General features: G+C 71.4%; 54 protein-coding genes (2 of these 54 only partly in view). 24 read left to right on the top strand and 30 right to left on the bottom strand.

Annotated features, from left to right (window positions below):
- The 3 genes from ACYVIP_RS06465 to ACYVIP_RS06475 all read left to right on the top strand — a co-directional run.
- A protein-coding gene (locus tag ACYVIP_RS06465; RefSeq protein ID WP_460393056.1) for a sensor domain-containing protein crosses the window boundary here: on the top strand, nucleotides 1-2,151 show its 3' portion. Its footprint begins 570 nt before the window's first position; only the last 2,151 of its 2,721 coding nucleotides appear in the window; the start codon falls outside the window, past its left edge; the stop codon is at nucleotides 2,149-2,151.
- 88 nt (nucleotides 2,152-2,239) lie between these two features.
- Entirely contained in the window at nucleotides 2,240-3,646 is a 1,407-nt protein-coding gene (locus tag ACYVIP_RS06470; RefSeq protein WP_460393058.1) for an aminotransferase class V-fold PLP-dependent enzyme, read from the top strand.
- Nucleotides 3,647-3,680: 34 nt separating this feature from the next.
- The gene (locus tag ACYVIP_RS06475; protein ID WP_460393060.1) at nucleotides 3,681-5,222 is read left to right on the top strand and encodes a BTAD domain-containing putative transcriptional regulator; all 1,542 of its coding nucleotides are present in this window, start codon (nucleotides 3,681-3,683) and stop codon (nucleotides 5,220-5,222) included.
- Between the two features lie 3 nt (nucleotides 5,223-5,225).
- Here ACYVIP_RS06475 and ACYVIP_RS06480 read toward each other — a convergent pair whose 3' ends face one another.
- From ACYVIP_RS06480 to ACYVIP_RS06490, 3 genes are all read right to left on the bottom strand, one after another.
- Nucleotides 5,226-6,047 carry a hypothetical protein gene (locus tag ACYVIP_RS06480; protein ID WP_460393062.1) on the bottom strand — a complete coding sequence of 274 codons (822 nt, stop codon included), beginning with the start codon at nucleotides 6,045-6,047 and terminating at the stop codon, nucleotides 5,226-5,228.
- A 61-nt stretch (nucleotides 6,048-6,108) separates the two neighbouring features.
- On the bottom strand, nucleotides 6,109-7,374 hold the full coding sequence (locus ACYVIP_RS06485; protein WP_460393064.1) for an extracellular catalytic domain type 1 short-chain-length polyhydroxyalkanoate depolymerase: 1,266 nt from the start codon (nucleotides 7,372-7,374) through the stop codon (nucleotides 6,109-6,111).
- A 161-nt stretch (nucleotides 7,375-7,535) separates the two neighbouring features.
- Entirely contained in the window at nucleotides 7,536-8,309 is a 774-nt protein-coding gene (locus ACYVIP_RS06490; protein ID WP_460393066.1) for a siderophore-interacting protein, read from the bottom strand.
- A gap of 122 nt (nucleotides 8,310-8,431) precedes the next feature.
- Here ACYVIP_RS06490 and ACYVIP_RS06495 point away from each other — a divergent pair, with 122 nt between their 5' ends.
- A complete protein-coding gene (locus tag ACYVIP_RS06495; RefSeq protein ID WP_460393068.1) occupies nucleotides 8,432-8,593 on the top strand; it encodes a hypothetical protein in 162 nt (53 codons plus the stop codon).
- Between the two features lie 72 nt (nucleotides 8,594-8,665).
- Here the strand turns inward: ACYVIP_RS06495 and ACYVIP_RS06500 are convergent, their stop codons facing one another.
- The 11 genes from ACYVIP_RS06500 to ACYVIP_RS06550 form a co-directional block, all read right to left on the bottom strand.
- On the bottom strand, nucleotides 8,666-9,163 hold the full coding sequence (locus ACYVIP_RS06500) for a DUF4383 domain-containing protein (RefSeq protein ID WP_460393070.1): 498 nt from the start codon (nucleotides 9,161-9,163) through the stop codon (nucleotides 8,666-8,668).
- Between the two features lie 216 nt (nucleotides 9,164-9,379).
- A complete protein-coding gene (locus ACYVIP_RS06505; protein WP_460393072.1) occupies nucleotides 9,380-10,291 on the bottom strand; it encodes a universal stress protein in 912 nt (303 codons plus the stop codon).
- Between the two features lie 93 nt (nucleotides 10,292-10,384).
- Nucleotides 10,385-11,527 carry an acetate/propionate family kinase gene (locus ACYVIP_RS06510; protein WP_460393074.1) on the bottom strand — a complete coding sequence of 381 codons (1,143 nt, stop codon included), beginning with the start codon at nucleotides 11,525-11,527 and terminating at the stop codon, nucleotides 10,385-10,387.
- A gap of 14 nt (nucleotides 11,528-11,541) precedes the next feature.
- The gene (locus ACYVIP_RS06515; protein ID WP_460393076.1) at nucleotides 11,542-13,908 is read right to left on the bottom strand and encodes a phosphoketolase family protein; all 2,367 of its coding nucleotides are present in this window, start codon (nucleotides 13,906-13,908) and stop codon (nucleotides 11,542-11,544) included.
- A 36-nt stretch (nucleotides 13,909-13,944) separates the two neighbouring features.
- Complete coding sequence (locus ACYVIP_RS06520) at nucleotides 13,945-15,366, bottom strand: ATP-binding protein (protein WP_460393078.1); 1,422 nt, start codon at nucleotides 15,364-15,366, stop codon at nucleotides 13,945-13,947.
- Nucleotides 15,363-17,042 (bottom strand): NAD(P)/FAD-dependent oxidoreductase, encoded by a 1,680-nt coding sequence (locus ACYVIP_RS06525; RefSeq protein ID WP_460393080.1) that lies wholly within the window; start codon nucleotides 17,040-17,042, stop codon nucleotides 15,363-15,365. The genes ACYVIP_RS06520 and ACYVIP_RS06525 overlap by 4 nt, the downstream gene beginning before the upstream one ends.
- Before the next feature lie 42 nt (nucleotides 17,043-17,084).
- Nucleotides 17,085-17,342, bottom strand: coding sequence for a UBP-type zinc finger domain-containing protein (locus tag ACYVIP_RS06530; RefSeq protein WP_460393082.1), 258 nt, complete (start codon nucleotides 17,340-17,342; stop codon nucleotides 17,085-17,087).
- Between the two features lie 172 nt (nucleotides 17,343-17,514).
- A complete protein-coding gene (locus tag ACYVIP_RS06535) occupies nucleotides 17,515-18,567 on the bottom strand; it encodes a hypothetical protein (protein WP_460393084.1) in 1,053 nt (350 codons plus the stop codon).
- Nucleotides 18,564-18,878, bottom strand: coding sequence for a type VII secretion target (locus tag ACYVIP_RS06540; RefSeq protein WP_460393087.1), 315 nt, complete (start codon nucleotides 18,876-18,878; stop codon nucleotides 18,564-18,566). Before ACYVIP_RS06540 ends, ACYVIP_RS06535 begins: the two co-directional genes overlap by 4 nt.
- 82 nt (nucleotides 18,879-18,960) lie before the next feature.
- Nucleotides 18,961-19,461 carry a YbaB/EbfC family nucleoid-associated protein gene (locus ACYVIP_RS06545; RefSeq protein ID WP_460393089.1) on the bottom strand — a complete coding sequence of 167 codons (501 nt, stop codon included), beginning with the start codon at nucleotides 19,459-19,461 and terminating at the stop codon, nucleotides 18,961-18,963.
- A gap of 16 nt (nucleotides 19,462-19,477) precedes the next feature.
- Complete coding sequence (locus ACYVIP_RS06550) at nucleotides 19,478-20,482, bottom strand: DUF6346 domain-containing protein (RefSeq protein ID WP_460393091.1); 1,005 nt, start codon at nucleotides 20,480-20,482, stop codon at nucleotides 19,478-19,480.
- A 158-nt stretch (nucleotides 20,483-20,640) separates the two neighbouring features.
- Here ACYVIP_RS06550 and ACYVIP_RS06555 point away from each other — a divergent pair, with 158 nt between their 5' ends.
- A complete protein-coding gene (locus tag ACYVIP_RS06555; protein WP_460393093.1) occupies nucleotides 20,641-22,416 on the top strand; it encodes a hypothetical protein in 1,776 nt (591 codons plus the stop codon).
- A gap of 253 nt (nucleotides 22,417-22,669) precedes the next feature.
- On the opposite strand, the gene ACYVIP_RS06560 is transcribed toward ACYVIP_RS06555, so the two are convergent.
- On the bottom strand, nucleotides 22,670-23,689 hold the full coding sequence (locus ACYVIP_RS06560; RefSeq protein WP_460393095.1) for a GGDEF domain-containing protein: 1,020 nt from the start codon (nucleotides 23,687-23,689) through the stop codon (nucleotides 22,670-22,672).
- Nucleotides 23,690-23,823: 134 nt separating this feature from the next.
- On the opposite strand from ACYVIP_RS06560, the gene ACYVIP_RS06565 reads away from it, so the two are divergent.
- The 3 genes from ACYVIP_RS06565 to ACYVIP_RS06575 all read left to right on the top strand — a co-directional run bounded on the left by ACYVIP_RS06565 (nucleotide 23,824) and on the right by ACYVIP_RS06575 (nucleotide 26,047).
- Nucleotides 23,824-24,285: a helix-turn-helix domain-containing protein gene (locus ACYVIP_RS06565; RefSeq protein WP_460393097.1), complete on the top strand. Its 462-nt coding sequence runs from the start codon at nucleotides 23,824-23,826 to the stop codon at nucleotides 24,283-24,285.
- An 80-nt stretch (nucleotides 24,286-24,365) separates the two neighbouring features.
- The gene (locus ACYVIP_RS06570; RefSeq protein ID WP_460393099.1) at nucleotides 24,366-24,893 is read left to right on the top strand and encodes a hypothetical protein; all 528 of its coding nucleotides are present in this window, start codon (nucleotides 24,366-24,368) and stop codon (nucleotides 24,891-24,893) included.
- Nucleotides 24,890-26,047 carry an MAB_1171c family putative transporter gene (locus tag ACYVIP_RS06575; RefSeq protein ID WP_460393101.1) on the top strand — a complete coding sequence of 386 codons (1,158 nt, stop codon included), beginning with the start codon at nucleotides 24,890-24,892 and terminating at the stop codon, nucleotides 26,045-26,047. The genes ACYVIP_RS06570 and ACYVIP_RS06575 overlap by 4 nt, the downstream gene beginning before the upstream one ends.
- Nucleotides 26,048-26,102: 55 nt before the next feature.
- On the opposite strand, the gene ACYVIP_RS06580 is transcribed toward ACYVIP_RS06575, so the two are convergent.
- Nucleotides 26,103-28,601 (bottom strand): NPCBM/NEW2 domain-containing protein, encoded by a 2,499-nt coding sequence (locus ACYVIP_RS06580; protein WP_460393103.1) that lies wholly within the window; start codon nucleotides 28,599-28,601, stop codon nucleotides 26,103-26,105.
- A gap of 138 nt (nucleotides 28,602-28,739) precedes the next feature.
- On the opposite strand from ACYVIP_RS06580, the gene ACYVIP_RS06585 reads away from it, so the two are divergent.
- From ACYVIP_RS06585 to ACYVIP_RS06595, 3 genes are read left to right on the top strand one after another with little or no spacing between them, the layout of a single operon-like run.
- Complete coding sequence (locus ACYVIP_RS06585) at nucleotides 28,740-30,029, top strand: ArsB/NhaD family transporter (RefSeq protein WP_460393105.1); 1,290 nt, start codon at nucleotides 28,740-28,742, stop codon at nucleotides 30,027-30,029.
- A 16-nt stretch (nucleotides 30,030-30,045) separates the two neighbouring features.
- Nucleotides 30,046-30,966, top strand: a complete 921-nt coding sequence (locus ACYVIP_RS06590; RefSeq protein ID WP_460393108.1) for a ribonuclease Z — start codon at nucleotides 30,046-30,048, stop codon at nucleotides 30,964-30,966.
- 9 nt (nucleotides 30,967-30,975) lie between these two features.
- Entirely contained in the window at nucleotides 30,976-31,770 is a 795-nt protein-coding gene (locus tag ACYVIP_RS06595) for a DNA-formamidopyrimidine glycosylase family protein (protein ID WP_460393110.1), read from the top strand.
- Between the two features lie 4 nt (nucleotides 31,771-31,774).
- Here the strand turns inward: ACYVIP_RS06595 and ACYVIP_RS06600 are convergent, their stop codons facing one another.
- From ACYVIP_RS06600 to ACYVIP_RS06620, 5 genes are read right to left on the bottom strand one after another with little or no spacing between them, the layout of a single operon-like run.
- Complete coding sequence (locus ACYVIP_RS06600) at nucleotides 31,775-32,086, bottom strand: hypothetical protein (protein WP_460393112.1); 312 nt, start codon at nucleotides 32,084-32,086, stop codon at nucleotides 31,775-31,777.
- A 1-nt stretch (nucleotide 32,087) separates the two neighbouring features.
- Nucleotides 32,088-33,152 carry a hypothetical protein gene (locus ACYVIP_RS06605; protein ID WP_460393114.1) on the bottom strand — a complete coding sequence of 355 codons (1,065 nt, stop codon included), beginning with the start codon at nucleotides 33,150-33,152 and terminating at the stop codon, nucleotides 32,088-32,090.
- Complete coding sequence (locus ACYVIP_RS06610; RefSeq protein ID WP_460393116.1) at nucleotides 33,149-33,919, bottom strand: ESX secretion-associated protein EspG; 771 nt, start codon at nucleotides 33,917-33,919, stop codon at nucleotides 33,149-33,151. The genes ACYVIP_RS06605 and ACYVIP_RS06610 overlap by 4 nt, the downstream gene beginning before the upstream one ends.
- Nucleotides 33,920-33,924: 5 nt before the next feature.
- Nucleotides 33,925-35,268 carry a hypothetical protein gene (locus tag ACYVIP_RS06615; RefSeq protein ID WP_460393118.1) on the bottom strand — a complete coding sequence of 448 codons (1,344 nt, stop codon included), beginning with the start codon at nucleotides 35,266-35,268 and terminating at the stop codon, nucleotides 33,925-33,927.
- On the bottom strand, nucleotides 35,261-35,590 hold the full coding sequence (locus ACYVIP_RS06620) for a hypothetical protein (RefSeq protein WP_460393121.1): 330 nt from the start codon (nucleotides 35,588-35,590) through the stop codon (nucleotides 35,261-35,263). The genes ACYVIP_RS06615 and ACYVIP_RS06620 overlap by 8 nt, the downstream gene beginning before the upstream one ends.
- 391 nt (nucleotides 35,591-35,981) lie before the next feature.
- Between ACYVIP_RS06620 and ACYVIP_RS06625 the strand changes: the two genes are divergently transcribed.
- Nucleotides 35,982-37,073: an endo-1,4-beta-xylanase gene (locus tag ACYVIP_RS06625; RefSeq protein ID WP_460393123.1), complete on the top strand. Its 1,092-nt coding sequence runs from the start codon at nucleotides 35,982-35,984 to the stop codon at nucleotides 37,071-37,073.
- Nucleotides 37,074-37,088: 15 nt separating this feature from the next.
- On the opposite strand, the gene ACYVIP_RS06630 is transcribed toward ACYVIP_RS06625, so the two are convergent.
- Nucleotides 37,089-37,727 carry a GntR family transcriptional regulator gene (locus ACYVIP_RS06630; RefSeq protein WP_460393125.1) on the bottom strand — a complete coding sequence of 213 codons (639 nt, stop codon included), beginning with the start codon at nucleotides 37,725-37,727 and terminating at the stop codon, nucleotides 37,089-37,091.
- Nucleotides 37,724-39,178 carry an FAD-dependent tricarballylate dehydrogenase TcuA gene (gene tcuA / locus ACYVIP_RS06635; protein WP_460393127.1) on the bottom strand — a complete coding sequence of 485 codons (1,455 nt, stop codon included), beginning with the start codon at nucleotides 39,176-39,178 and terminating at the stop codon, nucleotides 37,724-37,726. The genes ACYVIP_RS06630 and tcuA overlap by 4 nt, the downstream gene beginning before the upstream one ends.
- 77 nt (nucleotides 39,179-39,255) lie before the next feature.
- On the opposite strand from tcuA, the gene ACYVIP_RS06640 reads away from it, so the two are divergent.
- The 3 genes from ACYVIP_RS06640 to ACYVIP_RS06650 all read left to right on the top strand — a co-directional run bounded on the left by ACYVIP_RS06640 (nucleotide 39,256) and on the right by ACYVIP_RS06650 (nucleotide 42,368).
- Nucleotides 39,256-40,251, top strand: coding sequence for a Bug family tripartite tricarboxylate transporter substrate binding protein (locus ACYVIP_RS06640; RefSeq protein WP_460393129.1), 996 nt, complete (start codon nucleotides 39,256-39,258; stop codon nucleotides 40,249-40,251).
- 73 nt (nucleotides 40,252-40,324) lie between these two features.
- Nucleotides 40,325-40,870: a tripartite tricarboxylate transporter TctB family protein gene (locus ACYVIP_RS06645; RefSeq protein ID WP_460393131.1), complete on the top strand. Its 546-nt coding sequence runs from the start codon at nucleotides 40,325-40,327 to the stop codon at nucleotides 40,868-40,870.
- A 1-nt stretch (nucleotide 40,871) separates the two neighbouring features.
- Entirely contained in the window at nucleotides 40,872-42,368 is a 1,497-nt protein-coding gene (locus ACYVIP_RS06650; protein WP_460393133.1) for a tripartite tricarboxylate transporter permease, read from the top strand.
- Here ACYVIP_RS06650 and ACYVIP_RS06655 read toward each other — a convergent pair.
- Together ACYVIP_RS06655 and ACYVIP_RS06660 are read right to left on the bottom strand one after the other, a co-directional pair.
- The gene (locus ACYVIP_RS06655; protein WP_460393135.1) at nucleotides 42,321-42,584 is read right to left on the bottom strand and encodes a hypothetical protein; all 264 of its coding nucleotides are present in this window, start codon (nucleotides 42,582-42,584) and stop codon (nucleotides 42,321-42,323) included. The two genes, ACYVIP_RS06650 and ACYVIP_RS06655, sit on opposite strands and share 48 nt — an antisense overlap.
- Before the next feature lie 43 nt (nucleotides 42,585-42,627).
- A complete protein-coding gene (locus ACYVIP_RS06660; protein ID WP_460393137.1) occupies nucleotides 42,628-43,080 on the bottom strand; it encodes a hypothetical protein in 453 nt (150 codons plus the stop codon).
- Between the two features lie 149 nt (nucleotides 43,081-43,229).
- On the opposite strand from ACYVIP_RS06660, the gene ACYVIP_RS06665 reads away from it, so the two are divergent.
- The 7 genes from ACYVIP_RS06665 to ACYVIP_RS06695 all read left to right on the top strand — a co-directional run bounded on the left by ACYVIP_RS06665 (nucleotide 43,230) and on the right by ACYVIP_RS06695 (nucleotide 49,903).
- Nucleotides 43,230-44,069, top strand: a complete 840-nt coding sequence (locus tag ACYVIP_RS06665) for a helix-turn-helix domain-containing protein (RefSeq protein WP_460393140.1) — start codon at nucleotides 43,230-43,232, stop codon at nucleotides 44,067-44,069.
- The gene (locus ACYVIP_RS06670; protein WP_460393142.1) at nucleotides 44,066-44,242 is read left to right on the top strand and encodes a DUF397 domain-containing protein; all 177 of its coding nucleotides are present in this window, start codon (nucleotides 44,066-44,068) and stop codon (nucleotides 44,240-44,242) included. Before ACYVIP_RS06665 ends, ACYVIP_RS06670 begins: the two co-directional genes overlap by 4 nt.
- Nucleotides 44,243-44,375: 133 nt before the next feature.
- Entirely contained in the window at nucleotides 44,376-44,738 is a 363-nt protein-coding gene (locus tag ACYVIP_RS06675) for a YciI family protein (protein ID WP_460393144.1), read from the top strand.
- Between the two features lie 198 nt (nucleotides 44,739-44,936).
- A complete protein-coding gene (locus ACYVIP_RS06680) occupies nucleotides 44,937-46,298 on the top strand; it encodes an NAD-dependent succinate-semialdehyde dehydrogenase (protein ID WP_460393146.1) in 1,362 nt (453 codons plus the stop codon).
- A gap of 111 nt (nucleotides 46,299-46,409) precedes the next feature.
- Nucleotides 46,410-47,261: a HalD/BesD family halogenase gene (locus ACYVIP_RS06685; protein WP_460393148.1), complete on the top strand. Its 852-nt coding sequence runs from the start codon at nucleotides 46,410-46,412 to the stop codon at nucleotides 47,259-47,261.
- A 48-nt stretch (nucleotides 47,262-47,309) separates the two neighbouring features.
- A complete protein-coding gene (locus ACYVIP_RS06690; RefSeq protein WP_460393150.1) occupies nucleotides 47,310-48,140 on the top strand; it encodes a class I SAM-dependent methyltransferase in 831 nt (276 codons plus the stop codon).
- The gene (locus tag ACYVIP_RS06695) at nucleotides 48,137-49,903 is read left to right on the top strand and encodes a choline/carnitine O-acyltransferase (RefSeq protein WP_460393152.1); all 1,767 of its coding nucleotides are present in this window, start codon (nucleotides 48,137-48,139) and stop codon (nucleotides 49,901-49,903) included. Before ACYVIP_RS06690 ends, ACYVIP_RS06695 begins: the two co-directional genes overlap by 4 nt.
- Here ACYVIP_RS06695 and ACYVIP_RS06700 read toward each other — a convergent pair.
- From ACYVIP_RS06700 to ACYVIP_RS06720, 5 genes are all read right to left on the bottom strand, one after another.
- Nucleotides 49,892-50,518 carry a GyrI-like domain-containing protein gene (locus tag ACYVIP_RS06700; RefSeq protein ID WP_460393222.1) on the bottom strand — a complete coding sequence of 209 codons (627 nt, stop codon included), beginning with the start codon at nucleotides 50,516-50,518 and terminating at the stop codon, nucleotides 49,892-49,894. The genes ACYVIP_RS06695 and ACYVIP_RS06700 overlap by 12 nt on opposite strands.
- A complete protein-coding gene (locus tag ACYVIP_RS06705) occupies nucleotides 50,512-51,039 on the bottom strand; it encodes a PadR family transcriptional regulator (protein WP_460393154.1) in 528 nt (175 codons plus the stop codon). Before ACYVIP_RS06705 ends, ACYVIP_RS06700 begins: the two co-directional genes overlap by 7 nt.
- Nucleotides 51,040-51,178: 139 nt before the next feature.
- Nucleotides 51,179-51,607, bottom strand: a complete 429-nt coding sequence (locus ACYVIP_RS06710) for an ASCH domain-containing protein (RefSeq protein ID WP_460393156.1) — start codon at nucleotides 51,605-51,607, stop codon at nucleotides 51,179-51,181.
- An 18-nt stretch (nucleotides 51,608-51,625) separates the two neighbouring features.
- Nucleotides 51,626-52,816 carry a pyridoxal phosphate-dependent aminotransferase gene (locus tag ACYVIP_RS06715; protein ID WP_460393158.1) on the bottom strand — a complete coding sequence of 397 codons (1,191 nt, stop codon included), beginning with the start codon at nucleotides 52,814-52,816 and terminating at the stop codon, nucleotides 51,626-51,628.
- Between the two features lie 129 nt (nucleotides 52,817-52,945).
- A complete protein-coding gene (locus ACYVIP_RS06720; RefSeq protein ID WP_460393160.1) occupies nucleotides 52,946-54,181 on the bottom strand; it encodes a PucR family transcriptional regulator in 1,236 nt (411 codons plus the stop codon).
- A 205-nt stretch (nucleotides 54,182-54,386) separates the two neighbouring features.
- On the opposite strand from ACYVIP_RS06720, the gene ACYVIP_RS06725 reads away from it, so the two are divergent.
- Entirely contained in the window at nucleotides 54,387-55,154 is a 768-nt protein-coding gene (locus ACYVIP_RS06725) for an ABC transporter ATP-binding protein (RefSeq protein ID WP_460393224.1), read from the top strand.
- Between the two features lie 4 nt (nucleotides 55,155-55,158).
- A protein-coding gene (locus tag ACYVIP_RS06730) for an ABC transporter ATP-binding protein (RefSeq protein WP_460393162.1) crosses the window boundary here: on the top strand, nucleotides 55,159-55,831 show its 5' portion. The gene runs 32 nt beyond the window's last position; 673 of the gene's 705 nt are visible here — the first part of the coding sequence; its start codon is at nucleotides 55,159-55,161; its stop codon lies beyond the right edge, outside the window.

Below are 55,831 nucleotides of genomic sequence, written 5' to 3' on the forward strand. Positions count from 1 at the left end.
CTGCTGGAGCGCATCGCCGAGCTGGATGAGCCGGGGGCGACCAGCGAGGCCCAGGACACCGTGCTGCTGCGGGTCGACGGCGGCACGATCCCCGTCGAGTCGGTCGCGGTCCGCGTCACCTGGGAGGGCAAGCCCGCCTACCAGGTGATCATGCGTGACGTGTCGGCCCAGAAGGCCGCCGAGGCCGCGCTGCGCTACCAGGCCGCGCTGGTCGCGCACGTCAGCGACGCCCTGGTGGCCACCACCGAGGACGGCGTGGTGACCAGCTGGAACCCCAGCGCCGAGGTCGTCTACGGGCACCGCGCCATCGACGCGATCGGGCAGCCGATCCGCCAGCTGGTCGGCGCGCCGCTGGACCCGGCCGCGATCCTCGAGGCGGGCGGGGTGGTCCAGGCCGTGCACCGCGGCTGCGACGGCGGCATGCTCGCGGTCCGGGTCTCGGTGGCCCGGATGGACGGCGGCTACGTGCTGATCTGCGCCGACGAGACCGCCCGCCGGCGCGCCGAGCAGCACTTCACCTCGGTGGTCGCGGCCATCGAGGAGGGCGTGATCGTCATCGGCGCGACCGGCCGGGTCGACTCGGTGAACCCGGCCGCGGAGCGCATCCTCGCCATCACCGAGCAGCAGGCACTCGGCCAGCCCTCCTCACTGGCCGAGATGTACGACGAGACCGGCGCGCGGCTGCCACCGGCGCGCTACCCCACGGTGCACACCCGGCGCACCGGGCGGCCCCGCAACGGCCAGATCGTCTGCGTCGCCCGCCCGGACGGCAGCCGGGTGTGGCTGTCGGTCAGCTGCCGGGCGCTCAACCCCGACGACGAGCCGCCGGTGGACGTGGTGGTGTCGATGACCGACATCACCGAGCGGCGGATGATCGACGGCCGGCGGGAGTACGAGGCGACCCACGACGCGCTCACCGGGTTGTTCAACCGGACGGTCGCCATCGCCCGGCTCAGCCGCGCCACCCGCGCCGGCCACGCCGGGATGACCGCCGTGCTGTTCATCGACCTGGACAAGTTCAAGGTCATCAACGACTCGCTCGGCCACGGTGTCGGCGACAAGGTGCTGCAGACCCTCGGCGCCCGGCTGCGCGGCACCACGCGCGAGGACGACATCGTCGGCCGGCTCGGCGGCGACGAGTTCGTGGTGATCACCCACGGCATCGACGGTCCCGCCGCGGCCACCGGCCTGGCCGAGCACATCCGCACCGAGCTGAACCGGCCGGTCGCGGTGGACGGCCGCAACCTGCACATCGACGCGAGTGTCGGCATCGTGATCGCCGAACCGGGCGACACCCGCGAGGGTGAGGACCTGCTCCGGGACGCCGACCTCGCGATGTACGAGGCGAAGACCAGGGGCCGGGGGCGGTACGCGTTCTTCGACGTCGACCTTCGGGAGCGCACCCAGCGCAGGCTGCAGCTGGAGCAGGACCTGCGCGGAGCACCCCGCAAGGGCCAGCTCTGGTTGGCCTACCAGCCGATCGTCGATCTGCGGACCGGGAAGACCGCGCTGGTCGAGGCGCTGCTGCGGTGGAACCATCCGCGCTACGGGCTCATCTCCCCCGCCGAGTTCATCCCGCTGGCCGAGGACAGCGACCTGATCAACATCATCGGCAGCCACATGCTGCGCACCGCGACCGAGGAGATTCTCGTGCTGCGGGAACGGCATCCCGACCTCCAGCTCACGGTGAACCTCTCCGCCCGCCAGCTCGACGACCCCACGCTGGTGCCCGCCGTGCAGGAGGTGACGCTGGCCTCCGGCCTGCCGCCGAGCGCGCTGTGCCTGGAGATCACCGAGAGCGCGCTGATGCGCGACCCGGCCACCGCCGCCCGCACCCTGGCCGCGGTGCGCGACTTCGGCGCCCGGCTGGCGATCGACGACTTCGGCACCGGGTACTCCTCGCTCGCCCAGCTGATGACCCTGCCGCTGGACACCCTCAAGATCGACCGCACGTTCGTCGCCGGCCTTGGCCAGTCCAAGGACGCGGAGGCGATCGTCACCAGCATCATCGCGATGGCCCACGCCGTGGACCTCACGGTGATCGGGGAGGGCGTCGAGCACGAGCACCAGCTCAACATCCTGCGCGACCTCGGTTGCGACCAGGCCCAGGGCTTCTACCTCGGCCGCCCGGTGCCCGCCGCCGAGTTATAGCCCTGCCGAGTGATAACCCCGCTGGGGACTTTCTGCTCCGGCGACAGGAGAGGAGGATTCGACCGGGATCGCACCCTCGCGGGTTGAGGTGAGGACACTGGACGAGGACTACGCCAGTACCGGCCGCCTCGATGAGTTGCGCCGCACCGAGTACGGGTATCTCGACGAGCAGGGGCACGTGTACCTGGACTACACCGGCGCCGGGCTGGCCGCCAGGTCGCAGCTGCGCGCGCACCGGGATCGGTTGGCCGGCACGCTGTTCGGCAACCCGCACTCGGTCAACCCGACGAGTGCCGCGGCCACCAGGCTGGTCGAGCACACCAGGGCCAGGGTGCTCGCCCACCTCAACGCGGACCCGGCGGAGTACGTCGCGGTGTTCACCGCCAACGCGACCGGCGCCGCCCGGCTCGTCGGCGAGGCGTATCCGTTCTCCGGTGAGACGCGCCTGGTGCTGACCTTCGACAACCACAACTCGGTCAACGGGTTGCGTGAGTTCGCCCGCCGCGCCGGCGCGGCGACCGACTACGTGCCGGCCGCGGCGCCCCAACTGCGGGTCGACCAGGACGTACTGGTCGCCGAGCTGACCGGCGGCCGGCGCGGGTTGTTCGCCTATCCGGCGCAGAGCAACTTCAGCGGCGTGCGCCATCCGCTCGACTGGATCGAGCTGGCCAGCGGGCTCGGCTACGACGTGCTGCTCGACGCCGCGGCCTACCTGCCGACCGCGCGGCTTGACCTGGCGCTGACGCACCCGGACTTCGTGATCGTGAGCTGGTACAAGCTGTTCGGGTACCCGACCGGCGTCGGCTGTCTGGTGGCGCGGCGGGCCGCGCTGGCCAAGCTCACCCGCCCGTGGTTCTCCGGCGGCACGATCACGGCGGTCACCGTCGGCCTGCCGTGGCACGCCATGGCACCCGACGAGTCGGCGTTCGAGGACGGCACGCTGAACTTTCTGTCCATTCCGGACGTCCACTTCGGACTCGACTGGCTGGCGGGGATCGGCGTCGAGCTGATCGGCACCAGGGCGCGGTGGCTGACCGGCTGGCTGCTGGAGCGGCTGATCTCGTTGCGCCACAGCGACGGCAGCCCGATGGTCGTGGTGTACGGGCCGCCGGACACCGACGCCCGCGGCGGCACCATCGCGTTCAACCTGCTCGACCGCGCCGGCCGGATCGTGGACGAGCGGCTGGTCGCCACCGAGACCTCGACCGCCGGGATCTCGTTGCGCACCGGGTGTTTCTGCAACCCGGGCGTCGGCGAGGGCGCCTTCGGCCTCGACCAGGACCGGCTGCGCGCGCTCGGCGCGTCGACTCCCGGGACGAACACCTTCGACGAGTACCTCGACCTGCTCGGGCTGCCATCGGCCGGCGCGGTCCGGGTCTCCTTCGGGGTGGCCTCGACCGTCGCGGACGTGGCCCGGTTCGTCGAGTTCACCGAAGCCACCTACCGCGACCGGGTCACCGATCCCGCCGGGCTCCCACCACGCGACCGGTGCTGATCGCGCGGTGACGCCGGGTTTGTAGGATTGACCAGTGCCGGCGGAGTTCAACCTTCTTGGCGAAGTCGAGGTCATCGTCGATGCCGGGGCCGTCGATCTCGGTCATGCCCGCCAGCGATCGGTGCTCGCGGTACTGCTGGTGAACGCCAACCGCCTGGTACCCACCGGCCAGCTGGTCGACCGGGTGTGGGGCGAGCAGGCCCCGCCCCGCGCGCGCAACGCCCTCTACGGCTACATCCACCACCTGCGGGCCGCGTTGGCCGGTGCGGCCGACATCCAGCGCAAGGACGGCGGCTACCTTCTCGAGGTCGACCCGGCCACGATCGACCTGCACCGCTTCCGCACCATGGTCGAGCGGGCACGCGCCGACGAGGACGAGCGGCGCGGCCGGACCCTGCTCGGTGAGGCGCTCGGGCTGTGGCGTGGGGAGGCCTTCGCCGGGGCGAGCACGCCGTGGCTGGCCACCGTCCGCGACTCGCTGGAACACGACCGGCTGGAAGCCAGGCTCGAACACCACGAGCTCGCGCTGCGCCACGACCACCACACCGCGGTACTGCCCGATCTACGCGCCCTGGCCGAGGAACACCCGCTGGACGAACGGATCGCCGGCCAGCTCATGCGCGCGCTGCACCGCGCCGGCCGCTCCGCCGCCGCGCTCGACCACTACCACCAGCTGCGCCGGCGGCTGGCCGACGAGCTCGGCGTCGACCCGGGCGCGCGGGTCCAGGAGGTGTTCCGCCTCCTGCTGGCAGGCGAACCCAACCCAGCCCCGCCAGCCACCGAATCCCACCTCCCCGAAACCCAGGCCGCCCAAGCCCAACCTGCCGAGCCAGCCGAACCTCAGCCAGCCAAACCTCAGCCGGCAGAACCGCCGCCGGCGGAACCGGCACCGAGCCGGTCGCCGGACGCCGGCATCGCCGACAACGTCAGCCCTGGACCGAAAGCGTCGCGGTCCAGAACCGGGGTGCTCGTCTCCATCGCGGCGATCATCATGGTGATGATGGGCGTGCTGGTCGCCACCCAGGTGTTCCGCCCGGAGGACGCGAGCACCGACCCCGGCACCACCACCTCCGCCAGCACGGCTGTCAACTCGGTCGGCGAGCCGGCCGTTCCGGGGAGCCCGCCGCCGCTCCCCCCGCCCGGCACCTACGACTTCCGGCTGACGCACTCCGCGCTGTGCCTGTCCGAGCGGGAAGGCGAGGACAGCGGGCAGGTCTTCCAGAGCGACTGTGCCAACACCGTTCCGGTCTACTCGCTGCGACCGTGGGGCCAGGGTGCCTACCGCATCGCCTCCCACCATCCCGAGTTCAAGGGCGGGTGCCTCGGCATTCCCAAGGGCAAGCGGGATTCCGGCGCCGGCGCCTACGACGACTGGTGCGACACCGGTGCGGCCGAGGAGTTCCTGGTGGAGCCGGTCGGCGTGCCAGCGCCCGGATTCCGGCTGCGGCTGGTGCACAGCGACCTGTGCCTGACCGCGACCGACGCCTCGACGACGGAGTGGACGCCGATCGTCCAGCTCCCGTGCGACGAGCGCGTCGAGGGTCAGGTCTTCGAGCTGATCCCGCCGGTGGCGTGAGGGTCAGGACGGCTGGCGGGGCGCGCGGACCTCGATGAACGCCCGGATCCCGGCGACGATGCCGTCCAACGGCACGGCCATCGTGGTCCTGGCGGCGATCTCGCCGAGTACCTTGGCCGGCAGCTCCGGCATCCCGGTCAGCCCGGTGGCCACCCACGCGGTCGTCCGGCTCGGCACCTTCGGCAACCGGGTCAGGCCGTCGGCGATCGCGTCCAGCTCGGCGCCGGCCAACGCGATCTCCGAACGCACCCCGTCGTCCTCGACCGGCCGGCAGACCCGGTCCTCGGCTCCCTTGCGGTACACCACGCTCTTGGCCGCCGGCAGCACCACCAGCGGGTCGGCGCACACCGCGCAGGCGGCGTCGTGCCGGCCGAACGGGCCGCGCACCACACAGCTCGTCCGGTCCGGTGTGGTGCTCAGGAACCAGAACGCCCAACAGGACTGGCAGCAGAACACGTCGGTGGTCGCGCCGTGCCACTGCGCCACGGCGGCGGCCTCCTGCTCCCGCACGAGCCGGTGGGCGAACTCCTCGCGCGCGGCCGTCTCACGTTCGGTGGCCTCGGCGGCCTCGGTCAGCTCGGTGCGCAGCGTGGCGGTGGTGGTCAGCAGCTCGGCGTTGGTCGTCATCAGGTCGTCGACCCTGGCCCGCAGTTCGGTCACCTGCCCCGCACCGTCACCGAGCGCGGCCTGGTGTCGCTCCCGCTGCCGGGCCAGAGCGTGCTCGGTGTCGTCCATCACCTGGTCGACCGCGGCCCGCACCTGTCGGCGCACCGCCTCGCGTACCGGCGCGAACTCGAGAAACCACGACCAGACCCGCCCGCCCATAGCGCAACCGTAGCGACCCGATGCTTGATCGACTATCCGGGCGGGTTCTTCGGCGCGCCGCTCAGCTCACCACACACCCGTTTCCGTTGAGCGAGAACGAGGTCGGTTCCCCGGTGTTTCCGGTGTGGTTGGCCTGGAAGCCAAAGCCGACCGACGTGCTCGGGTTGATCGTGGTGTTGTAGCTGAGTGGACGCGCGGTGAGCGGACCGCTGCTCGGCGTGTAGGTGGCGCCCCAACCCGAGGTGATGGTCTGCCCGCTGGGCAGGGTGAAGTCCAGCGACCAGCCGTTGATCACGTCGGTCCCGGTGTTGGTGACCGTGATCGCGGCGGTGAGGCCGGTGTTCCACGGGCTCACCGCGTAGGACACCCGGCAGCCACCGGTCGGCGGCGGATCGGTCGGCGGCGGGCCGGAGGTGATGCCGAAGAACTCGATGACCCGCGCGGCCTGGCCGCCCTGGGGCAGGTTGTGCCCGACTCCCTGCAGGCTGATCGCCTCGACCGGGGCGTTCGCGCCGGTGCCGCCGTAGCGGGTCCTGGTCCAGCCGGACTGCGGGCTGTCGGTGAAGGCCGGGGTCTGGCTCACGCCGTGCACGTTGGTCCACTGCTTGATCTGCTCACCGAAGTTCGGGTAGCGCAGCGTGGCGTCCTCGGTGCCGTGCCAGGTCTGCATCCTCGGGCGTGGACCGGAGTAGCCGGGATAGGCCGAACGGACCAGGTCGCCCCACTGCTGTGGGGTGCGGATGATCTGGCCGTTGGCGCATTGGCTGTTCCAGGTGTTCGGCGGGGTGGTCGCGAAGCAGGCGAACGGCACACCCATGAAGGCCGCGCCGGCGGCGAACACGTCGGGATAGTTGCCGAGCAGCACGTTGGTCATCATGCCGCCGGAGGAGGCGCCGGTGACGAAGATCCGGCTCGGGTCGGCGTTGTACCGCTGCTGGACGTAGCTGACCATGGACCGGATGCCGACCGGGTCGCTGCCGCCGTCGCGGCGCAACGCCTCCTGGGTGTAGACGTCGAAGCACTGGCCGCTGCGGGTGGCCGACGGGTAGATCACGACGTAGCCGTACTGGTCGGCCAGGCGGGCGAACTCGGTGCCGCTGTGGAACGCCGGGCCGGAGCCGGTGCAGTAGTGCACGGCGACCACGACGGCCGGCTGCGGCGCGACGTTGTCCGGCACGTACAGGTGCATCCGCAGGTTGCTGGGGTTGGTGCCGAAGTTGGTGACCTCCACCAGCGACGCCGCCGACGCCGGTGCCTCCAGCCGGACGAGGGTCGCGAGCACCAGCGCGACGACCCCCAGCCAGCTCAACAACGTTCTCCGGATCATCACGGGCTCCTCGGGCAGGAAACGAGTCACCTTCGATTCTTGTTCCGAAACTTTCCGGAAATCAAGCACCGTGATGTGGACGATTACGACCGCCGTCGCGCCGATTACCGACGCTCAACGGGCAGAAGAGTCAGTGTCGTTCCGGAAATTTCGGACAGCGGTCAGCTGTCCTGCTCTTCCTCGACCTGACGGTTCCAGTCGCGCTTGGTGGCCTGCCACCGGTCTTCGTCGTGGTCGACGCGCCAGTAGCCGGAGATGGACACCCGGTCGCGCGGCACCTCCCGGTCGATCAGCAGCAGCCGGCGCAGCTCCTTGACGAACCCGGCCTCGCCGTGCACGAACGCCTGCACCGAGCCCTCCGGGAACGCGAAGTCGGCGACCGCCCGCACCAGCGCGACCCCGACCCGCTCGTCGCCCCGGTGCAGCCAGGTGACGGTGACCTCGCCGGGGGACTCCAGCTTCAGCTCCTCGTCCGGCCCGGCGACCTCGATGAAGGCGTGCGCTCGCGCGCCGGTCGGGAGCCGCTCCAGGCTGGCCGCGATGGCCGGCAACGCGCTTTCGTCGCCGGCGAACAGGTGCCAGTCGGCCTCGGGCGACGGCGCGTACTCGCCTCCGGGGCCCATGAACTCGATCTCGTCGCCCGGCGCGGCGCGCAGCGCCCACGGCCCGGCGAGCCCGACATCGCCGTGCAGCACGACGTCGACGGTCAGCTCACCGCTGTCGGCGTCCCAGGCGCGCACGGTGTAGGTGCGCATCGTCGGCCGCTCCGCGCCCGCCACCGGGAACAACATCTTGATGTAGTGGTCGGTGAACTCCCCGGCGGTGAACTCCGCCAGACCGGGGCCACCGAGCACGACCCGGCGCAGGTGCGGGGTGAGTTGCTCGACCCGCAGCACCTGTGCGAGCTTGGCCCTACGTCCTCGACGTTCCGTCATATGCCGACCCTACGCCGAGCCTCATCGCGCGCAGCGCGACGATGCCCTACGTTCAAGACGACCGATAAGGGACAATCCTCTATGGCGCACGCCAACATCCGGACCGACGAACCGAGGTGCCCATGAACGTCAAGAAGGCCCTCCTGCTCGGCGCGGCGGCCGTCCTGGTGTACACCCTGGTCGCCCACCCGACCCAGCTCGGTGACGGCGTGCAGGCCATCTTCGGCTGGATCGGTGACGGCATCCAGGCCATCGTGGCCTTCCTCCGCAGCGTCGTGGACTAGTTCACGCAGCGAAGGGTCCCTTCACTGCGCTGGACGCGGTGAAGGGACCCTTCGCTGCCGTGGGAGTCGGGGTCAGCGGCCGATGGCGCCGGCGAGACGGGGGCCGTTGCCGGCGGCCGGGCGTCGGCGGGGCGGGCGGGCGCTGGGTACCGCGACGACCGTCCGCTCGCGGCGCCAGGGAAGCGGGTCCTTGGCGTTGGCGAGTTGGCGGGGTCGCTGCTCGGCCATCGACCGCTCACCCACGATGCAGGCGAGCGCGATCATGCTCGCGGCGAGCCAGAGGTTGAGCCAGTCGTTGGCGGTGTTCAGCGTGCCGGCCGAACCGCTGGTGAACACGGTGACCACGCCGTAGTGCCACAGCACGTAGCAGACCCCGCCACCGATGAGGAACCGTCGCGACCCGCGTGCGCTGCGTGCGACCGCGAGGCCGGTGAGCCCGAAAGCGAGGTGCGCCACCGGGTTGAGCGTGCCCGTGGTGAACGTGGCACCCTGCGCGAACCCGAAAACCCCCGCCAGCAGGAACATGGCCGCGATCACCACGACCGCGAGCCGACCGGTCTGCTCCCTCATCGATACCTCCCCAGTTCGAACTGAGTGATCGGTGCGGCCGGATGCCCCGTTATGGTCTGGATCAAACCAGTTTGCCGGTCTCCGATCCTGGCACCACGCGCATGATCACTCAGACGAGTTGACAGCCGGTACCGTTCCATCGATTTCGCTGTGGTACAAGCGTTTTAGCCTCGGCGTGTCGCACGCAAACCCGTTGCCGCGTGTGCTAGAGCGGGCTCAGCCGTCGTCGTGGGTGCGCACCACCGCGACCGGACACGGCGCGTGGTACAGCATGTGCTGGCTGGTGGAACCGAGCAGCAAACCGCGGAAACCCCCACGGCCCCGGCTGCCGACGACCACGAGTTGAGCGTCCCGCGCCGCCGCCAGCAACGCGTGCGTCGTCCGGTCGCGCCGAACCTCGCGGTGTACGTGGACATCGGGGTACTTCTCCTGCCAGCCGGCGAGCCGTTCGCCGAGCAGTTCGGTGGCCTGTTCGGCCAGCGCGCTGAAGTCCAACGCGTCGGCCTGGCCGGCGAAGGCCACCTCCAGCAACAGGTCGGACCAGGCGTGCACGGCGACGAGGTCGGTCCGGCGCAGCGAGGCGGACGCGAACGCGTAGGCGATCGCCGCCTCGCCGACCGGCGTGCCGTCCACCCCGACGACCACCGGACCGTCGGTCGGCGGCGCGTCCTCGGCCGTGCGGCCGCGGACGACCACCACCGGGCACAGCGCCCGGCCGGCGAGCGCGACCGAGGTCGAGCCGATCAGCAGGCCGGTGAACCCGCCGAGACCCCGGGTGCTCAGCACCAGCTGCGCGGCCGTCCGGGATTCCTTGACCAGCAGGGGCACCGTCGGCGCGACCTCGAAGACCTCCTCGACCCGCAGCCCGGGCACCGAGGTGGCGGCCAGGCTCGCGGCCTCGGCCAGCCAGGCCCGGCCCTGCTCCTCCAGCGCGACCCGCAGCACCTGCGGGTCGATGACACCGCCGGGATATCCGACCGGGACCTCACAGGCGTGCACCAGACGCAGCGGGACGCCGTGGCGCGCGGCCTCCTCGGCGGCCCACACGATCGCGTTCGTGCCCCGTTCCGACCCGTCCACCCCGACGACGATCGACCCTCCGGTCAGCGTGCTCATCACCGCGCTCATCACCTCATTGTCGGCGGCCCCGCCTGGCCCCGCGACCCGAGCGCGACGGCACGGCGAGCAGCCACGAACCTGCCGGCCAGCGCACCCATCACCTCAGTGCCGACCGCCCCGCCTGCCCCCACGACCCGAACGCGACGGCACGGCGAGCAACCCACGAACCTGGCGGGCGATCTCGCGGTCCTCGCGCGCGGTGACCACGAGTGTGCGCACCCCGGCGCCGTCGGCCGAGATGTCGGTCTCGGCGTCCTCGCCGGTCGCCGCGCGGTTGGCCTGCTCGTCCAGCCGGACGCCGAGGAACCCGAGGCCGGCGGCGGCCGCGGTGCGCACGAACGGCTGGTGCTCGCCCACCCCACCGGTGAACACCAGCGCGTCCAGCCCGTCCATGGCCGCGGCCATGCCGGCGATCTCGCGGCGCAGCCGGTGGCTGTAGACGGCGAACGCGCGCAGGTCCCGCTCGTCGCCGGTCTCCACGCCCTGGCGCAGCGCGCGCAGGTCGCCGTCGCCGCCGGTGAGCCCGGCGATGCCGGACTCGTGCTCGAACGCGTCCCCGAGGGAGGCGACGCTCATCCCGCCGTGGCGCAGCAGCCACAGCACCAGGCCGGGATCGACGCTGCCCGGACGGGTGGCCATCACCAGGCCCTCCAGCGGGGTGAAGCCCATCGTGGTGTCCATCGACCGGCCGGCGCGCACCGCAGCCAGCGAGGCGCCCGCGCCGAGATGACAGGTCACCACCCGCGCGTCGACGCGGCCGAGCAGTGCGGCCGCGCGACCGGCGGCGTAGGCGTGGGACAGGCCGTGGAAGCCGTAGCGGCGCAGGCCCCACCGCTGAACCCACTCGGTGGGCAGCGCGTAGGTGGCGGCCGCGGCCGGCAGGTCGTGGTGGAAGGAGGTGTCGAAGCACGCCACGGCCGGCGTGTCCGGCAGGACGGCGGCGATCGCGTCGATGCCGGCGACCCCGCGCGGCTGGTGCAGCGGCGCCAGGTCGACCAGCGCCTCGATCCGGTCGCGCACGTCGCCGGCGAGCACCACGGGGCCGGTGAACTCGGTGCCACCGTGGACGATCCGGTGGCCGACCGCGTCCACCCGGTCGAGGCCGGCGACGAACCGCGCCAGCTCCTCGGTCTCGTCGCCGCCGGTCCAGCGGTCCAGGTCCAGGCTCGCGACCGGCACGTCGGCCTGGTCGAGCAGGCGGACCTTCATGCTGGAGGACCCGGCGTTCACCACGAGGATCTGCATGGTCGGCTCCTGTCCTACGGCCAGGACCAGTCGCGGACCTCCGGCAGGTCCTCGCCGTGGTCCCTGGTCCAACGGTGGTGGCGGGCGCGCATGTCCTGCATTCGCTGACGCGGCAACGCGGCGCGGGCGCCGAGGCCGGGCACCCGGTCGAGCACGTCGATGACCAGCCGGAAGCGATCCATGTCGTTCAACACCAGCATGTCGAACGGGGTGGTCGTGGTGCCCTCCTCCCGGTAGCCGCGGACGTGGATGTTGTGGTGGTTGGTGCGGCGGTAGGTCAGCCGGTGGATCAGCCAGGGATAGCCGTGATAGGCGAAGATCACCGGGCGGTCGCGGGTGAACAGGGCGTCGAACTCGGGATCGGTCATGCCGTGCGGGTGCTCGGTGTGCGGTTGCAGGCGCATCAGGTCCACCACGTTGACCACCCGCACCCGCAGGTCCGGCAGCTGGTCGCGCAGCAGCGCGGTGGCGGCCATGACCTCCAGGGTCGGCGCGTCCCCCGCGCAGGCGAGCACCACGTCCGGCTCCCGGCCGTCCTCGTTGCCCGCCCACTCCCAGATGCCCGCGCCGCGGGTGGCGTGCAGCACGGCCTGGTCCATGGACAGCCAGTCCGGGGCGGCGTTCTTGCCGGCGACCATGACGTTCACGTAGTCGCGGCTGCGCAGGCAGTGGTCGGCGACCGAGAGCAGCGTGTTGGTGTCCGGCGGCAGGTAGACCCGGATCACCTCGGCCTTCTTGTTCATCACGTGGTCGATGAATCCCGGGTCCTGGTGGGAGAACCCGTTGTGGTCCTGGCGCCACACGTGCGAGGTGAGCAGGTAGTTCAGCGACGCGATCGGCCGTCGCCACGCCAGTTTCCGGCTGGCCTCAAGCCATTTGGCGTGCTGGTTGAACATCGAGTCGACGATGTGGATGAACGCCTCGTAGCAGGAGAACAGCCCGTGCCGGCCGGTCAGCAGGTAGCCCTCCAGCCAGCCCTGGCACAGGTGCTCGGAGAGCACCTCGAGCACCCGGCCGTCGGTTGCCAGGTTCTCGTCCACGGGCAGGGTTTCGGCCTGCCACTGCTTGCCGGTCGCCGCGTAGACCGCGTCCAGCCGGTTGGACGCGGTCTCGTCCGGGCCGAACAGCCGGAAGTTGCGGGCCGAGGCGCTGCCGCGCAGCACCTCGCGCAGGAACTGGCCGAGCACCCTGGTCGGCTCGGACGAGGACCCGCCCGGCCGGTCGACCTCGACCGCGAAGTCGCGGAAGTCGGGCAGTGCCAACGGTTTCAGCAGCAGGCCACCGTTGGCGTGCCGGCTGGATCCCATCCGGCGGGCACCCGATGGCACCTGGTCGAGCAGTGCGGGCACCGGCCGCCCAGCGTCGTCGAACAGCTCCGCCGGCCGGTAGGAGCGCAGCCACTGCTCCAGCAGCGCGAGGTGTTCTGGGTTGTCCCGCACGGCCGACAGCGGCACCTGGTGGGCCCGCCAGGTGCCCTCGACCTGCAGTCCGTCCACTTCGGACGGACCGGTCCAGCCCTTCGGGGAGCGCAGCACGATCATCGGCCACTGTGGACGTCCACTTCGGCCAGAACGCGCGGATCGTTGGATGGCCGCGATCTCGGTGAACACCTCGTCCATGGTGGCGGCCATGTCGCGGTGCATCAGCGCGGGATCGGCGCCGGTGACATAGCGGGGCGCGTAGCCGTAGCCGCGCAGCAACGAGTCCAGCTCGTCGTGCGGGATCCTGGCGAGCACCGCCGGGTTGGCGATCTTGTAGCCGTTCAGGTGCAGGATCGGCAACACCGCGCCGTCGTGCACCGGGTCGAGGAACTTGTTGGCATGCCAGCTCGCGGCCAGCGGCCCGGTCTCGGCCTCACCGTCGCCGACGACACAGGCCACCACCAGGTCCGGGTTGTCGAACGCGGCACCGAAGGCGTGGGCCAGCGAGTACCCGAGCTCGCCACCCTCGTGGATCGAGCCGGGCACCTCGGGCGCGACATGGCTGGGCACCCCACCGGGAAAGGAGAACTGCCGGAACAGCACCCGCATCCCGCGCTCGTCGCGCGGCACCTCCGGGTAGGCCTCGGTGTAGCTGCCCTCCAGCCAGGTGTTGGCCAGCAGGCCGGGACCGCCGTGCCCCGGCCCGGTCACGTAGAGCACGTCCAGGTCGCGCTCGCGGATCAGCCGGTTGAGGTGGGCGTAGACGAAGTTCAGGCCGGGCGTGGTGCCCCAGTGGCCGAGCAGCCTCGGCTTGAGGTGCGCCGGCCGCAGCGGCTCGCGGAGCAGCGGGTTGTCCAGCAGGTAGATCTGCCCGACCGACAGGTAGTTCGCCGCCCGCCAGTAGGCGTCCACCGCCTCGACCAGGTCCTGCTCCGGCTCGACCGCCAACGCCTCCGCCATGTCCGTAGCATCGCCCAGATCCGGGGCACCCGCACGTCAGCCGCCGGTCACCGGCTCTCGCGGGAGCCGCACCTGGAAGTGCGTGTCGCCGGGCTCGGAGACCACCCGCAGGTCGCCGCCGTGCCGGTTGACCACCACCCGCCACGACACGTCCAGGCCAAGGCCGGTGCCCTGGCCGACGCCCTTGGTGGTGAAGAACGGCTCGAACACCCGGCGACGCAGCTCGGCCGGCACGCCGGGGCCGGTGTCGATGATCTCCACCAGCACCCGGTCGCCGTCGGCCGAGGTGCGGATGGTGACCGTGCCGTCGCCGTCGACCGCGTCCACGGCGTTGTCGATGAGGTTGGTCCACACCTGGTTGAGCTCGGCGGCGTAGGCCGGGACCTTCGGCAGGGTGCGGTCGTAGTCCTTGACCACCCGCACCCCGGCCGGGATCTTGCCGGCCAGCATCACCACGGTGGCGTCCAGGCCGTCGTGCAGGTCGATGGTCTGGTGCGCGGAGCGGTCGAGCTGGGTGTACTGCTTGGCGGCACCGACCAGCCCGGAGATCCGCCCGGTGCTGTCCTTGATCTCCAGCAGCAGGTTCTCGGTCTCCACCGAGTAGGCCAGCCAGCGCAGCGCCGGCTCGAAGAAGTCCGCCTCGACCACATTGGACAGCTCGTCGAGGTCGGACACGGTGATGCCGGCGGTGACGAACACCGGCGCGAGGTCCCAGCCGCCGACGATGTCCCGCTCCGCCAGCCACTCCCCCAGCTCGTCCTCCCGATCGGCGACCTCGATCGGGGTCAGCGCCGCCGCGGTCGCGATCCTGGCGACGAACTTGTCCTGGATCTTGGTCAGCCGGTGGAGCTGGACGCCGTCGAAGTGGCCGTCGGCGAGCATCGCCAGCTTGTGGCGCATGCCGGCGACCCGCTCGCGCAGCGTCTCGGTCGCCCGGACCGCCGCGGCCGCCGGGTTGTTCAGCTCGTGGGTCAGCCCGGCGGTCATCTTGCCCAGCGCCAGCAGCCGTTCCCGCTGGGCGACCAGCTCCTCGGAGTTGCGGATGCCGACGAACATGCCCTGCAACAGGTGCACCGCCATCGGGAACCACTCGCGGAACTTCACCGCGAACTCGGCCACCGGCAGCGCCAGCAGCTCGCAGTCGGTGACCGCGTGCACGGTCGCGTTGTAGAGCTGTTCGACCTGGTCGCCGAGGTAGAACTGGGTCGCCCCGGCGTAGACGCCCGCCTGGTCGGAGCGCACCACCTCCACGTCGTCCGCGCGCACCCTGCGGGTCAGCCGCATCGTCCCGGACAGCAGCACGTAGAAGCACTCCGCCGGCTCGCCCTCGGCCGCCACGATGGCGCCCGCCGGGTGCGCGACGACGTCCGCGGTGGCCGCGAGCCAGGCCAGCTGGCCGTCGTCGAGGTGCTCGAACAGGAACAGTTCGCGCAGGGCCGCCGGGTCGATGTCGGTCACCGCTCCTCCAGGTACCGGTGCACCAGCGTGACCGCCATCGCGCCCTCGCCGACCGCCGAGGCGACCCGTTTGACCGACTGCGCGCGCACGTCGCCGGCCACGAACACGCCCGGCACGCTGGACTCCAGGTAGTAGGGGTCACGCTCCGGTGCCCAGCCGACCGGCCGGGCGCCGTCCACCAGCAGGTCGGGGCCGGTCCAGACGAACCCTCGGTGGTCGCGCTGGACGACGCCGTCGAGCCAGTCGGTGCGCGGCGCGGCGCCGATGAAGATGAACAGGTGGTCGGCATCGACGATCTCGCCAGTGACCTCGCCAGTGACCTCGCCGGTGCCGTCGGTGTGGTCCAGGCGCAGCTGTTCGAGGTGGTCGGTGCCCGTGGCCGCGCCGATCGTGGTGCCGGTGCGCACGAACACGTTGTCGATCGCCTCGAGCTGCTGGACCAGGTAGTGCGACATGGACGCGCGCAGTGACGGGCCGCGCACCACCAGGGTGACCGTGCTGGCGTGCCTGGCGAAGAACACCGCGGCCTGGCCGGCGGAGTTCGCGCCGCCGACGATGTACACGTCGCGGTTGGCGCACTCGGCCGCCTCGGTCATCGCCGAGCCGTAGAACACCCCCCGGCCGACGAAGTCCTCGACACCGGGCGCGTCCAGGCTGCGGTAGGACACGCCGGTGGCCAGGATGACCGCGTGCGCGGCGACCACGCTGCCGTCGCCGAAGCGCACCATCCGCGCCGAGCCGGGCACCTCAAGGGCGGTCACGTCGCGCGCGGTGAGCATCTCCGCGCCGAACTTGACCGCCTGGCGCCGGGCCCGGTCGGTCAGCTGGGAGCCGGACACGCCGTCGGGGAAGCCGAGGTAGTTCTCGATCCGCGAGCTCTGCCCGGCCTGCCCGCCCGCGGCCTGCCGTTCCACCAGCAGCGTGCGCAGGCCCTCGGAGGCCCCGTAGACCGCCGAGCCGAGGCCGGCGGGTCCGCCGCCGACCACGACCAGGTCGTAGAAGTCGGTCTCCGGGTCGACGGTGAGGCCGACGGCCGCGGCGATCTCGGCGTCGCTCGGGGACAGCAGGGCGCTGCCGTCCGGGGTGATCACCACCGGGATCTCGGTCGGGTCGGCGGCCGCGGCGGTCAGCAGCCGGTGGCCCTCCGGCTCGTCGATGCTGTAGTAGCGGTAGGGCACGGCGTTGCGGGCCAGGAAGTCCCGGGAGGCGAAGGTGGGCGCCGACCACCGGTGCCCGACGATCTTGATCTCCTCGGCCTGCCCCGCGGTGTCGCCGCACCACAGCTCGATCAGCGCGTCGACCACCGGGTAGAGCTTCTCCTCCGGCGGGTCCCACGGCTTGAGCAGGTAGTGGTCGACGTCGACCAGGTTGATCGCCTGGATGGCCGCGTCGGTGTCCGCGTAGGCGGTCAGCAGCGCGCGGCGGGCGCGCGGGAACAGGTCCATCGCCTGCTCGAGGAACTCGATGCCGTTCATCTCCGGCATGCGGTAGTCGGCGAGGATCGCGGCCACCTGCTCGCCGCGCAGCTTCAACTCCCGCAGGGCGTCCAGCGCCTCCTTGCCCGAGGACGCCCGAACGATGCGGTGGCCCTCGCCGTAGCGGCGGCGCAGATCGCGGGCCACCGCCCTGGACACTCCCTGGTCGTCGTCGACGGTCAGCAGTACCGGCTTGGTCACCGGGGTCTCCGCTCGCTCATGCCACCAGCCTAGAGCGCGACCTCACACGATGGTCTGGTCGACGAAGCACCACCGCCAGTCCTCGCCGCGCTCGAACGAGCGCATCACCGCGTGGTCGGTGTGCGCGAAGTGCGCGCTGGCGTGCCGGGACGGCGAGGAGTCACAGCAGCCGACGTGCCCGCAGGTCAGGCACTCCCGCAGGTGCACCCACTGCCCGCCGGTGGCCAGGCAGTCGGTGCAGCCCTCGGTCGTGCTCGGCGAGACGTCGCGGACCTGGTCGAGATGCGCGCATTGAGCCATGCCCCATCATCGCACCGGCCAAGCCATCACACCGGCCAAGCCAGCTCACCGGCCCGGCGTCACCGCCGTTGTTGTTGCTGCTGCTGTTGCTGCTGGGCACGCTCCCGCTGGGCGTCACCGCCGTTGCTGTTGCTGTTGTTGTTGCTGCTGCTGAGCACGCTCCCGCTGGGCGTCACCGCTCCTGTTGCTGCTGGGCAAGCTCCTGTTGGGCGTCCTCGTAGTTGTCGTCCCAGTTCGCGCCTTCCTTGAAGGCCTCGGCCGCGCCGGTGCGGCCCAACGAGATCGGCTTGAGCGTGTCGGCGAAGCCGTCGCGGCCGCGGGGTGCCATGACGTCGTCGACCCTGGCGGCGGCGTCGCCGAGCCGGTCGTTGCCGAGGGTGATCCGGTCGCGGATGGCGTTGTTGACCCGGTCGGCCCCGCCCTCGACCTGGTTGAGCGCGCCGCGGTGGCGGCCGATGGCCCGGCCCATGGACTTGGCCTTGCGGCCGATCTGGACCGAGGCCTTGGCCAGCGCGTTGGACGCGCCGCGCAGCTTGTCGAACTTGCGGATCGCCTGCGCCAGCTTCATCAGCAGCTTGCTGACCTTGCCGGCGATCTTGCCGGCGGTCGCGGCGGCGCGGGCGACCGCCCAGCCGGTGAACGCGGCCACCGAGGCGCCGAAGCTGCACCAGCTCGTCGCCAGCGCGGACACCGCGGCGATGAGGAACTCCGCCACCACGTCGGCGATGATGTCGCGGATGATGCCCCGGACGGTGGCGACCAGGATGCCGCTGGCCCGCACGCCGGTCGACACCGCCGACGCGGCGCCCTCGAGTGCCTTGACCTGCTCGGCGACCTGCGCGGCCGCCGCCCGGTAGGCGTCGCCGGACGCGCCGGTCCAGGTCGTGGTCTCGCTGGTGGCGGCGGTCGCGTACTCCTGGCTGATGGTGGCGCACTCCTGGGCGACCGCGCCCCAGGTGGCCGCGACGCCGTTGATCGCGCCGGGGTCGCCGGCCAGGTCGTCCAGCGGTTCCTTGAGGAACGAGACGTGCTCGATCAGCCAGCCGATGCCGCCGCCGACCAGGGTGCCGAGCGGGTTGGCGACGAACCCGAGCACGTCCAGCCCGAGCGCGAAGCCGTCGAACACCCAGTCGCTCGGGTTCTCGAAGTCCTTGGCGCACTGCCAGACCGTGTCGACGATCCGCGCCCCGTCGGTCGCGTTGTCCGCGTTGACCTCGACACTCATGACGTGCCCTCCATGAACTGCTCGAACAGCCGTGCGTGCTCGTCGTCGGTGTCCTTTGTGGAGTCCGCGCTGTCGCGCAGCGCGTCGGCGATCTCCGGCAACGCCGAGGCCAACTCGGAGATCGACCCGCCCATCTCCGAGATCGACAACCTGGCGTGCACGCTGAACGCCTGGCCGATGATCCCGTAGGTCTCGATCCCGAGGTCCACGTCCGCGCCGGTCCGCCCCGTCGCGGCCAGCGACGTGCCGAAGCCCGCCACGCTGCCCGCGTGGGTGAGCACGTCGTCGGGCACCATCGCGAAGTCGCTCACAGTTCCGCCTCCCCGGGATGAGAAGTTTCCGTTACGTCGGGTTGGTACCTGCCGGTTCCACGCGGCTCAGGTTGGCGGTGGCTCATTTGTCGTTACCCCAGATCGTGTCGAGGCCCTCGTCGTCGTCATCGTCGGTGGGGCGGGGGGCTCTGGGTGGGGGTGCCTCGGAGCGCAGTAGCGGCTCCGGTTCGGCCGGGTCCTGGGGGGCTTGTTCGTCGTCGTCCTCGCGTTGGGCGACGTCGATCTGGTCGCGGAGGAACTCCATCGCCGGCGAGTCGCCGATCAGCGGCTGCAGCGTCTCCTGCATCTGCTCGGCGACGGCGGCGTGCGCGGCCCGCACGGTCTCGGTGATGGACGCGGCGAGCTGTTCTGGCCCATGCCGCATCGCCTCCGGCGAGATGGTCAGCCGTTCCAGCCGGCCGCCGGGTGCCAGTTCGACCGACACGCCGCGGTCAGGACTGCTGACCCGCGCGCGCAGGGTCTTGAGCTGCGCCTGCGTCTCCTCGGCTCGCTGCTGGATCTCGCCCACTCGCCGCATGTAGTCGGCGAGCCGTCGCTCGCCTGCCCCGACATCCATATTCATGGGCGCTTAGACTAGGCTAACCGGTATCTGGTTCCCGCAAGGTTAGTACTGATTCGGCCATCTCCTTGGTGGACTGCCGGGTGGTCACCACGATGACCAACAGCGCCGCCAGCGGGTAGACGTCCCGGCCACCGGCGAGCCAGACCGCCACCGGCGCGCCGGCCGGGATCGCCTGCACCGCGCTCACCACCGCCAGCACGACCAACACCGCCACTACGACCGTCGGCACCCACCGGCCGGCGCCGGCCGGGCGGACCCCGTTTCTGGTGTCCAGGTAGGGCCGCCCGTACCGGACGATCCGGGCGACGTCACGGTGCACGACCGACGCGATCAGCCCGACCACCACCGCGACCAGCGCGCCGAACCCGGCGAGCACCCCCGACGGCGGGTCGACCAGCCACGCGGACTCGAGCTCTGGCCACGGCGAGACGAACCCGCCGACCCGCCGCGGCCCGTCGAACAAGGGCAGCGAGGCGAGCACCTCCACCCCGCCGACGGCCAGGGCCAGCCAGGCGATCAGCCGCAGCCGGCGCACCCGCCGGGGCACCGGGGCGGCGGCCACCTCGGCCTTGGTCACCGGCCACCGCTCGGACTCCGGCCTCGGCCCTCGGACCCGGCGCGGGATGAGCGAGCCGACGGCGGCCGCGGCGAGCCAGACGGTCACCAGGCCGATGGCCACCGCGGCGACCGGGCCGGCGAGCGTCCAGCGCGCGCTGTCGTTGCGGCCGGGTTCGCCGCCGGACTCGAAGACGGGGGTGTCCCGGTCACCCGGGGAGAGCTGGCCGGGCGGGAAGCGCACCCGCGCGGTGTCGCCGTCCGCCCAGCGCACGTCCGCGACACACTCGGTGGCGATGCCGATCCCCCACCGGCCCACCGGGCCGTGCTCGACACAGGAGGTCACCGTCGCGGTGCCGGTCCTGGTGGCCGCCGGCGAGCCGACGAGCACGTCGGTCGTGCGGATCACGGTCGCGAGCAACAGGAAGCCGAGCACCGCGGCCAGACCGAAGGCGAGAGCACGCATCCGGCAACCCTAGGACCGACCGCCACGGCCAGGGCATACCGGATTCCCGATATCAAAGCGAATTACCCGACAATGGCACACCGAAGACCTGCCGAAATCAATGCATTACCCGCGCGATACACTCGGCCGAATTCGTTGTACAGAAAAGGAAATCGCGGGTGACGACGACGGCATTACGGAACGAGCCACTGCCGGACCCGGACCCCGCGACCGTCCCCGCCGGGCCGCCCGCGTGGTTGACGCTGGCCAGACGGCTGGCGGTGAGCCGCTGGCTGCCCAGGCTGGTCGCCATGCTGGCCGCGGTGCCCGCGGTCACGACGCTGTTCGAGGTGCTGCGCGCCGGGCGCCTCCAGCACATCGACTACCTGTTCCAGCTGACCAGGATCACCAACGCGGACGGCTCGCTCAAACCGTTCGACCTGCAGCACTACTTCTCCAACGAGCACCTGCTCGGCCTGCCGACGCTGCTCTACTGGATCAATATCGAACTGTTCGCCGGCGACAACCGCACCCTCGGCGTGTTCGTCGTGGCGATGGCCGCGCTCACCGTGGCCGCGCTCGGGCTCGCGCTGCCGCGCGGCCTGCCGCCGCTGGTCCGTGCCGGCCTGGTGGTGGCCGCCTCGACCCTGGTCTTCAGCCTGCACGGGCTGTGGAACTTCACCAGGGCGATGAGCGGCACCGCGTGGCTGACCGCCAACCTGATCGTGGTGGTCGCGCTGGTGCTGGCGAGCCGGGGTCGCTGGTGGCCGGCCTTCGCGCTCGCGCTGCTGGCCAGCCTGACCTACGGCACCGCGTTCGCCGTCTGGCCGGTGCTCGCGGGGCTGGCCGTGCTGCGGCGGGAGGCCTGGTGGAAGCGGCTGCTGCCGCTGGTCGCCGGCGCGGCGATCGTCTCGGTGTGGCTGAGCTACCGGCCGTCGCCGCCGCTGGCCGGCTCCCCGGTCAGCGACCCTGGCAGCCTGCTGTACTACTTCCTCGCCATCGTCGGCAAGTTGTGGACCACCGACAACGGCGGGTTGGCCGCCATCGCGGGCGCGCTCATCCTCGGCGTGTACGCCGTGCTCGCCACCAGCAGGACCGCGCGGGAGCCCGCGCTGTGGTTCTGGTGGGCGCTGGCCGGCCACGCCGTGCTGTACTGCGGGATGATCGCGGTGGCCAGGGTCGACTTCGGCGAAGAGGCCAGCCTGCACACCGCCCGCTACACCTCCGCGTCGGTGCTGATCTCGATCCCGGCCGTGGTGATGCTGGCCTTCGTGGCGCACCGCAGGCTGGACCAGCGCGGCCACAAGATCACCCTCGCGGCCGTGCTCGCCGGGCTGCTCGGCTACGCGCTCGGCGCGCCCTACGCCGTCGAGGAGCGGGCGGCCGACAAGCTCCACCGGCTCGAGGCGGTCGCCATCCGGGGCGGGTTCAGCGACGCCTACCGGACCTACCCGCTCGCCAGCGACCTCGCGCCGCGGCTGCGGGCGCTTGGGCACTATCCGTTCACCGACGACTTCACCCTCGGTTGCGACGGCCCGGAGCTCGGCTCGACGCTGGCGCTGTCCGAGATGACCCCGCTGCTGCCCGCGCGGGGCAACAAGCGCCCGCTGCGCGCGGCCGGCGCGGTGGACTCGGTCGAGCCGCCGGACCCGGCGCCGACCTTCGACGGCCGACCGGTGCCGATCTTCCACGGCTGGGCCTACGACCGCGGCGACCCGGTCCGCTGTGTGGTGATCGTCGACGGTGCCGGCACGGTCCAGGGCGGCGGCGTGACCGGCGTGGTGCACCCCGACCTCGCCCGCGCCTACGCCGGGGTCGCGGCCGACTCCGGGTTCGCCGTGATCGGTCCGGTCGAGGACGACAGCCGCATCGTGGTGATCCAGCGCAGCGGGTCGATGCGGTGGCTACCGGCGCGAGCGCCGGAGGTCATCGTCGACCGGCAGGCCGAACGGTGAGCGCGTAGCGGTGCAGTGGCAACCGGCGCGGGCGCCAGAAGTCACCACCGACACGACAAGCCGAACGGTGAGCGCGTAGCGGTGCAGTGGCAACCGGCGCGGGCGCCAGAAGTCACCACCGACACGACAAGCCGAACGGTGAGCGCGTAGCGGTGCAGTGGCAACCGGCGCGAGCGCCCGAAGTCATCATCCACACGGCAAGCCGAACGGTGAGTGCGTAGCGGTGCGCTTGCCCCCGCGCACCGCCACGCACTCACACCCCCCGCAAGCCCGCGGCGTCGATCTTCCCTGCCCACTGGATCGCGGGCAGGAGCCGATCGAGCAGCTCACGGGCAGTGGCGCTCAACGTGCAGCACAGCATCGCGCCGGTGTCCTCGCGGTCGCAGACCACCAGGCCGGCGAGCTCGAGCCGGTGCACGGCCGCCTCGGCCGGACCGCCGAGGTCGACGATGTCCCGGTAGGACAGCGGCCCGCAGGACAGCGCGGCGAGCACGTCCAGTTCCTGTTCGCCGGGCAGCACCCGCAGCAGCGCGCGCAGCTGCTCGGCGAGCACGGTCTCGTAGTCGGCGGCCGTGCTGTCGCCGGCCGCCTCGACGCTCCAGTCGTGGGTGAGGTCGGTGACCTGGCCGCGGCCGCCGAGCCCCTGGCCGCGCAGCCGCCAGATCGGCGGCACGTCGCTTGGCCGGACCTCGGCCGTGACGAACTGGTTGCGGCCCGACTCCTTGGCCCGCAACAGGGCCGCGTCCGCGCCGTGCAGCAGCCCGACCAGGTCGTGGTCGGCGCAGGTCGCCCTGGTCGCGACGCCGATGGAGGCGGTGAGCCCGGTGAACGTGGTGATCCCGTCGCGGGCCGATGGCGCCGGCACCGCCGCGGCCCTGATCTGGGCGAGGATGGTCTGGGCGAGGCGTTCGCCGCACTCGCGGTCGGTGCCGGGCAGCAGCACCAGGAACTCGTCGCCGCCGTGGCCGCCGTACCGGCCGACGACGTCCAGCTGGCGCACCACGCCCCGGATCACCAGGGCCACCGCGCGCAGCACGGCGTCGCCAGCCAGGTGCCCGTGGGTGTCGTTGACCTCCTTGAACCGGTCGATGTCGATCATCAGCATCACCGCCGGCCCGGCGCCGACCTGGTCGAGGACCTCGGCCGCGGCCCGGTCCCACCCCCCGCGGTCGAGCATGCCGGTCAGCTTGTCGGTGCTCCTGTAGCCGAGCGGTTGGCCGCAGGTGGCACAGCGAGGGCCGGAAACGACCTCATCCGCGCCAGCAAGCCGCATCGCGGACCTCCCGTAAGTGGATCATCGTCGAGCGTAGACTCATTGACTGTCCGGTTTCAACTGACAAAAATGGATGCGCGCGGTCGGGTCTATCTCTGGGTAAAGAGTATGCACGATGCGGTGGGAGGCCAGCGATGGTTACGCGGAAGTCCGGCGCGGAACGAACCCTCGCCGACAAGCTCAACCACCTGTTCGCCGGCACGACGACGCGCGGTGGCCAGGAGTTCAGCAACGAGCAGGCCGCCTCGGCGATCGTGGCGACCGGCGTGACGATCTCGCAGAGCTACATCTGGCAGCTGCGCAAGGGCAACAAGGACAACCCGACCTTCAAGCACCTGCAGGCACTCGCCGCGTTCTTCGGCGTCCCGGTCTCGTACTTCTTCGACGACGAGGTCACCGACCGGGTCGACCAGCAGCTCGCGGAGCTGCGGACCGAGCAGGCGCGGCTGAACGCGATCATGGACTCCAACGACGCGCGGCTGATGGCGCTGCGGGCCGGCGAGCTCTCCCCCCAGGGCCGCCGACAGGTCATGGACCTGCTGGACGTGGTACACCGGCTCGAGCAGGTCGAACGCGACTCCGGCACGCAGGGCTGACGCCGCGCACCCGGCCTGCCGGGTGATCTGGAAAACTCTGCCGCGTCCTGGGCAGAGGGCGTGAGTCGGGGAGGTGTGCCGTGCGCGAACGCGAGCTGCGTCGACGCTGCCGAAAACTACTCAATGAGCTGGACATCCGCCCGCCACTGGACGTGCACGAGCTGTGCCGGCGGGTCGGCGCGCAGCGGGGCAAGCCGATCCGGCCGGTGGCCCACCCGATGCCCGTGCCGGGACCGTTCGGCGCCTGGATCACCACCGACACCGCCGACTACGTCTTCTACCAGCAGGCGACCAGCCGGGCCCACCAGGCGCACATCGTGCTGCACGAGCTGGGGCACATCCTGGCCGGTCACCGAGGCGCCGAGGACGACGCGCTGCTCGGCGACTCGGTGACCGGCCAGTTCCCCGACCTGGCGCCAGAGGCCGTGCGCCGGGCGCTTGGCCGCACGTCCTACGACTCCGAACAGGAACGGGAGGCCGAGACCGTGGCCACGATCATCCTGGAATGGGCGTCGGTGCTCGACTCGGTCGGCCCGAGCGCGGCCTCGTCGGACGCCGCCGCGCGCCGCATGGGCACCGCGCTGACCGACAGGCTGGGCTGGCTGTGAGGTACACGGGGTTCGACCTCGTCCACGGGCTGGCCTCGTTCGGCGCGCTGGCCTGGATGCTGTACCTGGTGGCCCGCTCCCCCGGCGACGTCCGGCGGTGGGCGGTGACCGGGTTGGTCGCCGGCTGGTCCATCGCCTACCCGTTCGGCATCGCGGCCAGCGAGGGCGCGAGCTTCCTCGGCGTGGACGCGATGACCGCGCGGTACGTGCAGCACGCGTTGCAGCTGGTGGGCGGGTTCAGCCTGGTCTGCTTCTTCAAGTTCTCCGCGCTCGACGGCAACCGGGCCGGCCGCAGCGCCGCCACCGAGGCCGCCGGGCTGCTCGGCGCGCTCGCGGTGATCACCTGGGCGAACGTGGCCGTCCCGGACGCGCTGCGGGTGCCGGCGGCCATGGTGACCTCTACCCCTGGCGACGGCCCGATCGGCGAGCCGGCGATCGCGTTGTTCTACATCGCGGCCAACGGGTACCTGCTCTACGCGTTCACCGCGGCCGGGGTGTGGACCCGCCGCTATGCCAGGGGGGCCGAGCCCCGGTTGCGCGCGGGACTGCGCGTCGCCTCGATCGGGCTGGCGTCGATCTCGTTGGCCAGCCTCATCTTCGTGCTGTCCAACGTCGGGCGCTGGCTGGGCAGCCCGGCCTCGCCGCCGATCGTGATGACCAGCGTCTTCCTGCTGTTGGCCGGGATCGTGCTGTTCCTGGCCGGGGTGATCTATCCGAACGTGGTGACCAGGCTGGCCGTGGCCAGAGTGTGGTTACGCCACCGCAGGGCCTACGGCCAGCTCCGTCCACTGTGGACGATTCTGAACGAGCGGTTTCCCCAGGACGCGCTGAACCGGGCGCCGGTGAACCAGTGGCGCGACGCGCTGAGCCTGCGCGGGGTGCACCGCCGCTACTACCGCCGGGTGATCGAGTGCCGCGACGGGCTGGTGCGGATCAGTCCCTATCTCGCCAGCCGGGACGCGGCCACCGACGACCTGACCGTGCCGGCACACCTGGCCCGCAGGCTCACCGACGCGCTACAGGCCCACGCGGCCGGCGAAACCGCGCCCCAGCAGGCGATCCCGGTCGCCGTCCCCCGCGACGACAGCCTCGACGCCGACGCCGACCAGCTCATCGAACTCTCCAGCGCCGTCCGCCGGTCCAGCGCGCCCTGATGCCCTGAATGAGGCATTGGCGACGTTGACCGTCCCGCATGGGGCATTCAGGGCTTTACTGCTCGGCTCGGATGTTGTCGAGGTGGTGGGTGTCGGCGCCGTTGAGGAAGACCCAGATGCCGGTGACCTGGCTGAGGTCCAGGGAGACGCCGGCTGGGCATTCGATCTCCTCGACGGCCTCGCTGATCGTGCGGCTCGTGCCGGGGTTGGTCCAGGCCCAGCGCCCGCCCTGGCACCACGCGCCCTGTTCGCCGATCTGCAGCGCGATCTCCCCGGTCGTGCCGGCGGTGGTGCCGGCGCGGACGTCGAAGCGCACCACCGACGTGCCGGTGAGGTCGAGCGGCTCGGTCAGCACGCGGCCGAACCAGTTGCCGGACAACGGGGTGTCGACCGCCAGACCGTGGTCGCCGTCGGTGTGGAAGGCGGTCGAGCGGGTCCAGGTGCCGCCGTCGCCGGGGTTGGCGATGGTCCAGCCCTCGGTGTCGGTCTCGAACGAGAACAGTGTCCGCTCCGCCGGCTGGACCGGGTCGTCGGGCGTGCTGGACCCGCAGGTCAGCACCGGTGCCGCCCAGTCGGTGTGGTCGTTGGTCGTGGTGCCGTCCGGCGCGGACCCGCTGCCGGTGGTGACCAGCCGCAGCCACGCGGCGCCGGTGAGGTCGGCGGTCAGCGTGGTCGCCGGGTCGCCGGCCGCCACGCCGTCGACGGTGGCCGCCACGGTCTGGTCGGCGTAGACGGTGAACGACGCCGGCACGGCCTCGGTGGTCTCGTCATCCAGGCCGACGTCGGTGCTCAGCTGGGTGCACCGGCCGCCGAGGTAGTAGACGAGCTCGCTGGGCGCGGTGGTGCCGATGCCCCTGGTGTAGACCTCGCCGGCGATCGTGGGCAGCGACCCGTCGCCCTCGGCGTCCCCGCCGTTGCTCAGGTCGATCTCCGCCGGGCCGCGCGCGTTGGCCGCGCTGACCGGCAGCAGGGTGCTCAGGTGCCACCGGCCCGCCGGCGGCGCGGTCACCACCGCGGCGACCAGCTCGCTGGTACTGGACCCCGGTCTGGCGCCGGGACCCCAGTCGTAGGCCGAGGTGATCCTCAGCGGGTGGCGGCCGGCGGCGGTGCCCTCGGGCGCGGTGACCGTCCACGACGTCCGGAGCGACTCGTCGGTGCCGAGCCGGGGGTGCGTCGGCGGGGTCGTGGCGGTGACCGTCCAGCCGGCGGGTGCCTGGACGGTGACGTCGAGGTCGCGGACGCGGCCGGCGCCCCGGTTGGTCACCGTGGTGGTCAGCGTGCCGCCCTCGGCGCCGGGGACCAGCGTGCCGAGCGCGGCGCCGACGGTGACCAGCGGCGCGGTGGCGGCCGGGTCGCGCAGCGGGCGCACCCGGTAGACCACGGTGCCGTGCGCCGGCACCGCGGCCGAGATCGTGGTGCTCGCCTGGCGGACCTCGCCGGTCCACACGTCCCGCAGCCGGTAGCCCGCCGCGCGCGCCAGCCCGGTCTCGGCGGCCGGGATGTCCACCGTGGCAAGGGAATCGGTGGCGTTGTACAGCGCGATGGCGCGCTCGCCGCCGGCCAGCGGCTTGTCCAGGACCATCAGCCCGTCGCGGTCGGCGACCACCGCGCCCTGCACGCCCAGCGGGTCCTGGTCGATCGCGATGAGCTCCTCGTTGCCCAGGATGTCGAGCGTCTCCTGGGAGGCGGTGCGCAGGTCGGTGCCGATGAGCAGCGGCGCGGCCATCATCGCCCACATGCTGAAGTGGGTGCGGTACTCGGTGGCGGTCATGCCGCCGTTGCCGATCTCCATCATGTCCGGGTCGTTCCAGTTGCCCGGCCCGGCGTGCGGGTGCAGCGGCGCGTTCCGCGCGATGATCGAGCGCAGGCTCGGCCAGTTGTCGCTGATGTCGCCGGTGGTGCGCCACAGGTCGCCGACCTCGGCCGCCCACTCCCACGGCCGGGACTGGCCCCACTCGCAGATCGCGTACACGATGGGCCGGCCGGTGGCGGCCAGCGCGTCGCGCATCGCGGTGTAGCGGCGGATGAAGTCCTCCTGCGAGCCGTCGGACTGGTTGTGGCAGTTGTCGTACTTGAGGTAGTCCACGCCCCAGTCGGCCCAGGTACGCGCGTCCAGCTCCTCGGTGCCGAGGCTGCCCGGGTAGCCGGCGCAGGTCCGGGTGCCGGCATCGCCGTAGATGCCGAGTTTGAGGCCAAGGCCGTGCACGTAGTCGGCGACGCCGGCGATGCCGTTGGGGAACTTGACCGGGTCGGGCACCAGGCGCCCGTCCTGGTCTCGTTCCCTGGCCGACCAGCAGTCGTCGATGTTGACGTACTCGTAGCCGAGGTCGGCCAGGCCAGAGGAGACCAGGATGTCGGCCGTCTCCCTGATCAGCGCCTCGTTGACGTCACAGCCGAAGGCGTTCCAGTTGTTGAAGCCCATCGGCGGCGTCGGCACCAGCGTGTCGGCCTGCGCCCGCACCTGCGCGACGAGCGGCGCGGGCACGAGCACCGGAGCGAACACGAGCGCCATGGCCAGGACCGAGATCGTGAGCCGGCGTACCGGAGCGCGCATCGCTGGCACCTCCATCGGCGGTGACGGGGACTCCTCTCCGATGAGAGCATCGAACCGCTTCGACAGTCAATTGTCCTGCGTCACTTATCTTTTTCAGTGATTGCCCGCCGACGATCTTTACGGCATGTTGATGATGGTATGAGCGCCGGCATCGCGATCACCGTGTTCGTGGTGGCCTACGTCCTGATCGCCACCGACCGGATCCCGAAGATGGTGATCGCGCTCGCGGGCGCGGGGATCGTGCTCGGCGTCGGCGTGCTCGGCTCGGCGGAGGCGTTCTACTCCACCGAGACCGGGATCGACTGGGACGTCGTCTTCCTGCTGCTCGGCATGATGATCATCGTCGGGGTGCTGCGGCGGACCGGGGTGTTCGAGTACACCGCGATCTGGGCGGCCAAACGCGGCCGGGGATCGCCCCGGCGGATCATGGTCCTGCTGGTGCTGATCACCGCGTTCGCCTCGGCGTTCCTGGACAACGTGACCACGGTGCTGTTGGTCGCGCCGGTCACGCTGCTGATCTGCGACCGGCTCGGCATCAGCCCGGTGCCGTTCCTGATCGCCGAGGTGCTCGCGTCGAACATCGGCGGCGCGGCGACGCTCATCGGCGACCCGCCGAACATCATCATCGCCAGCCGCGCCGGCCTGACGTTCAACGACTTCCTGGTGCACATGACGCCGATCGTGCTGATCGAGCTGGCGGTGTTCACCCTGTTGCTGCCGTGGGTGTTCCGCGGTTCGTTCGCGGTCGATCCGCAGCGGGCGGCCAGCGTGCTCGAACTCGACGAGCGCGCGGCCATTCAGGACAGTGGGCTGCTGGTGAAGTGCGGGGTGGTGCTGCTCGCGGTGTTCGCCGCGTTCGTCACCCACTCGGTGCACCACGTCGAGCCCTCGGTGGTGGCCCTGCTCGGTGCCGGAGTGCTGGTGCTGATCTCCCGGTCGCAACCGGCGCAGTACCTGGCCAGCGTCGAGTGGGAGACCCTGGTGTTCTTCGCCGGCCTGTTCATCATGGTCGGCGCGCTGGTCAGGACCGGAGTGATCGGCGAGCTGGCCACCCTCGCCGCACGGGCCACCGGCGGCGACGCGCTCACCGCGGTGCTGCTGATCGTCGTGGTGTCCGCGCTGCTGTCCGGGATCATCGACAACATCCCGTTCGTGGCGACGATGAGCCCGCTGGTGGCGGAGTTGGCGGCCGGCATCGACAACCCGGTGCACGCCGACGCGCTGTGGTGGGCGCTCGCGCTCGGCGCGGACTTCGGCGGGAACATGACCGCCATCGGGGCCAGCGCCAACGTGGTCGTGCTGGGCATCGCCAAGCACCACGGCACACCGATCTCCTTCTGGGAGTTCACCCGCAAGGGTGCGCTGGTCACGGTGATCACCATCGCGCTGGCCGTGCCGTACCTCTGGCTGCGGTACTTCGTGCTGTGACGGCTATGGTTCCCCGGTGGTGAGTCGCGAGCTGGTCGTGTTGGGCACCGCCAGCCAGGCGCCGACCCGTTACCGCAACCAGAACGGCTATCTGCTGCGCTGGGACGGTGTCGGGTTGCTGTTCGACCCCGGTGAGGGCACGCAGCGGCAGATGGTGCTGGCCGGGGTGAGCGCGCACGACATCGACCACCTCTGCCTGACCCATTTCCACGGCGATCACTGCCTCGGCGTGCCGGGCGTGGTGCAGCGGCTGTCGCTTGACCGGGTGACCAGGCCGGTGCACGCGCACTATCCGGCGTCGGGCGCGGAGTACTTCGCCCGGCTGCGGTACGCGGCGTCCTTCCACGAGGTGGCCCCCCTGGTGGAGCGGCCGATAACGGCGCCGGGACCGGTGGCCACCGGCACGTTCGGCACGCTCGAGGCGCACCGGCTGGATCACCGGATCGAGGCCTTCGGCTACCGCCTGGTCGAACCGGACGGCCGCCGGATGCTGCCCGACGAGTTGGCACGCCTGGACATCGCGGGCCCGGACGTCGGTCGGCTGCTGCGCGACGGTGAGCTGACGCGGGCGGGCCGGCGGGTGCGGCTGGCGGAGGTGAGCGAGCACCGGCCGGGTCAGCGGTTCGGGTTCGTGATGGACACCCGGCTGTGCGACGGGGTGTACGCGGTGGCCGACGGGGCGGATCTGCTGGTGATCGAGTCGACCTTTCTCGACCAGGACGCCGGACTGGCGGCCGAGTACGGGCATCTCACCGCGGCGCAGGCGGCCGGGGTGGCCCGCGAGTGCGGGGTCCGATGCCTTGTCCTGACACACTTCTCGGCCAGATACACCGACCCGACCCGGTTCTACGACGAGGCGTCGTCGATCTTCGACGGCCAGGTCGTGGTCGCCAAGGACCTGACCCGCGTCCCGGTGCCGGCCCGCGTTCGGGCGTAGGTTGGCCGGGTGCCGGAAGGGGACACCGTCCACCAGACCGCCCTGGCGTTGACCAGGGAGCTGGGTGGCGCGCTCCTGCGGCGCGCCGAGCTGCGCCATCCCCGGCTCGCCACCGCCGACCTGACCGGGCGCACCGTCGAGGGTGCCCGGTCCGTCGGCAAGCATCTGTTCCTGCGGTTCTCCGGCGAGCTGAGCCTGCACTGCCACCTCGGCCTCGACGGCTCCTGGCGGTTCCACGACCCGGCCAGGCGCGCACCGGTCAACCACTGGACCCGCGTCCTGCTCCAGACCGACGACCGGCTCGCGCTCGGGCAGCGGCTGCTGCGACTCGCCATCGTGCGGACCGCCGAGGAGGGTCGGCTGGTCGCGCATCTCGGGCCGGACCTGCTCGATCCCGACTGGTCCGACGCCCACGCCGAGGAGGCCGGCCGCAGGCTCACGCGCGACCCTGGCCGTGAGCTCGGTCTCGCGCTGCTCGACCAGGAGGTCATGGCGGGTCTCGGGAACGTGTTCAAGACCGAGGTCTGCTTTCTGCTCGGCGTCTCCCCGTGGACTCCGGTGTCCGAAGTGGACACTTCGGCCACGGTGGCGTTGTGCCGGAAGCTGTTGGTGGACAACGCCGACCGCCGGGCACGAGTGACCACTGGGGACACTCGACGCGGCCGGGAGCTGTGGGTGTACGGCCGGGCGCGCACCGGCTGCCTGCGGTGCGGCGGGCCGGTCGTCACCGGCGCGCAGGGCAGCGGGACCCGCGAACGGGTGGCGCACTACTGTCCCCACTGCCAACCCGGACCGACCGGCTGACCCGTCAGTCGAACACGCTGCGGTCGGCCCAGGCGTCCTCGTCCGGGTCCGGTGGCCGAGGACGCGCCGGCGCGGGCGGCTCCCAGAAGGCGACCGCCTGCTCCTGGTGGCGACGCAGGTCGTCCTCGTCGAGGGTTCGTCGGTTGGCCATCGCCCGGTCGGCCAGCGTGGCCAACGGCTCGGCGTAGGTTCTGGCCGCCTCGCGCGGCGACAGCCGGCCGGCGCGGAGCTCACGACCCAGCTCACGGAGCGCGCGGTCCTGGCCATGCTGTTCGAGGTGGCGCAACAGACCGTCGGTGATCGGATCGGCTGGCATGTCAGTCGGTTCCTTCCTCGGGGGCCTCGATCGACTCGAGCTCGTTGGCGTTGACCGTCTCCACGACCGCGACGATGGCCGCGACCACGGCCTTCGCCCGCCCGTAGAGCGCGGAGGCCTCGCCGACCAGCGCGACGATCAGCCCGGCGTAGTACGCGGCGGCGGCGTACCCGGCGATCGCGCCGACCACGGTCTCGATCAGCGCGGTGCCCGCCGCCGTGGCCGCGATGAACAGGATCGCCGCGTCCACGATCTCGCCGGCGACCCCGGTCAGCGCCTCGTAGAGCTGCTTGGCCGCCTCGGTGGCCGCGACGTAGTTCTTGCTCAGCGTGTCGCAGGTGGCCTGGAAGCCCGCTGTCGCCTTGCCGAGCGCCACCAACAACTCCTGACACCCGGCGGCCGCGTTGCCCCGCCAGACCCGCTCGGTGTCACTCGCCGACTTGGTCAGGTTCGCGGCGAAGTCGGGACAGGCCTTCCCCACATGCGACCACGCCGTGCCGCACGTCCGGTACGCCGCCCAGTCCCCGCTGATCCACGTGAGCATCCACTCGAACGGGTCAACTCCGCACGCTTCGTACACCCCCCACCGGATCCAGGCCGACGGGCTCAGCACATCGCTGAACCAGTCGAACTCGAACGCCACTCCCCCGTCGACCCAGTCGGCGTCGCGCAGGTGCGGGGTCGGGTCGGCGACATCGGTGAACGGTTGGCCGGGGCGGGCGGTGCCGAGGTCCGTGCGCAGGGCCTTCGCATCGCGTGCCCCCGGGCGCAACGCGTCCAGGCGCGCGGCCTGCGCCTGGTCGGTCCTGGCGTAGGCCAGCTGGCTGGCGTTGATCGCGGTCCCGGTCCGCTGGGTGATCAACTCCAGCTTCGCCATCGCGCCGTGCACGACGGCGTAGGCGTGGTTGTGCGGGCCGACGAGGTCGAAGATCAGCCCCTCCTGGCCGAAGGAGATGTCGGCGTACTTGCGCACGTACTGCTCAGCCGCACCCGCGTCGTTCGCGATGCCCCGGACCTGGTTGTACAGCTGGGTCATCCCGGCCGGGTCAACGAAGAAGTCGTTCATCGGCGGGCCTCGTCGAGGAGTTGGCGTACCTGGACCTCCAGTTGGACCCCGTTCGCGGGGGTGAACGTGACCCAGTCGTCCCGGCGCAGCTGGAGGAACCGGCCGGCGGCGGCGTCGTGGTAGCCGACCACCCGGCCGGCCTCGGCGCGACCGGCGGTCCGCACCGCGAACTGGCCACGAGCGACCACCCCCGCGCACAGCCGAGCCACCGCGCGGGCGTCGGCCTCGCGTTCGCCGAGCGCGACCAGCCGGTCGGCGAACGCGGAGCCGTCGTCGGTCGACCGGTCCGCGGCGCGGTCGAGCGCCGCCGCCCGGACGCTCACCGAATCGGTCCTGCTGGTCGGCGCCTCGCCGGCCAGCGCCACCATCTCGGTGACCAACGCGTGCTCGGGCACCGAGCGGATCGTCACGCCGGCACCGTCCGCCACCGCGATCGTGGCCCGGCCGGACGCGGCCGCGCCCCGCGCCCGCACCAGGCCCCCACGGATGATCCGCGCGTCCACCGCCGAGGAGAACTGGGCCAGCCGGGTCAGCACGCCGGCCAGCTCCGGCAGTGGACCGTACCGGTCGGCGAGCTGGCGCCCGCGCAGATCGACCAGCACCCCGGCGACGATCTCCTGCCGCTCCCCCGGCGTGTAGCCAGAACTGGGCAGGTCGAGCACCGGCGGCAGCTCACCGAGACCCAACCGCGCCCAACACACCTCGAACTCCACAGTGGACAGCGAGACGACCTGTCGCCGGGCGGTGTTCGGTCTTGGTGCTGACATCATCGCTACCGATCCCTGTCCTCGCCGAGCACGGAATGGTTGAGCACCAACAGGTCGTCGGTGCGGAACAGCTCGTCGGTCTCGCTGAAGAACCGGTCGGTGTGCTCGAGGTCCTCGCTCTCCCCGTCCCGAGCGCCGCCGGCCGCTGGACCCATCAGCGAACCGGCGGCGCCCCGACCGGCGCCAGCCCCCATGCGGGCACCCGCCGGATTGGCGCGTGCTCCCCCTGCTGGCACCGCACCCGCCGTCGCCCCGGGTCCACGGCCGCCGGCCACTGGTTCCCCACCAGTGCCGATGCCGCCGACGAACCCTCCGACGGGCAGACCACCCCCAAGCCCTCCCCCGACACCGCCGGTCGGGCCGAACCCGCCGCGCGCGGCGGGCACCCCGGCGTGGCTGCGGTCTGGTTCCGGCAACAAGCTCGCCGGGAGCACACCGCTGTTGGTCGGCGAGGTCGCCAACGGCGACCGGTCGCCGAGTTGCTGGTCCGGCGCCGGCGGCGGTTGCCGGCCCTGGTCCTGTTCCGTGCGCTGCTCCGGTGCGACCGCCTGCTTGTCGGTGGGCGTGGCGGTGTCGGCGGGCTTGTCGGCAGGCTTGTCCGTTGGCTTGTCGGCCGGCTCCGGCTCCACCGGCTCGCGGTCCGGCTTTTTCGTGTCGTCCCTGGGTTCTTGGCGCCGGTCGGTCCGCTCGTCCTGGCCGACCGGGGGCACCGTGTTCCAGTCGGTGCTCTGGTCCCCGACCATCAGCGGCCTGGTCGGCGGCGGCGTCGAGTCCACGGTGATCGGGGCGATCTCGGCGAGCGCCGGGATGGCCGCGAGGGTGGCCCTGGTCGTCGCCTCGTGCGCGTACAGCAGCCGGTTGGCCTCCTCGTCGGCGGCGCGGCGCTGGGCGACCTGCTCGTCGAAGTCGGTCTGCACGTCGAAGAGGTTGCCGGTCTGCAGGTTGATCGCGTCCCCGAACGCGTCGCCGAACCCGTACTCCGCCTGGGGCGCGGACCCCGGCATGCCGTAGCGGGTGCGCGTCACCGACTCGCTCTGCAGGCCCACCTGCGAGCCGGCCTCGCCGGTCACCGGCGCCGAGTCGGCCGACCAGTTCGCCGCCGACACCATCGACGCGCCCGCGGCCGCGCCCGCCGACCCGGACCACTCACCGCCGAGCGAGTTCACCAGCTCCCGCAACACCTGCTCGCTCTCGATCAGGTCGTTGCCCAGCTCGCCGAGCGCCGACTGCGCGTCGGCGAGCGCCGAGGCCCCCGGGCCGGCCGCCACCCAGGCGATCTTCTCCTCCAGCGGGAAACCCTGGTACCGGTAGAAACCGATGCCCGCGCCGACCTCCCCGGACTCAGGCATCGTGTCCTCCGATTCTCCGCATCGCCGACGCCACCTCGTCCTCGGTGTAGCCGTAGGCCAGCGCGCTGGCCCGGCACTGTTCGGCCACCCCGCGCAGTTGTTCGACATACGCCAGCGCGCGGTTCACATAGGAACCGTCACCCTCGACCAGCCGCGCGTTCAGCGCGGGCGCGAAGTCGCGGCTGGCCGGGTCACCCAGGGCCGCCACCGTCCGCAGCCGCGCGCTGTGCCGGTCCAGCCGATCCGCCAGTCGCGTGGCCTCCGCCTCGAACGCCCGGCCGATCTCCAGGACGTTCTCCTCGTTCACCGTGAATCCAGCCACGGCTCCTCCTTCCGCCGATCCCCACCGGCCGTTCACTGCCACAGACCGTGCCCGACGGGCATTGGACAGACCTGGGACGAACCTTGGATCCGCAGTACAGGGCCGGTTTCCGGGAGACGGCGGTCGCGTTGGTGAACGCCGGGCCTGAGCCGGGCGACCGGCGCCAGGTGGACCGCAGCCGCGACTATCGCGCCTCCCGACTCGCGGTGTCCTGCTGACCGGAACGCGGCCGGAAGTTGTGGCCGATGGCCAGTCGATTCACCTCTCGACCAACCACCCGAATCGACGCTTGACCCGGACATCTCGGGCCTCTAACGTGTGGCTACCGCTAACGGAAATGTAGCGAAACTTTCGGAGAGTTGTTCCCGACATCGCCGCCGAGGAGCCTCAGATGAAGGTGTCACCCGTCGCCGCCGCGCTGGCCGCCGCACTGGCCGCCGCGACCCTCTTCGCCGTCCTCCCCTCCGCCACCGGCGCGCCGGGGGCCGGCGCCGGCCCGACCGACCCCGACCGGCCGCTGCGCGAGCTCACCGACCGGCACCTGCTGATCGGCACCGCGGTCGACCACGCCGCACAGGCCGACGACCCGGTCTACCGCGACCGGATCGCCACCGAGTTCTCCTCGATCACCGCGGAGAACGTGATGAAGTGGTCGGAGGTCGAGGCCGTGCGCGGCGTGCGCGACTACGCGGCCGCCGACGAGCTCGTCGCCACGGCCCGGCGCGCCGGCCAGCGGGTGCGCGGCCACACCCTGGTGTGGCACAACCAGTTGCCGGCCTGGCTCACCGAGGGCGTCGAGTCCGGCGAGATCACCCCGACCGAGCTGCGCGGCATCCTGCGCCGGCACATCCTCGACGAGGTCGGCCACTTCCGCGGCCGGATCTACCAGTGGGACGTGGTCAACGAGGTGATCGACGACAACGGCGAGCTGCGGGACACCCTGTGGTTGCGCGAGCTGGGCCCCGGCTACATCGCCGACGCGTTCCGCTGGGCACACCAGGCCGACCCGAAGGCCGCACTGTTCCTCAACGACTACAACGTCGAGGGTCTGAGCCAGAAGAGCGACGCCTACCTCGAACTGGCCCGCGACCTGCTGGCCGAACGGGTGCCGGTGCACGGCTTCGGCGCGCAGGGACACTACGCCGTGCAGTTCGGCTTCCACTCCGCGAGCGAGATCGCCACCAACTTCGGCCGGTTCGAGGCGCTCGGGCTGTCGACCGCGGTGACCGAGGCCGACGTGCGCATGCTCATGCCGACCGACCCGGTGAAGCTGCAGGCCCAGGCCCAGGGCTACAGCGCGCTGCTGCAGGGCTGCCTGCTGAGCAAGCGGTGCGGCTCGTTCACCGTGTGGGGCTTCACCGACAAGTACTCCTGGGTGCCCGGCTTCTTCGAGGGCGAGGGCGCGGCGAACCTGCTCGACGAGTCGTTCGCCGCCAAGCCGGCCTACCAGGAGGTGCAGGCGATCCTCGCGCTGACCAGGTGAGTCAGTCTCATTGAACTACTCACCGGCCGCCTCGCGGAGCAGGCGCAGGCGGATCTCCCTCGCGGTGGTCAGGTGCTCGGCGGCGATCGCCCGCGCGGCCTGCTCGTCGCGGTCACTCACCGCGGCGAGCAGGCTCGCGTGCTCCTCGACGGCGACCCGCCAGCGGTCGCCGACCGACAGGGTGGAGTGCGGGGCGTGCACCAGGTGGGCGGTCAGCCGCTCCAGCAGGTCGATCAGCACCGGGTTGTGCGTCGCCTGCCAGACCGCGGCGTGGAACTCCAGGTTGGTGCGCATGCGGGTGGCGTCGTCCGGGTCGGCCAGCGCGCGGTCCCGGTCCAGCAGCCCGGCCAGCCGCGCCAGGTCGGCGGTCCGGCGCTCGCGGGCGGCCTGGGCGGCGGCCTCGGCCTCCAGCAGCACTCGCAGGTCGTAGATCTGCACGACCTCGTGCGGGTCGATCGCGCGGACCACCATGCCGCGCTCGCCGGGGACCAGCAGCCGGTCCTGTTCCAGGCGGCGCAGCGCCTCCCGGACCGGGGTCCTGGACACGCCGAACCGGGCGGCCAGCGAGGTCTCCCGCAGTGGGCTGCCCGGGGCCAGCACGCCGGCGGTGATCTCGGCCCGCAGCCTGCGGTAGACCTCCCGCGCGTCGGTCATGCGAGCCTGCCGGCCCGCCTGCCGAACACCGCGCCGGAGGTCAGCCCGGTGCCGCCGGGGTAGTTGCCGCTGAACAGCCCGCCGAGCATCTCGCCGCAGACGAACAGGCCGGGCAGCACGCCGCCGGCCTGGTCGAGCACCCGGCCGTGCTGGTCGGCGCGCAGGCCGCCGAAGGTGAAGGTGATCCCGCAGGTCACCGGGAACGCGTAGTACGGCGGGCGGTCCAGCGGGATGGCCCAGTTGGACTTCGGCGGCGTGGCCGTCGACGCGCGGCCGTCCCGGACCGCGATGTCCAGCGGCACCGAGCGGTCGACCCCGGCGTTGAACGCGGCCACCGTCGCGCCGAGGGCCGCCGGGTCGACGCCCGCCTTGGCGGCCAGCTCGTCCAGGGTCTCGGCGACCACCACCGACACCCCCGGCATGTCGTACTCCTCGGTGCGCAGCATCGGCCGGGTGGTGGCGTCGAAGAGCTGGAAGGCCACCCCGCCCGGCTGTTCGAGGATGCGGGCGCCGTACTCGGCGTAGGTGTAGTTGCGGAAGTCGCGGCCCTCGTCGAGGAACCGCTCGCCCCGGCTGTTGACCACGATGCCCAGCGGGTAGCCGCCTCTGGTCAGCTGGTTGGTCAGCGCGCGGTTGCCCTCGTTGTCGGGATACCAGGCGTCCCAGGCCACGCTGTGGCAGGTACGCCAGTCGCCGTGGCTCGCCGCGCCGTGTGCCTGCGCGGCGACCAGCAGGTCGCCGGTGTTCAGCGGAGTGCCCCGGACCCTGGCCCGCCGCCAGCTCTCGCCGAGGTGGGTGGCCCGCAGGTCCGGGTTGGCCTCGAACCCGCCGGCCGCGAGCACCACGGACTCGGCCAGCACGGCGCCGCCCGGCCACCGCACACCGGTCACCCGGCCGTTGTCCACGATCAGGTCAGTGACGCCGACGCCGTAGCGGACGGTCACGCCGGCCGCGCGGGCGGCCGCGGTGTGCGCCTCGACCAACGCCTTGCCGCCGCCGGTGCCGCCGATGGTCAGCCCGCCCCAGAACACCTGCCGGCCGCGCGCGTCGGGGTAGGCCTGCCGCTCGTACATCAGCCGGAAGCGCAGTCCCTTGCCGTGCAGCCAGCGCAGCACGTCCTGGCTGTCGGCGATCAGCGCGCCGGTGAGGTCCTCGTCGTTGTGCCCGCCGGTCACCTTCGCCATGTCGGCGGCGAACTCGGCCGGCGGGTAGGGCGGCAGGACCGTGCTCGGGTGCCGCTCGTCGTGGTCGAGCAGGTCGGCGACCTCGGCGAACCCGTGGTGGGCGACGCGGAACGCGCCCGCGGTGAAGTAGGTGTTGCCGCCGGCCTGGTCGGGCGTGCCCTTCTCCAGCAGCACGACCCGCCGGCCGCGCTCGGCGGCGGCGTGCGCGGCGCTGAACCCGGCATTTCCCCCACCGACCACCACCACGTCGGTTTCCTCGGCAGGCATGTGGTCTCCCGTCCTTGTGCTGGCCCCGGCCACCACTGTATACAAATGTCGACAGCGCATCGACCAAAGGATGTTCGATGGAACGGATACGTCGGTGGGTGCCGGCCGCGGTCGCGGTGCTGGCCACCGTGGCGGTGGTGGTCACCGCTCCCGAGGACAGTCATGCCGGCTCGACCGTGCGCGACGTGCTCGGCGAGCGACAGCTGCGGATCATGGCCCCGGCCTCGCCGGGCGGCGGCTGGGACCAGACCTCGCGGGAGATGCAGAAGTCGCTGCGGGAACTGGTCGGGCGGACCGAGGTGACCAACGTATCCGGCGCCGGCGGCACCATCGGGCTCAGCCAGTTCGTCCGGTACGAGGGTGATCCGGTCCAGCTGATGGCCACCGGGTTGATCATGGTCGGCGCGGTGGTGGCCAACGGATCGCAGTACTCGCTCGAGGACACCACCCCACTGGTCCGGCTGACCACCGACTACCAGGTCGTCGTGGTGCGCGCGGACTCCGAGCTGACCGACCTGGCCGGGGTGAGCGCCGCGATGCGCGCGGACCTGCCGGCGGTGTCGATCTCCGGTGGTTCGGCCGGCGGCGCGGAGCACATTCTCGCCGGGATGATGGCCAAGGCCGCCGGGTCCGATCCCGCCCAGGTCAGCTATGTCGCGCACTCCGGCGGCGGGGAGATGCTCAGCACGCTGCTGTCCGGCCGGTCGACGATCGCCATCTCCGGGGTGTCCGAGATCGCGCCGCAGATCGAGTCCGGTGCGGTGCGCGCGCTCGCGGTGTCCAGCCCCGAACGGCTCGACACACTGCCCGACGTGCCGACCATGCACGAGGCGGGCATGGACGTCGAACTGGAGAACTGGCGCGGCGTGGTCGCCCCGAGCGGCATCACCGCCGAACAGGAACAGGCGCTGGAAGACCTGCTGGTCGACATGACCGAGACCGACGCCTGGCGCGCGGCCCTTGCCGAACGCGGCTGGGGCGACGCGACCCTGGCCGGCGAGGAGTTCGAGAAGTTCGTCCGCGACGAACAGAAACGGGTCTCCCAGGTCCTCGACGAGATCGGACTGGGGTGAGGACATGACACCAACCGACCCGACCCCAGCGTCGAACCAACCCGAGCCCTCCCCAACCGCACCTCAGGGGAACGTGACGCAACCCGGCCACAAGTACGCCACCCAACAGGACGGTCCTCCTCCCAACGCGACCGACACCCAAAATTCCGGGGAGGCGGAACGGCGGGAGGTGCTCGCTTCCGCTGCTTTTGGTGGGGTGATGCTGCTGGCCGCGGTGTTGGTGATCGTGGACGCGGTGCGGTTGCCGGAGACCTCCGAGGCGGTCGGGCCGGCGGCCGTGCCGTTGCCGGTCGGGGTGCTGCTCGGTCTGGTCGGCGCGGCGCTGCTGGTGCGGGCGCGCGGTCAGCTCGCCGGCGCGGTCGACGGGCAGCCGTGGCAGCCACGCGCGGGGCTGCGCCTGCTGGGCATGGTCGGCGCCCTGGTCGCGTTCGCGCTGCTGTTGCCGGTGCTCGGCTACGTGGTCACCTCGGCCGGGCTGTTCGTCGCGGCGGCGATGCTGCTCGGCGCGCCGAACGGGTGGCGCACGGTGGCCTACGGCTGGGCGCTGGCGGCGATCGTGTTCCTGGTGTTCGACCGGTTGATCGGCCTGAGCCTGCCGGCCGGGCCCTGGGGGTTCTGACATGGACTCGTTCGGGCTCCTCCTCGACGGCTTCGCCGCAGCGGTGTCGCCGGAGCACCTGCTGTGGGCGCTGATCGGCGTGACCATCGGCACCGCGGTCGGCGTGCTGCCCGGCGTCGGCCCGGCGCTGACCGTGGCGCTGCTGCTGCCGATCACCTTCCGACTCGAGCCGGCCAACGCGCTGATCATGTTCGCCGGCATCTACTACGGCGGCATGTACGGCGGCTCCACCACGGCGATCCTGCTCAACACGCCGGGCGAGAGCGCCTCGATGATCACCACGCTCGAGGGCAACAAGATGGCCAGAGCCGGGCGCGCGGCCGCGGCGCTGGCCACCGCGGCGATCGGCAGCTTCGTCGCGGCCACCATCGGGACCATCGCGTTGACCTTCCTCGCGCCCGTGGTCGCCGACTTCGCCACCAGCTTCGGCCCGCCGGAGTACGTCGCGCTGATGGCGGTGGCGTTCGTGACGGTCAGCGCACTGCTCGGGCGCAGCCTGCTCAAGGGCGTGGCGAGCCTGCTGGTCGGGGTGACGATCGGCCTGATCGGCATCGACAGCCAGACCGGCCAACCCCGCCTCACCTTCGGCATCGACTCGCTGCTCGACGGCGTGGACGTGGTCATCGTGGTGATCGCGCTGTTCGCGCTCAGCGAGGCGTTCGGCCATCTACTGACCGGCACCGGGCACACCACGGTGCAGCCGCTGCGCGAACGCGCGGTGCTGACCAAGGCCGACCTGCGCCGATCGTGGCCGGCGTGGCTGCGCGGCACCGCGCTCGGGTTCCCCATCGGCAGCCTGCCGGCCGGCGGCGCCGAGGTGCCGACCTTCCTCAGCTACGCCGCGGAGAAGCGGCTCACCAAGCACCCCGAGGAGTTCGGCCACGGCGCGATCGAGGGCGTGGCCGGGCCGGAGGCGGCCAACAACGCCGCCGCCGCCGGGGTGCTGGTGCCGCTGCTGACCATCGGCCTGCCGACCTCGGCGACCGCGGCGGTGATCCTGACCGCGTTCCAGTCCTACGGCCTGCAGCCGGGTCCGCAGCTGTTCAGCGAGTCCGGGCCACTGGTGTGGACGCTGATCGCGAGCCTGTACATCGGCAACGTGATGCTGCTGTTGCTGAACCTGCCGCTGGCCAAGGTCTGGGCGCGGTTGCTGACCATCCCGGCCTACGGCATCTACGCCGGGGTGCTGGTGTTCGCCACGCTGGGCACGTTCGCCGCCGGCGGGACCGCGGTGGACCTGCTGATCCTGGGCGGGCTCGGACTGCTCGGCCTGCTGATGCGCCTGGGTGGGATCCCGGTGGCGCCCGCGGTGGTCGGGCTGATCCTCGGGCCGATCGCCGAGGAGCAGTTGCGCCGGGCGCTCACGCTGTCGGAGGGCGACCCGTCGATCCTGTTCTCCGGCGGCATCACGATCGTGCTGTGGGTCGCGGTCGCACTGGCGCTGCTCGGGTCACTCGCGCTGCCGGCGCTCCGCCGCCGCGCGGCCGCCCGGCGCTGACCCGGCATCGTCCCAGACCAGGTCCAGTGGGGTGATCATGTTGAACCGGCGGTGCGCGGTCTCCACGGACTGGTGCACGCCGAACATGCTGCGACCGTCGGCGTCCCGGCGGAACGTGATCACGTCCCGGCCGGATGGCAGGTCGATGTCGAGACCGTAGGCGAAGACCTGGTCCGGGTTCTCGGCGTTGACCAGGACGAACGGGGTGGCGGCCACGGGATGACTCCTTCGGTGTGGTGACGGGACTACGCGGGGACGATCAGCGGCCGAGCCACCTGCGGATGCGCACCGGTACCCGGTCGCCGGCCACGCCGGTGCCTTTCGGTGCCGGCATGGGTGGCAGCAGGCCGCCCGGCTCGTCGGGGGTGGGCAGGGTGAGCAGCGCGCGCAGGGTCCACACCGGGCTGATCCCCGGCAGGACCCTGAGCTGGCCCGGCTTCGCTGGTGGTGCGACCGAGTCGTCGCTGCGGCCGTACCACCAGTGGACGCGCGTGGGGGCGAACACGTCGGTGGTGGGGCCGGTCGGCGTGCGGTAGGCGTGCGAGTTGCGCTCGTCGGCCAGCACCACGACATCGGCACAGAGCGCCCACTGGTAGGCACCCGCGAGCACGTCCGGGCCGTGCCGGTCGACCCGAAACTGGTGCCAGAGGTAACCGCGCTTGGCCGCTACCTCGATGAGGGCGTCCAGTTCGGTCAGGTCAGCCGTGCCCATGTCGCGGTGCACCCCTCTCGGCGCGTGTCGGTTCGCTGTCTTGTGCCGGCACATTAACAACTGTGGCCATCACCCGAATGTGTCAGGTGGACACCCTCGTGAGCGCACTCTGCGTATTCGCCTACGATTCTGTGCGTGGTGAGCACAAAATGAACTCAGGAAACGCGTCCCGCGCCCGCGCGCTCGGCGCCGAACTGCGCGAGGCCCGCAAGCGGGCCGGCATGACGATGGAGACGCTCGGCGACCGGCTCGGCCGGTCCCATTCGGACATCTCGCGCTGGGAGAACGGCCGGCGGCTACCCAAGGAGACCGACACCGCCACGGTGCTGGGCATCCTCGGGGTGACCGGCGACGAGCGCGACCGGCTCCTGCAACTCGCCCACGACGCCGCCGATCCCAACTGGGTCGCGCCCGGCGTGGACAAGCAGCTGGCCGCCCTGATCGAGGACGAGAAGACCGCCCGGTCCATCGTCAACGTTCAGCCGTTGATCATTCCCGGCCTGCTGCAGACCGAGGAGTACGCCCGCGCCATCATGCTCGGCGCCGGGGCCACCCGGGGACAGGCCGACCACCGCGTGCTGGTGCGGCTCGGCCGCCAAGCGGTACTCGAACGTCGGCGCGCACCCAAGTACCTGGCGATCATCGGCGAGCACGCGCTGCGCCACCCGTCCTGCGTACCCGAGGTGATGGCCGAGCAGTTGCACTACCTGCTGAAGAAGGCCGAGAAACCGAACGTGACGATCGAGGTGCTGCCGATCGACATCCGGTACACCCCCGCACTCGAAGGGCCGTTCGTGTTGTTGGAGTTCGACCGGGGCGACCCGGTCGTACAGCAGGAGCACTTCCGCTCCACGACCACGCTCACCGACATCAAGGATGTGCGTGACTACCAGACGGCGGTGGACATGATCCGCCGCGAAACGATGAGCGAGGACGAATCCGCCAAGCTCATCACCGAGTTGATGACCGAAATGGAGCGTGCGACATGACCTCGATCCGCTGGCGCAAGTCGAGCTACTCGGGCAACCAGGGCGACTGCGTGGAACTGGCGCACACGCTGGACACCGTGCGGGACAGCAAGAACCCGGCCGGCCCGATGGTGCGCACCGACCTGTCCTCCCTGCTCCGCGCGGTCAGGGCCGGCAGGCTCACCCGCCGCTGATCCCCCGCTCGGTCACCACTCGTGTTCGAGCCAGTGCGGAAAGTTCTTGTCGATCAGGTGTCGACTCGCCGCACCGTCGTTCGACGCAGTGGTGACCGGGCAGCAACGCCCCTTCCAGCGGAGGATCACAGCCATGACCGAGTACTTCCTGACCATGCCGCACGACACCGCCGACGAGCCGACGATGGAGTCCATGCAGGACGCCGACCCGGCCGACTTCGAAGCCATCATCGCGGCCGTCGACGGGTTCAACACCGCGCTCAAGGAGGCCGGCGCGTTCCGCTACGCGGGCGGCCTGCACCCGCCGTCGACGGCGAAGACCGTCGACCCCACCGCCGGCGAGCCGGTCGTGCGCGACGAGCCGTTCGTCGAGGCCACGCAGTACGTCGGCGGCTTCTGGATCATCGAGGCGGCCGACACCGACGCCGCCGTGTCCTGGGCGACCAGGATCGCCAAGGTGCTCGACAGCCGCATCGAGGTGCGCGCGATGCAGTGAGCCGTGGCCGTCAGACGTGCGTCCAGCGCTGTCCAGTGCAGCGAAGGGTCCCTTCGCTGCACTGGACGCGGTGAAGGGACCCTTCGCTGCGTTTCGGGGGCGGACGTGCCGGGAACCCTTCGCAAACGCCGTTCTATTGCATACAGTATTCAAGGTCCTGCCCAGAACGGTGTCAGCGGAACGGAGGCTCACGCCCCCATGTACACACTCACCAACCCGGCGACAGGCGAGCTGGTCGAGCGGATCTCCAACGCGACCGACGACGAGGTCCAGGCCGCGATCGACCGCGTGCACCGCGGCTTCCCCGCCTGGCGGGACCGCCCGGTGGCCGACCGTGCGGCGATCGCCGCACGCGCCGCGGAACTGTTCGCGCAACGCGCCGACGAGCTCGCCGAGATCATGACGCTGGAGATGGGCAAACGGATCAACGAGGGCCGCGGCGAGGTCGGCGTCGTGGTCGACATCTTCACCTACTACGCCGAGCACGGCCCCGCACTGCTCGCCGACGAGCCGCTCTCCCTCAGAAGCGGCGACGCGGTCATCGTCAAGCAGCCGATCGGCGCGCTGCTCGGCGTCATGCCGTGGAACTTCCCCTGCTACCAGGTCGCCCGGTTCGTCGCGCCGAACCTGGTGCTTGGCAACACGATCCTGCTCAAGCACGCCTCCATCTGCCCGCGCTCGGCCGCGGCGATCGAACAGGTGCTGCACGACGCCGGCGTGCCGACCGACGCGTACGTGAACATCTACGCCGCCAGCAGGCAGATCCCGGCGGTGCTGGCCGACCCGCGCATCCAGGGCGTCTCGCTGACCGGCAGCGAGCCGGCCGGGATCTCGGTGGCCACCGAGGCCGGCAAGCACCTCAAGAAGACCGTGCTCGAGCTCGGCGGGTCCGACCCGCTGATCGTGCTGGACGCCGCCGACCTGGACGAGACCGTGCGCGCGGTGGCCACCGCGCGGATGCGCAACTGCGGCCAGTCGTGCAACGCGCCCAAGCGGATGATCGTGCTCGCCGACCTGTACGACGACTTCGTCGACAAGCTGTCCAAACACGTCAGCGACTTCTTCCAGCCGGGCGACCCGGCCGACCCGGCGACCAGGCTGCCGCCGCTGGCCTCGGTGGCCGCGGCCGACGAGGTCGCCGAGCAGGTCGCCACGGCCATCGGCCAGGGCGCGACCCTGCGGGCGGGCGGCAACCGGGTGGCCGGGCCGGGCGCCTACCTGGAGGCCACCGTGCTCACCGACGTGACCAGGGAGATGACCGCCTACTACGAGGAGATCTTCGGCCCGGTCGTGGTGGTCTTCCGCGCGGAGACCGAGGACGAGGCGGTGGCGATCGCCAACGACTCGCCGTTCGGGCTCGGGGCCAGCGTCTGGGGCACCGACCAGGACCGCCTGCGCCGGGTCGCCGAGCGGATCGAGTCCGGCATGGTCTACCTGAACCGCGCGGGCGGCTCAGTGGCCGATCTGCCATTCGGCGGCATCAAGCGTTCCGGCATCGGCCGCGAACTGGGCGCCGCCGGCATAGAGGAGTTCATGAACAAGAAGGCGATCCGCTTGTAGTGCACCGCAATGAAGGACGCCTTCGTTGCGGTGAGCGCAACGAAGGCGTCCTTCATCGCACTCGCTGTGTGCCGAGTCACGAGTGGTCGTCGATCACGGTGTGCGACGATCGTGGGCGTGGGCTTGGAGCGGGTAGTTGATACGGACCGCTATCAGCTGGCGGATCCGGACGGGCCCGGGTGGCGCGATGTGGTCGAGCGCACCCGTGCCGAGCTGGGCGAACGCGGGTGCAGTGTGCTCGGGGACTTCATCCGGCCCGCGTTCCAGGAGCAACTGCGCGCGGAGTGCGCGCAAATCGCGCCGCTGGCCCACGGCGAGGTGGAGCGGGTCAACGCCTACAACATCGCCATCGACACGCAGTTGCCGGCCGGGCATCCCGGCCAGGTGGTGATGGAGCGCGGCAACGCCTTCGTCGCCCGCGACCACATCCCGGCCACCTCGGCGCTGCAGACGCTCTACACCAGCGCGGTGTTCCAGCGGTTCGTCGCCGACTGCTTCGCGCTGCCCGCGCTGCACGAGCTCGCCGACCCGCTCGCCGGGCTGTGCCTGAACGTGATCGCGCCCGGTCGCGCGCACCCGTGGCACTTCGACACCAACGAGTTCACCGTCAGCCTGCTCACCCAGGAGGCGAGCGAGGGCGGGATCTTCGAGTACTGCCCGAACATCCGCTCCACCGAGGCGGAGAACCTCACCGACGTGGCCGCCGTGCTCGCCGGCCGGGGCGAGCACCTCGTGCACCGGCTGGAGCTGCGCCCCGGCGACCTGCAGCTGTTCCAGGGGCGGTTCGCGCTGCACCGGGTCAGCACGGTGCGCGGCGAGCACGCGCGACACACGGCGATCTTCGCCTACAGCGAGCGCCCAGGCGTGCTCGGCAGCGTCGAGCGGACCCGGCAGCTGTTCGGCCGGGTCCTGCCAGAACACGAGATGGGACGGGCGATCCGCGGCGACCAACTACTCGACTGACCGACAGCACACCCCAAACAACAGGACAACGACAGTGGAGGCTCGCCAGTGACCTTCGACGCGACCGGAAAGGTCTCGTTCGACCACGTCTACACCGAGCCCGACCCCCGACCATATTTCCACGCCCTCGGCACCGTCGACTATCACGTGCCGCAGGTGGCCAAGCCCTACTTCGCCGATCTGGTCGCGGAGTACCGGCAGCAACGGGGAGTCACCGAACCGACCGTACTGGACATCGGCTGCTCCTACGGCGTCAACGCCGCGCTGTTCCGCTGTGCGGCGACAATGGACGAGCTGTACGAGCACTACACCGCGCAGGACGCCGCCGAGCTCGACCGGGAGAGCCTGGTCGAACGCGACCGCGCCTTCGTCAACGCCCGCACGAACGGGTCGAGCGACGCGCGGTTCGTCGGCCTCGACGTGGCCGGCCCCGCGCTGAACTACGCCAAGGACGCCGGCTTCCTCGACGACTTCGTGCACGCCGACCTCGAACAGCACGACCCGACCGAGCAGCAGCAGGCCGTGCTGGCCGACGCGGACCTGGTGGTGTCCACCGGCTGCCTCGGCTACGTCACCGAGCGGACGGTGTCCAGGATCGCCGAGCTGCCCGGCGGGCGGCGGCCGTGGATGGCGCACTTCGTGCTGCGGATGTTCTCCTACGATCCGATCGCGGCGAGCCTGGACGACCTCGGCTACCAGACAACCGAGGTCGACGGGCTGTTCAAGCAGCGCCGGTTCGCCTCCGCGCAGGAACAGGAGCAGATCCTCGACTCGCTGCGCGCCAACGACGTCGAACCGGACGAGCTGGAGACCGACGGCTGGTTGTGTGCCAGGCTCTACCGTTCCCAACCGACCGACAACAAGGACGACGTCACGTGAACCTGTCTTCCCGGACATTCGGCAACGAGGACCGCCTGCCACGGGTGCCGGTACCGCGGCTGGCCGACACCTGCCAGCGTTTCCTGGAATGGTCGACGCCGCTGCTGTCCGCCGAGCAGTTGGCGCGGACCGAGGCGGCGGTCGAGGCGTTCCTCGCGCCGGGAAGCCCGGCCCACGAGTGGCAGGCGGCGCTGGAGCGCTACGACGCGCGGGCGGACGTGCCGAGCTGGCTGGAGGACTTCTGGGCCTACCGCTACCTCGGCCGCCGCGACCGGATCGCGCTCAACGCCAACTACTTCTTCCTGTTCGGCGACTCCGACCAGGACCAGGTCACCCGGGCGGCCGGGCTGGTCGCCGCGACCGTCGACTACAAGCTGCGCCTGGACGAGGAGGCGATCCCGCCCGCGGTCAACCGGGGCCAGCCGCTGTCCATGACCCAGCACCAGTTCCTGTTCTCCACCACCCGGATCCCCGGCGCCGAGCAGGACACCGTGCGCGCGCCCTACAACGCCGACCATCCAGGGCCGGCCACCGCCCGGCACATCGTGGTGTTCTACCGGGACACCCCGTTCCGGCTCGACGTGCTCACCGGGGACGACCGGCCGTATGACCGGGAGGACATCGCCTCGGCGCTGCGCACGATCATGAAGACCGGCACGTTCCTGGCCGACCCGAGTGCCGCGGTCGGGCATTTCACCACCATGGCGCGTGCCGACTGGGCGACCGCGCGGACCGCGCTGCTGGCCGACGAACGCAACGCCGCGGCGCTGGACGACATCGAGAGCGCGTTGTTCTGCCTGTGCCTGGAGGATCTGGTCCCCGAGGGCGCCCAGCAGGCCTGCGACCAGCTGCTGCACGGCGACAGCGGCAACCGGTGGTTCGACAAGTCGTTCTCGCTGATCGTGTTCGCCGACGGCACCTCGGGGATCAACGTCGAGCACTGCGGCCTCGACGGCACCACGATCCTGAGCTTCCTGGACACCCTGCTCGGCGAGGAGCCGGGCAGGCGGTCGAGCACGCCGGGCCAGCCGGCGGTCGCGCCGGTGGAGTTCACCCTCGACGAGGAGTTGGCGGCCACGGCCAGGGCGGCGGGCGAGTCGTTCGCCGCGTTCGCCGCCGCCACCGCGACCCAGACGGTGTCGTTTCCCGAGTTCGGCGCGGCCACGGCCAAGTCGCTCGGGATGTCGCCGGACGCGTTCGTGCAGTCGGCATACCAGCTGGCGCACCGGCGGGCCAAGGGACTCACCGGCGCCACCTACGAGTCGATCGCCACCCGGCAGTTCCGCCACGGCCGCACCGAGGCCATGCGGGTGGTCACCCCCGAGATGCTCACCTTCGTGTCCACAATGGAGGATCCGGCGACGGACCGGGACGCCCGGCGGGAGGCCTTCCGCGCGGCGGCGGCCAAGCACGTCGCCCGCGCGAAGGAGTGCCAGGCTGGGCAGGCGCCCGAACAGCATCTCTGGGAGCTGGACCTGATCGCCCGGCGTGGTGGGGCGACCGAGTCCCACCCGCTGTACGCCAGCCCCGGCTGGCTGGTGATGCGCGACGACTACCTGAGCACCAGCTCCGCGCCGTCGGCCAACGTCGAGTACTTCGGCTTCGGGTCGACCAGCCCGCAGTGCATCGGCATCGCCTACGTGCTGCTGGCCGACCGGCTCAACGTGTACCTGAGCACGCCGACGCACGTGGCCGACCAGATGCACGCGTTCGCCGGCGAGCTGACCACCGCGCTGGCCGAGCTGGCGGAGCTACTGGCCTGAGACCGGTTGCCGCAGGACGGTCCTGAGCTTGGCCGGCGCGGTGCGCCGCGGGTCGCCGAGATAGACCTCGTGGTGCTGGCCGGCCTCGCGCAGGCCGTTGGCCGGGAGGTACTCGTCGTGCAGGGTGGCGAGGACGGGGCCTTCGTCGTCGTAGGAGCCGACGTGCAGGACCTGGGCGCAGCGGCCTTCGGTGATGGTCAGCGTGCGGAGCTCGGCGATGGCGGGGAGGCCCTTCTTCGCCAGCGCCGCTTCGCGCGCGGCCCGGACCTGGTCGGCGGTGAGCCAGGCCGGTTGGTGCAGGAGCATGGTCCAGTTCCAGGACTCCTTGGCGCGGGTGGTGAAGACCGTGGGGTCCTCGGCCCACCAGAGTCCCTCCAGCGGGCCGACGACGAAGTCGCGCCCGGTGTCCCGGCGGCTGGCGAACTTGAGGGTGTAGGCGACCGAGTAGAGGGCCTGGACCGCGGCGGGGTAGGCGGGGGCGGTGTTCGGGTCGCCGTGGCCGTCGATGGCCAGGTAGGACAGTTCGGGCACGTCGAGCAGGGCCCAGGTGGTGTTCTTCGGCGCGTACAGGTCCTTGAGGGCGCGCTTGACGTCGTATTTCGCGGTGTTCACCAGGACTCCCGGTAGGTGGCGAGCCAGGCGCGTTCGGCGTCGAGCTGGCGCAGTGCGTAGTCGAAGATCGCGCGGACGAACGGGGGCAGGCCGGGCTGCGCGCCGGCGGCCGCGCGGACGCGGGCGATCCGCTCGTCGAGGGTGCCGGCGCGGGCGGCGAGGGCGGCGCGGAGCCGGTCGGGCGGGATGACCGGCTGGTTCGCGAGCCCCACCAGCAGGGGCGGGAACAACGGCCGCACCTCGGCGATGGCCGCCTCGGCGGCGGTGGCGCACGCCGCGCGGCCGGCGGGCGTGGCGCCGAAGACCCGGCGGGCCCTGCCGCGCCCGCCGGGCGGGGAGTCGATCTCGGCGATCAGGCCACGGTCGCGCAGGCGGCCGAGCAGGTAGTAGATCGAGCTGAAGCCGATCTCGGTCCACTCCCGCATGCCACGGGCGGTGATCACCTCCTCCAGCTCGTAGCCGTGCTGGGGTTGCTCCACGAGCAACCCGAGCACGGTCAGCTCGGCGGGGGTGAGCGGTGTCATGGCGGTTACTCTAGCGCTAGAATAATCCGGCGAATCTGTTAGTGCTCTAACAGAATTTCCGTTAGTGCGATCGCATGAGTTCGGTGGTTCCACGGATCACCCGCTGAGCGCTCAGGTGCCCACACCCGCCGAGGGGGCATCACTCGCCCTCCACGGTGTGCACCAGCCGGAAGCGCTGGGCCAGCACCAGGGTGTCGTCGTTCACGGTGAAACCGGGGTCGCCAAGTTCCGCGCGCATCTCCGCGCTGTGCCAGAACCTTTCGTGCCCGGCCCGCCACTGCGCCACCGACTCGTCACCCTCACCCTCGTCGAGGGCGTGCGGCAGGTCCACATCGGCGAGCCGGACCACGCGGACCTCGGTCAGCTCGATCGCCGCCACCGGCCGATCCGCGGAGTCCACCACCGCGAACCGCTGGCCCGCTGTGGGCAGCGGCTCGTGCTCGCGCTCGTACTCGAGCACCAGGCCAGCGGTCGCGGTCTTCGTGCCAGCCAGAATCGCGGCCACCAACTGGTCCCGCAACGGTCCGGGAAACGCGAACTCCACCCGCGGCAGATCATCGAGGCTCATGCCGCCGAGGATACGAAGTCAGGCGGTGCGCTCGCTGTTGCGGCGGCGGGCCAGTTCGTCGTCGCGTTGGTTGTCCCACTTGGCGTTCCACTGGGGGTGGGCGTAGTCGTGGATGCCGTCCACCAGGCGGGCCACGTCGTGTTGGGGGCGCACCACGAAACGCAGGAACTGGCTGCTCATGCCGAGCTTGTTGCCGCACTCCCTGATGAACACCTGGTGCCGGTTGATCAGGTGGTCCCGCAGGTCCGTGCCGTCCACCCCGGGCGCCAGCTTCACCAGCAGGAAGTTGCCCTGGGACGGGTACACCGTGAACTCCGGCAGCCGGGAGAGCAGCACGCCCATGTTGTACCGGTCCCTGGCCAGCAGTTGCAGGCTCTCCCGGTACTCCGCGCCGTGCTCGCGCAGCATGAACACCACCATCTCGGCCAGCGAGTTGAGGTTCCACTTCGGCAGCGCCTTGCGCATCTTGGCCGCCAGCCCGGGGTTGGCCACCAGGTAGCCGAACCGGATGCCGTGCAGGCCGAAGTTCTTCCCCAGGCTCTTGAGCACCACCACGTTCGGCCGGATCGCCGCCTCCATGGCCACCGACGGGTCGCGCTCGGCGTCCACGAAGTCGATGAACGACTCGTCGACCACCACCAGGTCGAGATCGGCCAGCTCGTCCATGAACCGGATGACCTCACGCCGGGGCAGGTAGCCGCCGTCGGGGTTGTTCGGGTTGACCAGCACCGCCACCCGTGACCCGCGCGCGCGGATGAACCGCACGTACTCGTCGATGTTCAGCGCGAAGCGGTCGATCTCGCGCAGCGGGAACATGTCCACCCGCTTGCCGGTCTCCATCGGCTGGTCGGTCCACCGGCCGAAGGTCGGGATCGGGATCGCCACGCTCTCCCGGAACCACAGGTGGTCCATCCAGGTGATCAGCTCGGTCGAGCCGTTGGCCATGGCCAGCGTCGCCGGGTTCAGGCCCAGCAGCCGGGACAGTTCGGCGGCGATCGTCGAGGAGTCGCTCGGGTAGAACCGGAGCACCTGCTCCAGCCTCGCCGACATCTCGGCGAACATCTCCGGGGTCGGGAAGTACGGATTGCACGGGATGCAGAAGTCGACCAGTTGGTGCCCCTGCTCCCCCATCCTTCTCGACAGCTCGAAGACCGACGGACTGTGGGCGGTCTGCTGGAACAGGCCCGACGCCACACTGTGGTTTCCCAACTCGACTCCGTTTCGTTCACCCGCGACACAGGCGGATACGTAACGGAACCGGCCACGGTTCACCCCCGGCCACGCAGCGAAGGGTCCCTTCGCTGCGGTGGGCGCAGCGAAGGGACCCTTCGCTGCACGTCAGCCGGGGAACGGGCGGCCGGTGGCGAGGAGGCCAAGGGCCATCTCGAACTTGTCCTTTGGGCGTTGGAGGGTTCTGCCGGTCAGCGACTCGATCTGCTTCATCCGGTAGATCACCGTGTTCCGGTGGCAGTACAGCGCCTGCGCCGCGTGCGTCGGCGAGCCGTCGTTGGCCAGCAACGCGGCCAACGTGTCCAACAACGTCTGGGACAGCGGCGCCGGCTGCTGCAACAACGGCCCGACGGTCTCGGCCACCAGCACCGGCAACACCTCCGGACTCCCCGCCAGCACCACCTCGGGCAGCCGATCGGTCAACGGCACCACCCGCTGGGTCCCCCTCGGCAACGACTCCGCGGTCCGCGACGCGAGCTGGTAGGCGGTGGCGAACCCGGCGAGCCCGTCGGTGCACGGCGCCACCCCGACCCGCCCGGCGACGCACGGCTCCAGCGCGGTCACCAGCTGCGCCACGGTCAGGTTCCGGCGCGGGACCAGCCCGAAGAAGTTCCCACCCCGCACATGCCAGTGCGAGCTGAGCCCCGCCCGCTCCAACCGGTCCTCCGGCGCGCGCAGCGGCTCGTCCAGCGGATCGGTGAACGGCGCGACCACGCAGACCACCGGCTCGTCCGGGCCGATGCCCAACGCCTCCCTGGCCTCCCTGGCGAACTCGGGGTCGGCACCCCGGCCCTCCACCAGACCGTCGAGGAAGTTCTGCTGCCGCTGCAGGTTCTGCCGCTGCAACCGGTTGGCCTCACGCCGATAGGACTCGACCAGCACCGCGTTCTGCACATCCAGCGCGGCCCACAGCTTCTGCCCGGCCAACACCAGCAGGTGCTCGCTGATCTGCGCCTTCTCGTCCCAGCCCCGCCGCAGCAACGCCTCCCACAGCGTGCGGGTGCCCTGGGTGTACGCGCTGAGCACCCGGTCCATCGGCACGCCCTGGCGCGCCCGCAGCCGGCCGGTCTCGCGCCAGACGTCGGTCGCCCGCTGGTCGGGGTCGCTGCGCCCGGCCATCGCGCGGATGCCGCTGCGCACGTGCTCCCGGCTGCTGGCCCGCAGGTCGGCCTGCCGGTCGGGGCGCTGCTCTGACCAGTACGGGTCCCGTTCCAGCAGCGTGAGGGTGATGTCGTCGGCGATCGCGTCGGCCTGGTCGAGCAGCGAGGCCCAGGCGTGTTCGATCTTCTGCTCGGTCTCCGGCGCCGGGTCGGGCACCCCGTGCTGGGACCCCCGACGAGGCACCCGGGGTGGTCTGCGATGCGCCAGGTCCATGGTCGCAAGACTGACACTCACTGCACAGAACAACCAAGCACGATGTGCGATTCGGGTCGGTTCGCACCATCGATTTTGTGCGCTCCGCCTATGTCGTCGATCGTGCTCCGCGCACCACAGTTGGCGAACACATCCCAGCGTAGGGAGCCGGTGCGTGCCACCAAACGGTTTCGAGATGTCCGGCGTGACGGTCACCTTCGGCGGCCTCGTGGCGCTGTCGGACGTCTCGCTCTCGGTCGCCCCCAACCAGGTGCTCGGCGTGATCGGGCCCAACGGCGCCGGCAAGACGACGCTGTTCAACGTCGCCTGCGGGTTCGTCCGGCCGGACTCCGGGGAGCTGCGGTGGCGTGGCGCGCCGCTGCGCGACCTGCGGCCCCACCAGCTCGCCGGGCTCGGCATCTCCCGCAGCCTCCAGGATCTCGGGCTGTTCGACCGGATGACCGTGCTGGAGAACGTCATGGTCGGTGCGACCAGGCACGCGCGCACCTCGTTCTGGTCGGCGCTGCTCGCCCTGCCCGGCCACCGGCGCGACGAGCGGGCGCTGACCGAGCGGGCGCTCGCGGTGCTGGACGAGCTGCGCGTCGCGGACGTGGCCCACCGGTACGCGGCGAGCCTGCCCTACCCGGTGCGCAAGCGGGTCGCGCTGGCCAGGGCGCTGGTCGCCGAGCCGGACCTGCTGCTGCTCGACGAACCGGCCAGCGGCCTGGCCGACGACGAGATGACCGAGATCGGCGAGCTCATCAGAGGGCTGACCGCGCGCACCTCGGTGATGCTCGTGGAACACCACATGGACCTGGTGATGAGCGTCTGCGACGACATCGTGGTTCTGGACTTCGGCAAGGTCATCGCCCGCGGCGGCCCCGACCACATCCGCGAGCACCCGGCCGTGCTCGACGCCTACCTCGGCGAGGACGTGCCGCACGAGACCGCCGGGCGGGAGTGAGCCGATGCTGACCATCACGGACCTGACCGCCGGCTACGGCCCGGTGACCGCGCTGGACGGGGTGAGCTTCACCGCGCCGACGGGCCAGATCACCGCCGTGCTGGGCGCGAACGGCGCGGGCAAGACCACGTTGCTGCGCACCATCTCCGGGCTGATCCGGCCAAGCAGGGGCAGCGCGCGGCTCGGCGAGGTCGACCTGACCACCGTGCCGACCGAGCGGATGGCCCGGCTCGGACTCGCCCACGTGCCAGAGGGCCGAGGGGTGATCACCGAGCTGACCGTGGAGGAGAACCTGCGCCTCGGTCGGCTGGTCCGGGTCAACCGGGTCGGTGCCGAGGACCTCGACCGCGCGTACACGCTGTTCCCCGCGCTGGCCAAGCGGCGGCGCCAGTCCGCGCACGTGCTCTCCGGCGGCGAGCGGCAGATGCTGGTGATCGCGCGGGCGTTGATGGCCGAGCCGACCGTGCTGCTGCTCGACGAGCCGTCGCTGGGGCTCGCGCCGCGCATCGTGGTGCAGATCTTCGACCTGCTGCAGACGCTCGTGGCCACCGACGAGCTGACCGTCGTGCTGGTCGAGCAGAACGCCCGCAGCGCGCTGTCCATCGCCGACCGGGGGGTCGTGCTCAACCTCGGCCGGCTGGTGGTGACCGACACGGCCTCGGCACTGGCCAGGGACG

It is taken from the genome of Actinophytocola sediminis (assembly GCF_054779715.1).

Excerpts from the sequence above, each read along its gene's own strand:
- ACYVIP_RS06560 (WP_460393095.1), bottom strand. The coding sequence starts at position 23,689 with ATGCGGCTTGCTGGCGCGGATGAGGTCGTTTCCGGCCCTCGCTGTGCC.
- ACYVIP_RS06680 (WP_460393146.1), top strand. The coding sequence starts at position 44,937 with ATGTACACACTCACCAACCCGGCGACAGGCGAGCTGGTCGAGCGGATC.
- ACYVIP_RS06500 (WP_460393070.1), bottom strand. The coding sequence starts at position 9,163 with ATGAGGGAGCAGACCGGTCGGCTCGCGGTCGTGGTGATCGCGGCCATG.
- ACYVIP_RS06480 (WP_460393062.1), bottom strand. The coding sequence starts at position 6,047 with ATGGGCGGGCGGGTCTGGTCGTGGTTTCTCGAGTTCGCGCCGGTACGC.
- ACYVIP_RS06615 (WP_460393118.1), bottom strand. The coding sequence starts at position 35,268 with ATGCCTGAGTCCGGGGAGGTCGGCGCGGGCATCGGTTTCTACCGGTAC.
- ACYVIP_RS06725 (WP_460393224.1), top strand. The coding sequence starts at position 54,387 with ATGTCCGGCGTGACGGTCACCTTCGGCGGCCTCGTGGCGCTGTCGGAC.
- ACYVIP_RS06625 (WP_460393123.1), top strand. The coding sequence starts at position 35,982 with ATGAAGGTGTCACCCGTCGCCGCCGCGCTGGCCGCCGCACTGGCCGCC.
- ACYVIP_RS06485 (WP_460393064.1), bottom strand. The coding sequence starts at position 7,374 with ATGATCCGGAGAACGTTGTTGAGCTGGCTGGGGGTCGTCGCGCTGGTG.
- ACYVIP_RS06565 (WP_460393097.1), top strand. The coding sequence starts at position 23,824 with ATGGTTACGCGGAAGTCCGGCGCGGAACGAACCCTCGCCGACAAGCTC.
- ACYVIP_RS06505 (WP_460393072.1), bottom strand. The coding sequence starts at position 10,291 with ATGAGCGCGGTGATGAGCACGCTGACCGGAGGGTCGATCGTCGTCGGG.
- ACYVIP_RS06495 (WP_460393068.1), top strand. The coding sequence starts at position 8,432 with ATGAACGTCAAGAAGGCCCTCCTGCTCGGCGCGGCGGCCGTCCTGGTG.
- ACYVIP_RS06665 (WP_460393140.1), top strand. The coding sequence starts at position 43,230 with ATGAACTCAGGAAACGCGTCCCGCGCCCGCGCGCTCGGCGCCGAACTG.
- ACYVIP_RS06535 (WP_460393084.1), bottom strand. The coding sequence starts at position 18,567 with ATGAGTGTCGAGGTCAACGCGGACAACGCGACCGACGGGGCGCGGATC.
- ACYVIP_RS06610 (WP_460393116.1), bottom strand. The coding sequence starts at position 33,919 with ATGTCAGCACCAAGACCGAACACCGCCCGGCGACAGGTCGTCTCGCTG.
- ACYVIP_RS06605 (WP_460393114.1), bottom strand. The coding sequence starts at position 33,152 with ATGAACGACTTCTTCGTTGACCCGGCCGGGATGACCCAGCTGTACAAC.
- ACYVIP_RS06585 (WP_460393105.1), top strand. The coding sequence starts at position 28,740 with ATGAGCGCCGGCATCGCGATCACCGTGTTCGTGGTGGCCTACGTCCTG.
- ACYVIP_RS06630 (WP_460393125.1), bottom strand. The coding sequence starts at position 37,727 with ATGACCGACGCGCGGGAGGTCTACCGCAGGCTGCGGGCCGAGATCACC.
- ACYVIP_RS06490 (WP_460393066.1), bottom strand. The coding sequence starts at position 8,309 with ATGACGGAACGTCGAGGACGTAGGGCCAAGCTCGCACAGGTGCTGCGG.
- ACYVIP_RS06675 (WP_460393144.1), top strand. The coding sequence starts at position 44,376 with ATGACCGAGTACTTCCTGACCATGCCGCACGACACCGCCGACGAGCCG.
- ACYVIP_RS06580 (WP_460393103.1), bottom strand. The coding sequence starts at position 28,601 with ATGCGCGCTCCGGTACGCCGGCTCACGATCTCGGTCCTGGCCATGGCG.
- ACYVIP_RS06650 (WP_460393133.1), top strand. The coding sequence starts at position 40,872 with ATGGACTCGTTCGGGCTCCTCCTCGACGGCTTCGCCGCAGCGGTGTCG.
- ACYVIP_RS06670 (WP_460393142.1), top strand. The coding sequence starts at position 44,066 with ATGACCTCGATCCGCTGGCGCAAGTCGAGCTACTCGGGCAACCAGGGC.
- ACYVIP_RS06515 (WP_460393076.1), bottom strand. The coding sequence starts at position 13,908 with ATGGCGGAGGCGTTGGCGGTCGAGCCGGAGCAGGACCTGGTCGAGGCG.
- ACYVIP_RS06640 (WP_460393129.1), top strand. The coding sequence starts at position 39,256 with ATGGAACGGATACGTCGGTGGGTGCCGGCCGCGGTCGCGGTGCTGGCC.
- ACYVIP_RS06660 (WP_460393137.1), bottom strand. The coding sequence starts at position 43,080 with ATGGGCACGGCTGACCTGACCGAACTGGACGCCCTCATCGAGGTAGCG.
- ACYVIP_RS06545 (WP_460393089.1), bottom strand. The coding sequence starts at position 19,461 with ATGAATATGGATGTCGGGGCAGGCGAGCGACGGCTCGCCGACTACATG.
- ACYVIP_RS06510 (WP_460393074.1), bottom strand. The coding sequence starts at position 11,527 with ATGCAGATCCTCGTGGTGAACGCCGGGTCCTCCAGCATGAAGGTCCGC.
- tcuA (WP_460393127.1), bottom strand. The coding sequence starts at position 39,178 with ATGCCTGCCGAGGAAACCGACGTGGTGGTGGTCGGTGGGGGAAATGCC.
- ACYVIP_RS06600 (WP_460393112.1), bottom strand. The coding sequence starts at position 32,086 with ATGCCAGCCGATCCGATCACCGACGGTCTGTTGCGCCACCTCGAACAG.
- ACYVIP_RS06530 (WP_460393082.1), bottom strand. The coding sequence starts at position 17,342 with ATGGCTCAATGCGCGCATCTCGACCAGGTCCGCGACGTCTCGCCGAGC.
- ACYVIP_RS06705 (WP_460393154.1), bottom strand. The coding sequence starts at position 51,039 with ATGACACCGCTCACCCCCGCCGAGCTGACCGTGCTCGGGTTGCTCGTG.
- ACYVIP_RS06550 (WP_460393091.1), bottom strand. The coding sequence starts at position 20,482 with ATGCGTGCTCTCGCCTTCGGTCTGGCCGCGGTGCTCGGCTTCCTGTTG.
- ACYVIP_RS06710 (WP_460393156.1), bottom strand. The coding sequence starts at position 51,607 with ATGAGCCTCGATGATCTGCCGCGGGTGGAGTTCGCGTTTCCCGGACCG.